The organism is Methylomonas sp. ZR1, assembly GCF_013141865.1.
Classification (GTDB): Bacteria; Pseudomonadota; Gammaproteobacteria; order Methylococcales; family Methylomonadaceae; genus Methylomonas.
The window spans coordinates 1038086-1095756 of the sequence record NZ_RCST01000001.1 but is presented as its reverse complement, the minus strand read 5'-3'; the positions used below and the strand labels follow the sequence as shown (position 1 = coordinate 1095756).

Annotated in this window: 44 protein-coding genes and 1 tRNA gene (1 of these 45 cut by a window edge); 11 read left to right on the top strand and 34 right to left on the bottom strand. The window is 51.3% G+C overall.

Translation table 11 applies throughout. The features are described from left to right. The 8 genes from pheS to hemF form a co-directional block, all read right to left on the bottom strand. Window positions 1–994, bottom strand: partial view of a phenylalanine--tRNA ligase subunit alpha gene (gene pheS / locus DDY07_RS04840; RefSeq protein WP_171695013.1) — the 5' portion only. Its footprint begins 26 nt before the window's first position; 994 of the gene's 1020 nt are visible here — the first part of the coding sequence; its start codon is at window positions 992–994; the stop codon falls past the left edge of the window. A gap of 140 nt (window positions 995–1134) precedes the next feature. Next, entirely contained in the window at window positions 1135–1497 is a 363-nt protein-coding gene (gene rplT, locus DDY07_RS04835) for a 50S ribosomal protein L20 (protein ID WP_171695012.1), read from the bottom strand. A gap of 29 nt (window positions 1498–1526) precedes the next feature. After that, window positions 1527–1724, bottom strand: coding sequence for a 50S ribosomal protein L35 (gene rpmI / locus DDY07_RS04830; RefSeq protein ID WP_033158016.1), 198 nt, complete (start codon window positions 1722–1724; stop codon window positions 1527–1529). A gap of 159 nt (window positions 1725–1883) precedes the next feature. Next, on the bottom strand, window positions 1884–2408 hold the full coding sequence (infC, locus tag DDY07_RS04825) for a translation initiation factor IF-3 (RefSeq protein WP_081607885.1): 525 nt from the start codon (window positions 2406–2408) through the stop codon (window positions 1884–1886). 22 nt (window positions 2409–2430) lie between these two features. Continuing rightward, a complete protein-coding gene (gene thrS / locus DDY07_RS04820; RefSeq protein ID WP_033158141.1) occupies window positions 2431–4338 on the bottom strand; it encodes a threonine--tRNA ligase in 1908 nt (635 codons plus the stop codon). A 48-nt stretch (window positions 4339–4386) separates the two neighbouring features. Continuing rightward, window positions 4387–4463 (bottom strand) — tRNA-Val (locus DDY07_RS04815). 74 nt (window positions 4464–4537) lie between these two features. Then, a complete protein-coding gene (locus DDY07_RS04810; RefSeq protein WP_129871414.1) occupies window positions 4538–5485 on the bottom strand; it encodes a hypothetical protein in 948 nt (315 codons plus the stop codon). Between the two features lie 235 nt (window positions 5486–5720). Beyond that, window positions 5721–6635, bottom strand: coding sequence for an oxygen-dependent coproporphyrinogen oxidase (hemF, locus tag DDY07_RS04805; protein WP_171695011.1), 915 nt, complete (start codon window positions 6633–6635; stop codon window positions 5721–5723). 266 nt (window positions 6636–6901) lie between these two features. On the opposite strand from hemF, the gene DDY07_RS04800 reads away from it, so the two are divergent. From DDY07_RS04800 to DDY07_RS04775, 6 genes are all read left to right on the top strand, one after another. Further along, window positions 6902–7369, top strand: coding sequence for a ProQ/FinO family protein (locus DDY07_RS04800; RefSeq protein WP_171695010.1), 468 nt, complete (start codon window positions 6902–6904; stop codon window positions 7367–7369). Between the two features lie 506 nt (window positions 7370–7875). Next, on the top strand, window positions 7876–8622 hold the full coding sequence (locus DDY07_RS04795) for a DUF5765 domain-containing protein (RefSeq protein ID WP_171695009.1): 747 nt from the start codon (window positions 7876–7878) through the stop codon (window positions 8620–8622). A gap of 133 nt (window positions 8623–8755) precedes the next feature. After that, complete coding sequence (locus DDY07_RS04790; RefSeq protein ID WP_171695008.1) at window positions 8756–9499, top strand: TorF family putative porin; 744 nt, start codon at window positions 8756–8758, stop codon at window positions 9497–9499. Window positions 9500–9622: 123 nt separating this feature from the next. After that, window positions 9623–10183 (top strand): RNA polymerase sigma factor, encoded by a 561-nt coding sequence (locus tag DDY07_RS04785; RefSeq protein ID WP_171695007.1) that lies wholly within the window; start codon window positions 9623–9625, stop codon window positions 10181–10183. A 4-nt stretch (window positions 10184–10187) separates the two neighbouring features. Next, window positions 10188–10895 carry a zf-HC2 domain-containing protein gene (locus tag DDY07_RS04780; protein ID WP_171695006.1) on the top strand — a complete coding sequence of 236 codons (708 nt, stop codon included), beginning with the start codon at window positions 10188–10190 and terminating at the stop codon, window positions 10893–10895. Between the two features lie 6 nt (window positions 10896–10901). Further along, complete coding sequence (locus DDY07_RS04775; protein ID WP_171695005.1) at window positions 10902–12143, top strand: S8 family serine peptidase; 1242 nt, start codon at window positions 10902–10904, stop codon at window positions 12141–12143. Here DDY07_RS04775 and DDY07_RS04770 read toward each other — a convergent pair. From DDY07_RS04770 to cadR, 13 genes are all read right to left on the bottom strand, one after another. Continuing rightward, on the bottom strand, window positions 12137–13282 hold the full coding sequence (locus DDY07_RS04770; RefSeq protein ID WP_171695004.1) for a glycosyltransferase family protein: 1146 nt from the start codon (window positions 13280–13282) through the stop codon (window positions 12137–12139). The two genes, DDY07_RS04775 and DDY07_RS04770, sit on opposite strands and share 7 nt — an antisense overlap. A gap of 13 nt (window positions 13283–13295) precedes the next feature. Next, window positions 13296–14819, bottom strand: a complete 1524-nt coding sequence (locus DDY07_RS04765) for an alginate export family protein (RefSeq protein WP_171695003.1) — start codon at window positions 14817–14819, stop codon at window positions 13296–13298. 14 nt (window positions 14820–14833) lie between these two features. Next, the gene (locus DDY07_RS04760) at window positions 14834–15676 is read right to left on the bottom strand and encodes a hypothetical protein (protein WP_171695002.1); all 843 of its coding nucleotides are present in this window, start codon (window positions 15674–15676) and stop codon (window positions 14834–14836) included. Then, a complete protein-coding gene (locus DDY07_RS04755) occupies window positions 15666–16877 on the bottom strand; it encodes a glycosyltransferase family protein (RefSeq protein ID WP_171695001.1) in 1212 nt (403 codons plus the stop codon). The genes DDY07_RS04760 and DDY07_RS04755 overlap by 11 nt, the downstream gene beginning before the upstream one ends. Beyond that, window positions 16874–18676, bottom strand: a complete 1803-nt coding sequence (locus tag DDY07_RS04750; protein WP_171695000.1) for an ABC transporter ATP-binding protein — start codon at window positions 18674–18676, stop codon at window positions 16874–16876. The genes DDY07_RS04755 and DDY07_RS04750 overlap by 4 nt, the downstream gene beginning before the upstream one ends. A 19-nt stretch (window positions 18677–18695) precedes the next feature. Beyond that, window positions 18696–19973, bottom strand: coding sequence for a phosphotransferase family protein (locus DDY07_RS04745; protein WP_171694999.1), 1278 nt, complete (start codon window positions 19971–19973; stop codon window positions 18696–18698). Next, window positions 19970–20614, bottom strand: a complete 645-nt coding sequence (locus tag DDY07_RS04740) for a histidine phosphatase family protein (RefSeq protein ID WP_171694998.1) — start codon at window positions 20612–20614, stop codon at window positions 19970–19972. The genes DDY07_RS04745 and DDY07_RS04740 overlap by 4 nt, the downstream gene beginning before the upstream one ends. Beyond that, on the bottom strand, window positions 20601–21929 hold the full coding sequence (locus tag DDY07_RS04735; protein WP_171694997.1) for an aminoglycoside phosphotransferase family protein: 1329 nt from the start codon (window positions 21927–21929) through the stop codon (window positions 20601–20603). Before DDY07_RS04735 ends, DDY07_RS04740 begins: the two co-directional genes overlap by 14 nt. After that, window positions 21926–24058 carry an alginate lyase family protein gene (locus DDY07_RS04730; RefSeq protein WP_171694996.1) on the bottom strand — a complete coding sequence of 711 codons (2133 nt, stop codon included), beginning with the start codon at window positions 24056–24058 and terminating at the stop codon, window positions 21926–21928. Before DDY07_RS04730 ends, DDY07_RS04735 begins: the two co-directional genes overlap by 4 nt. After that, a complete protein-coding gene (locus DDY07_RS04725; RefSeq protein ID WP_171694995.1) occupies window positions 24059–26068 on the bottom strand; it encodes an alginate lyase family protein in 2010 nt (669 codons plus the stop codon). It lies immediately after the preceding gene. Next, entirely contained in the window at window positions 26043–27398 is a 1356-nt protein-coding gene (locus DDY07_RS04720) for a glycosyltransferase (protein ID WP_171694994.1), read from the bottom strand. The genes DDY07_RS04725 and DDY07_RS04720 overlap by 26 nt, the downstream gene beginning before the upstream one ends. 63 nt (window positions 27399–27461) lie before the next feature. Then, window positions 27462–28718 carry a glycosyltransferase family protein gene (locus tag DDY07_RS04715; protein ID WP_171694993.1) on the bottom strand — a complete coding sequence of 419 codons (1257 nt, stop codon included), beginning with the start codon at window positions 28716–28718 and terminating at the stop codon, window positions 27462–27464. A 906-nt stretch (window positions 28719–29624) separates the two neighbouring features. Then, window positions 29625–30044, bottom strand: coding sequence for a Cd(II)/Pb(II)-responsive transcriptional regulator (cadR, locus tag DDY07_RS04710; protein ID WP_301539341.1), 420 nt, complete (start codon window positions 30042–30044; stop codon window positions 29625–29627). Between the two features lie 157 nt (window positions 30045–30201). Between cadR and DDY07_RS04705 the strand changes: the two genes are divergently transcribed. After that, window positions 30202–30783 carry a cation diffusion facilitator family transporter gene (locus tag DDY07_RS04705; RefSeq protein ID WP_216614709.1) on the top strand — a complete coding sequence of 194 codons (582 nt, stop codon included), beginning with the start codon at window positions 30202–30204 and terminating at the stop codon, window positions 30781–30783. Between the two features lie 215 nt (window positions 30784–30998). On the opposite strand, the gene DDY07_RS04700 is transcribed toward DDY07_RS04705, so the two are convergent. Together DDY07_RS04700 and DDY07_RS04695 are read right to left on the bottom strand one after the other, a co-directional pair. Then, complete coding sequence (locus DDY07_RS04700; protein ID WP_171694991.1) at window positions 30999–32213, bottom strand: MFS transporter; 1215 nt, start codon at window positions 32211–32213, stop codon at window positions 30999–31001. Between the two features lie 23 nt (window positions 32214–32236). After that, entirely contained in the window at window positions 32237–33226 is a 990-nt protein-coding gene (locus tag DDY07_RS04695) for a magnesium and cobalt transport protein CorA (RefSeq protein ID WP_367650852.1), read from the bottom strand. Window positions 33227–33469: 243 nt separating this feature from the next. On the opposite strand from DDY07_RS04695, the gene DDY07_RS04690 reads away from it, so the two are divergent. Genes DDY07_RS04690 through DDY07_RS04675 form a run of 4 tightly spaced genes read left to right on the top strand, consistent with a single transcriptional unit; the run spans window position 33470 to window position 38140 of the window. Further along, entirely contained in the window at window positions 33470–34786 is a 1317-nt protein-coding gene (locus DDY07_RS04690; protein WP_171694990.1) for a magnesium and cobalt transport protein CorA, read from the top strand. 51 nt (window positions 34787–34837) lie between these two features. Next, a complete protein-coding gene (locus DDY07_RS04685; protein WP_367650851.1) occupies window positions 34838–35851 on the top strand; it encodes a sodium:calcium antiporter in 1014 nt (337 codons plus the stop codon). A 2-nt stretch (window positions 35852–35853) separates the two neighbouring features. Then, the gene (locus tag DDY07_RS04680) at window positions 35854–36897 is read left to right on the top strand and encodes a DMT family transporter (protein WP_171694989.1); all 1044 of its coding nucleotides are present in this window, start codon (window positions 35854–35856) and stop codon (window positions 36895–36897) included. Beyond that, window positions 36884–38140, top strand: coding sequence for a hypothetical protein (locus DDY07_RS04675; protein WP_253734405.1), 1257 nt, complete (start codon window positions 36884–36886; stop codon window positions 38138–38140). Before DDY07_RS04680 ends, DDY07_RS04675 begins: the two co-directional genes overlap by 14 nt. A gap of 330 nt (window positions 38141–38470) precedes the next feature. Here DDY07_RS04675 and DDY07_RS04670 read toward each other — a convergent pair whose 3' ends face one another. The 11 genes from DDY07_RS04670 to DDY07_RS04620 all read right to left on the bottom strand — a co-directional run bounded on the left by DDY07_RS04670 (window position 38471) and on the right by DDY07_RS04620 (window position 57361). After that, window positions 38471–41536, bottom strand: a complete 3066-nt coding sequence (locus DDY07_RS04670; RefSeq protein WP_253734404.1) for an efflux RND transporter permease subunit — start codon at window positions 41534–41536, stop codon at window positions 38471–38473. Further along, window positions 41533–42579: an efflux RND transporter periplasmic adaptor subunit gene (locus DDY07_RS04665; RefSeq protein WP_253734403.1), complete on the bottom strand. Its 1047-nt coding sequence runs from the start codon at window positions 42577–42579 to the stop codon at window positions 41533–41535. Before DDY07_RS04665 ends, DDY07_RS04670 begins: the two co-directional genes overlap by 4 nt. Window positions 42580–42613: 34 nt before the next feature. After that, window positions 42614–43936 (bottom strand): TolC family protein, encoded by a 1323-nt coding sequence (locus DDY07_RS04660; RefSeq protein WP_171694988.1) that lies wholly within the window; start codon window positions 43934–43936, stop codon window positions 42614–42616. Further along, window positions 43933–45258, bottom strand: a complete 1326-nt coding sequence (locus DDY07_RS04655; protein WP_171694987.1) for an ATP-binding protein — start codon at window positions 45256–45258, stop codon at window positions 43933–43935. The genes DDY07_RS04660 and DDY07_RS04655 overlap by 4 nt, the downstream gene beginning before the upstream one ends. Further along, window positions 45255–45920 carry a response regulator transcription factor gene (locus DDY07_RS04650; RefSeq protein ID WP_171694986.1) on the bottom strand — a complete coding sequence of 222 codons (666 nt, stop codon included), beginning with the start codon at window positions 45918–45920 and terminating at the stop codon, window positions 45255–45257. The genes DDY07_RS04655 and DDY07_RS04650 overlap by 4 nt, the downstream gene beginning before the upstream one ends. Before the next feature lie 364 nt (window positions 45921–46284). Continuing rightward, window positions 46285–47262, bottom strand: coding sequence for a cysteine synthase A (gene cysK / locus DDY07_RS04645; protein WP_171694985.1), 978 nt, complete (start codon window positions 47260–47262; stop codon window positions 46285–46287). 1011 nt (window positions 47263–48273) lie between these two features. Continuing rightward, window positions 48274–48597 carry a hypothetical protein gene (locus tag DDY07_RS04640; RefSeq protein ID WP_033158040.1) on the bottom strand — a complete coding sequence of 108 codons (324 nt, stop codon included), beginning with the start codon at window positions 48595–48597 and terminating at the stop codon, window positions 48274–48276. A 155-nt stretch (window positions 48598–48752) separates the two neighbouring features. Further along, a complete protein-coding gene (locus DDY07_RS04635) occupies window positions 48753–49460 on the bottom strand; it encodes a rhomboid family intramembrane serine protease (protein ID WP_171694984.1) in 708 nt (235 codons plus the stop codon). Between the two features lie 42 nt (window positions 49461–49502). Further along, window positions 49503–53396 (bottom strand): ATP-dependent RNA helicase HrpA, encoded by a 3894-nt coding sequence (hrpA, locus tag DDY07_RS04630; protein WP_171694983.1) that lies wholly within the window; start codon window positions 53394–53396, stop codon window positions 49503–49505. A 263-nt stretch (window positions 53397–53659) separates the two neighbouring features. Next, complete coding sequence (locus DDY07_RS04625; RefSeq protein WP_171694982.1) at window positions 53660–57022, bottom strand: lipopolysaccharide assembly protein LapB; 3363 nt, start codon at window positions 57020–57022, stop codon at window positions 53660–53662. A 3-nt stretch (window positions 57023–57025) separates the two neighbouring features. Beyond that, window positions 57026–57361, bottom strand: a complete 336-nt coding sequence (locus DDY07_RS04620) for a hypothetical protein (RefSeq protein ID WP_171694981.1) — start codon at window positions 57359–57361, stop codon at window positions 57026–57028. Window positions 57362–57671: the final 310 nt, after the last annotated feature.

Sequence of the window (57671 nt, the reverse complement as noted above, 5' to 3'; positions counted from 1 at the left end):
GATCGTTTTCGAAAAACATCCGCAAATCGTTGATGCCGTATTTCATCATCGCCAGACGTTCGACTCCGGTTCCAAAGGCGAAGCCGGAATAAACTTGGTTATCAATACCGACCGATTTGAATACTTCCGGGTGAATCATGCCGCAACCGCCCACTTCCAGCCAGCCCGTTTGTTTGCAGACGCGGCAACCTTTGCCGTCGCACATCACACAAGACACATCGAATTCGGCGGAAGGCTCTGTAAACGGAAAATAAGAAGGACGAAAACGCACGTTGACTTCTTTTTCGAAGAAGGCGCGCAGAAACTCAAAAATGACACCCTTCAGGTTGCCGAAACTGACGTCGGTATCAACTAGGAAACCTTCGACCTGATGAAACATGGGCGAATGGGTCATGTCCGAATCACAGCGGTACACCCGGCCCGGTGCGATAATTTTCAAGGGTGGCTTTTCGGATTCCATCACCCGAATCTGTACCGGCGACGTGTGAGTTCTCAATACGGTATGCGCATCGAAATAAAAAGTATCGTGCATCGCCCGCGCGGGATGATGCTCGGGAATATTCAAGGCGCCGAAGTTATGGTAATCGTCTTCGATTTCAGGGCCTTCGACGATATTAAAGCCGGCCTCGGCAAAAATTTTGGCAATCCGCCGCAAGGTGATCGTGACAGGATGCAATCCGGATACGGTTTGACCCCGCCCCGGCAGGGTAACGTCGATACATTCGCTAGCCAGACGCGCCGCCAATTCGGCATTTTCCAAAGTCGATTTCCGAGCCTCTAACGCCTCTTGAAAAGTATTTTTGGCATCGTTGATAATTTGCCCAGCACTGCGGCGTTGCTCGGGGTCCAGGCCACCCAACTCCTTCATCTGCTGAGTGAATAGACCTTTTTTGCCTAGATAATTAACTCTGACCTGATCCAGTTGGCTAAGGTCTTGTGCATGTGCAAGCTCTTGTAATGCCTGCGTAACAATATCTTCGATACTAGCCGACACGACTCAGCTCACTTTTGTCTGCAATTGAGGGAAATTCCAAAACGATAGGTTCCCGCCAACGAGATTTGGCGGAAAACTCCCCGTCAAAAACGGGGAGTCGAGCAATTAAACCGCTCTTTCAAAGCGGCTTAATGTTTTCCTTACGGTTTGCTTTGGTTTGCTATAGCCAATTTCGCAATCGCGCCGAAAGCGTCGATGTCGCGTACAGCCAAGTCGGCCAATACTTTGCGGTCGATCGCAACATTGGCTTTATTCAGACCGTTGATCAAACGGCTATAGGAGATACCGTACAAACGTGCGGCAGCGTTGATACGCACGATCCACAAGGCGCGGAATTGGCGTTTTTTCTGTTTACGGTCGCGATAAGCGTATTGACCGGCCTTGATGACCGCCTGCTTGGCGACGCGGTAAACCCGGCTACGGGCACCGTAGTAACCTTTTGCCAGTTTTAAAATCTTTTTGTGTCTTGCTCTAGCGGTGACGCCGCGTTTAACTCTAGCCATGTTCTACTCTCTTCAATATCAATGATAAATCAACTGTACGGCAGCATACGCGCAACCAATGGCGTATCCGACGGATGAAGAATGGCTGTTTTACGCAGTTGTCTTTTACGTTTGGTGGTTTTTTTAGTCAAAATATGACGTTTATGCGATTGTTTGCATTTAAAACCGCCGCTTCCAACTTTCTTGAAGCGCTTGCCGGCACCGCTATGGCTTTTCATTTTTGGCATTTGTTTTCTCCAATGATTAAAAGTAAAGTCCCTGAGATAAAACCCAGTGAGGCAAAATGCTTGGCCCCATTGAATTTCCGGACACAAAAGCATCCTTTAACCGATTCGTTCCTGAATCGCCTTGCCGTTTTAAAAAACGGCTAAAACCGTGTGATTGAGTTATTTCTTTTTCTTCGGGCCCATCACCATGACCATTTGCCGGCCTTCCAATTTCGGAAATTGCTCGACTATGGCCATTTCTTCCAGATCGGTTTCGATACGTTTCAACAAGTCCATGCCCAACTCGCGATGAGTTAACTCACGGCCTTTAAAACGCACGGTGATCTTGGTTTTGTCGCCTTCGTTTAGAAATTTGATCAGGCTGCGCAGCTTGACCTGGTAATCGCCTTCTTCGGTACCGGGCCTAAACTTGATTTCCTTGATCTGGATTTGTTTTTGCTTTTTCTTGGCGGCTTGCAGTTTTTTGTTTAACTCAAACTGGTATTTGCCGAAGTCCATGACTTTGCAAACCGGCGGATCGGCATTGGGCGATATTTCGACCAGATCCATATTTGCATCGTAGGCGAGCTGTAACGCTTCGTTTATTGAAACAACCCCGACTTGTTCACCTTCAGCGCCTACTACCCGAACCCGCCTGGCGGTAATTTCGGTATTTAAGCGCGTTGCATCTTTTTTAGAGCTGATACCCTAATCCTCCAAGTTGTTATTATTTTCGATCCGCAATCTGGTTCCTCAAGCGTTCGCCAAGTTCGCCAATTGACAGACTTCCTAGATCCTCGCCCTGTTGTGTGCGTACACTAACAGTCCGAGTTTCTAATTCCTTGTCGCCGATAATCAAAAGATACGGCACTCGCTGCATGGAATGCTCGCGGATTTTAAAGCCTATCTTCTCGTTTCTCAAGTCAATTTTGACTCTAAGACCTTGTTTTTCAAGTTCTCGCCGCACCTGCTCCGCATAATCGGCATGGCGGTCGGTGATATTCATCACCATCACCTGCACTGGCGCCAACCATAGCGGAAAAGTTCCGGCATATTGCTCGATCAAAATTCCGATGAAACGCTCCAAGGAGCCCAGTATTGCCCGATGCAACATTACCGGCACATGCCTGGCGCTATCTTCGCCTATATACGAGGCATCCAGCCTTTCCGGCATCGAGAAATCGACTTGTATAGTACCGCATTGCCAGACCCGACCTATACAATCTTTCAAGGAAAACTCTATTTTAGGACCGTAGAAAGCACCTTCGCCCGGCTGCAATTGCCAATCCAGGCCTTTATTGTTCAAGGCCAATTCCAGCGCGCTTTCCGCCTTATCCCAGACCGCATCGTCGCCGACTCGATTTTCCGGACGAGTTGACAGTTTGATAATCACTTCCTCGAAACCGAAATCCTTGTATACCTCAAACAACAGATCGATAAACGTGGAGACTTCGGATTGAATCTGATCTTCGGTACAAAAGATGTGCGCATCGTCCTGCACAAAATTCCGGACCCGCATCAAGCCATGCAGAGTGCCGGATGGCTCGTTACGGTGACAGGAGCCGAATTCAGCTAGGCGCACCGGCAAATCCCGGTAACTTTTAATACCTTGATTGTAAATCTGAATATGGCAAGGACAGTTCATCGGCTTCACCGCATAATCGCGGCTTTCCGAATGCGTGGTGAACATCATCGCACTGAATTTATCCCAGTGACCGGATTTTTCCCACAGCGTGCGATCAACGATTTGCGGGGTTTTGACTTCGCCATAGCCATTGACGCGCAATTTCTCGCGCACGTATTGCTCGATCTGCTGATATATGGTCCAACCCTTGTCGTGCCAGAACACCATGCCCGGCGCTTCTTCCTGGGTATGAAACAAATCCAGGGCCTTGCCGATTTTACGATGATCGCGCTTTTCAGCTTCTTCCAGACGATGCAGATAAGCGGCTAATTCCTTAGCATCGCCCCAGGCAGTACCATAAATGCGTTGCAGCATCTCGTTCTTGGAATCGCCGCGCCAATAGGCGCCAGCAATTTTCATCAATTTAAACGCTTTTAATTTGCCGGTGCTGGGCACATGCGGACCGCGGCACAAGTCGGTAAAGTCGCCTTGTTGGTATAAAGACAAATCTTCATTGGCAGGAATCGAAGCGATAATTTCAGCTTTGTATTTCTCGCCTAAACCTTCAAAAAACTTTACGGCTTCGTCGCGCGACAACAGCGAACGGCTAACGGCAATATCTTGCGCAACCAGTTCCGCCATTCTCTTTTCGATAGCCGTCAGATCTTCAGGCGTAAAGGAACGCTCAAAGGCAAAGTCGTAATAGAAACCGTTTTCTATCACTGGACCGATGGTTACCTGCGCTGAGGGGAATAACTGTTTGACAGCCTGAGCCAGCAAATGCGCTGTGGAGTGGCGGATCACATCAACACCCTCCTCGTCCTTGGCAGTGACGATTTGCAAACTCGCATCGGAATCGATCAACGTGCCGGCATCTACCAATTTGCCATTTACTTTACCTGCCAACGTCGCTTTAGCCAGACCCGTACCAATAGACAGGGCCACATCCATTACAGATACCGCTTGGTCGAATTGACGCTGAGAGCCGTCGGGCAAAGTGATTACAGGCATTTTCGATTCCACAATAAAAAAAGCACCGTCATGCGGTGCTTTATGTTTTGGTAGGCGCGAGTGGACTCGAACCACCGACCCCCACCATGTCAAGGTGGTGCTCTAACCAACTGAGCTACGCGCCTAAAGTCTATCGTTCGAGCCGCGCATTATAACGACCTAAACCGTTTATGCAAGCTTTTTCTATAGCAACAACGGTTCAAGCTGTAGCAGTTAAGATAGATCCCTTGGCACCAGAGGCCGGAGTGTTACTCTCACGATTACCTGACAACTTGTTTAAAAACTCCAACAAAGTCGGTTTTTTACCATTCGCCGGAGCTCCCAACACGTTCACTAAATCGTTAAAACTATCTTGCAATTCTTTATATTTGCCACCAGTTTGACCAGTAGCATCACCCAAAGCCGCGATCAAATTTTGCAAATTATCGGTGAATTTACCATAGCCATTTCGACCTACTGCTTTGTCGCCATGCCGACCGTCATCGTCGGAGCCGTGACGACGATCAGCACTGTATTTCAAAGCCTGACGCAAATCGTGCAAGAAGCTGTGCAACGCTTGGCGTACATCGGCAACAGTTGCGCGTGGCGCGGCAGTAGGTGTGGTCGTTGCAGATCCGTTGGTCGTCGTTGCTTGCGTACCCGCATTATTCGTTACGCTAGTTGACGGTGTCGCAGCCGTTGTCTGTCCGGTTTGCGCCCTACTCGTTGTTGCAGGCGTCGGTGTAGTCGCGGCCGATGCGACCTGCTTTTGCGGCGTTTGAGCAGCACTTGCATCGCCTTGCGCCGCTGTAGCCGGTTGCTGCACACCGCTTTGTTTCAATACCTGCCTTAAATCCTGCAAAAAGGTCTGCAACAATTGCCCAAGATTGGATGAATTATTTTGACTACCGCCAGCGTTGCTCTCAGTAGTGTCATCGGCGGCAGAATCACTATTACCACCAGGAATATTCAATCCAAAACTTTGCAATGTTTGTATGACATTGCGCATGAACGCCCCACCACTATGATGATGCCCATGCTTCTCCCCTCTCCCGCTTACCGCCGGACGCTCTTGATCGTCATCGTTGTGCGTACTTTTGGTGCTGGATATGCTGATGGTGGTTTGCGATACATACAATGATGTTGTCAATGAATTGATCGTAGTCATTAGATTCACCTTGACGCTGCATAAAAACAAATGGCGGATAGCCAAAGTCAGGACAGATTCAAATCACTTCCTATATTTTGGCGATTACAACCATGCCGTTTCTTTTAGCGGCAGAAATTTTGTGAACTTTAGCTAACTATCCAAAAAAAAGACCCCACACGCTTGACTGAAAACAAAACCTTGCAAACAAATCTTGCTAAGACATTCCGAAGCACTGTTACTAACCAATTTCCGCCTAAATTCCCAGCCAGTTTTGTGGGCGTAAAAATGTGTCGTATAACCGGGCTTCCGGACTACCTGATTCAGGCTGCCAATTGTATTGCCAGTGCGCGACCGGAGGCATGGACATCAAAATCGATTCGGTCCGCCCGCCAGATTGCAGCCCGAATAGAGTCCCCCTGTCGTACACCAAATTAAACTCGACATAACGCCCACGCCGATACAATTGAAAATTACGCTCCCGCTCGCCATAGACTGTGTCTTTACGCTTTTGCACGATGGGCAAATAGGCATCCAGGTAATGATCGCCAACACTCTGCATAAATGCAAAAGCTTGAGCAAAATCAGGCTCGTTCAAATCGTCGAAAAACAACCCGCCGACGCCACGAGTTTCGTTGCGGTGCTTTAAAAAGAAATAGTCGTCGCACCATTTTTTATAGCGCGGATAAACATCCTCACCAAACGGCAGACAAGCCTGACGCGCCACTTGATGCCAATGCAACACGTCTTCTTGGAAAGGATAAAACGGCGTCAAATCGAAACCACCACCAAACCACCAAATAGCCGGTTCACCGTCTTTTTTGGCGATAAAAAACCGCACATTGGCGTGTGAGGTCGGCACATAAGGATTGCGAGGATGCATCACCAGGGACACGCCCATCGCTTCAAATTGCCGATTGGCTAGCTCCGGCCGTTTGGCGGTTGCCGATGGCGGCAGATGACTACCAAACACGTGCGAAAAATTAACCCCGCCTTGCTCAAATACCTCACCATTCGCCAACACCCGCGAACGCCCGCCACCACCTTCGGCGCGTTCCCAGGCATCTTCAACGAAGCGCGCGGTGGGTTCTTCCGCTTCTAAAGCAGTGCAAATTCGATCTTGCAACTTCAGCAAATACGTTTTAACTGCGGATATATCGTTCTCAATCATGATAAAGCACTGTCCCGTCGATAGTAATTTTACTCAGCAACCGCTATGCGGCAGCCCTCTGAGCGCAAATTACCACAATAAGCATTCCGCAAACACTTAAGTCGGTTCTCCGGAAAACCCCGGCAGCACCCGATAAAGTGCGGAACGCTATGTTATTTATCTAAGAAATTGTTAGCCGAGCGCACCAAAATTCGATTGCACTATTGGCTTGATGTTTCCCGATGTACAATCTGCCTTTTATTCCTTGATAAAAGTGTGGATACATTATGGGATTTGAAGAACTAGCAGCGCTTAGAGATGAACTTATCAAGCAAGCAGCCGCCAATAAACCGGTAAAACGAGAAAAAAAGATAGCGGAGAAATCGCCTATCAAAAAGACCGGCAAAGCTGACGCGCTAGTCGCCATTATCGGCTTGCTGCAAAAGAATTTTCCCTTGGCGTTTCCCAAAAAACCCGCTGCCAAACTGCCCTTAAAAATAGGCATCCACAAAGACATCCTGGCCCATGCCGATCAACTCGGTGCAGATAAAAACCAACTCCGCACCGCACTGAAGGCCTGGTGTTGGGGACATCGATACTGGGATTGCCTGACAGAAGATGCCGTCAGAGTGGATTTGCAAGGAATGCCGGCCGGCCAAGTCACAAAAGCAGATGCTGAACAAGCGAGCAAATTAAAAGCGCAACGGCGGAAACAGCCTGAAGCCGTCGAAGCATTACCTACAGGGTCAGCATAAGTTTTTCTCATAAAGAGATTGCACACACCAGGAAAGCGCGACTTCAAGCTATTGATTTTTCAAGACTTTAAAGCACGTATAACCACCGAAACAAGTTATTTCCAAAGCCTGCTTGCCGATGCGACAGCCCGTCCCAATCCAAAACTCAGAACCAATCGATACGCGCTTAGCACCCAAAGTTGTCTCGGGTGCTTACCGACCTTGTCAGTTCCCGGAAAATTTTTGTCATAAACCCTCACAAAGCCATTAGAATGCGCAAATATTCTGCAAAAATATTGTGGAATCACAACGTATCGACTGCAACATTTGCGTCATTTTCTTCGCGCGATCACGCCTTAGGTTAATCCCCCAAGGCAACCTCTTCACGACCAAGCCCAAAAAGCAAAAGTCGGCAACACAGAGCCTTAAAGCCCCTCGGCATCTGCCAGGCGTTACTCTTATACCCTTTTCAAACTCCGACACTGGATCGCAGTTTACCCGATCCTAGATTATTCCCAGGGGGAATTATGTGTTGGAGTGGCGAGGCATCGGCCGCGCTTGCCTTAACCGGCTTTGCGAGCACTGCTTTTTTTTATCGGCGCGGCGAATCCCAGGTCTTATGCCTGGCACTGGCCTACTTTTCCCTGATGGAATTACTACAGGCCTATACCTATTCGGTGATAGACCAATGCCTAAATCCGAACAACCAGATTGCTACGTTTTTGGGATATATGCACATTGCGTTTCAACCGTTTTTTGTCAACGCAGTCAGCATGCATTTCATCCCGGAACCGTCACGAAAACGCATCGCGCCGTTTGTCTATATCTTGTGCTTTGCAGCGGCCACTGTTTTCATGATGCGAATTTATCCATTCCAATGGAGCAGTTTTTGTTTTGACCACTACTATCAATTTCTACCGGGTACTCAACTCAAATTCTTAATGCCCTTTTGCGGCACGGAAATTTGCTCAACATCCGGACAATGGCATATTGCCTGGGCCATACCGGCCAGCGGCAGTATTCAGATGGCTAACAGTTACGTATACGCTGCCTTTTTGATGCCATTGCTTTACGGCTCATGGAAACTGGTGTTGTATCATTTCACGACCGGCCCGCTGTTGGCCTATTTGACTACCAACGATATGAACGAATGGGCTGCCGTATGGTGTTTATATTCGATAGGGCTGCTGCTATTGTTAATTAAAACACCCATCCGCCACTATCTGTATGTAACCAACTGGTACGGTTGCCGGTATCCGCAGTTTTTTAAATAAGTTGATCAATTCACCACACATCCCTCAAGTTTGTTGAAGGTTCAAGCCGACTAGGAAATAATGCACAAAAGGGTAGTTCTATACTGACAGCCAATCACTGACAATGCCCGCATAAATCTCAAACTACCCAGCCATGGACACAGATAAAATCTTCCGCAAAGGCGTGTTTGCAATCTCCATAGGAATTTTCGGCGTATCCTCGGTTTTAACTTGCGCTCAAGCGGAATGGCATGGCGAACTAACGTTTCTCAGCGATTACTTATACAGGGGCTATTCCAAGAATCGCGGCAACCCGCTGGCTCAGGCGCATATCGATTACCAGAACGCTATGGGCTGGTTCGGCGGCGTAGGCGTTTCACAAATCAGCTTCGACGACCGTCGCTATAAAAACCATGCCGATGTCGAAATCAAACCCTATCTGGGTTGGAACTTGCCGCTAAATCGCGACTGGCGTACTGAACTCTCAGTAACCGGCTATCTGTTCGACGGCAAGATTTTTGGGAAATATGCCGATTACGCCGAATTTTACGCATCCCTACACTATCAGGACTGGCTCAGCGGCACCGTGTCCGTTGCGCCTAACGCCTATCGCCGCGACGCCACTGTGCTGAATTACGAACTCAAATATCGCCGCGACATTCTCGACAACCTACAATTTTCAACGGGATTGGGCTACTACCAAGCCAACAAACTATTGGATGAGGATTATTTTTATTGGAATGCCGGGGTCTCCTGGTTCATCACCCACAATCTGGCACTAGACTTACGCTACGCTGACGTTCATCTGGACAATCATCACGCAGATACCCATCACCACGAGTTTTATCCGCGCTTACAGGACAACAAGTTTTTAATCTCCGTGACCGCCGGATTTTAAATAAATTTCCCGCCTTTGAACCTTCCGGCTTCGCGGCGGAATACACTCGCACACCACGCTAAAATCACCGGAACCCAGGTTTGAGCCATGCTGCGTTTAGTCCCTAACTTACATCGACCACCCATGCCCGAACAGCCCCAAATCGGCCCGGACGAATACGCCCTGCTGCAACGTATCGGCGAAGGCGATACCGCCGCATTCGAAGCCTTCTACAAAAATTACTATCCAAGGTTGTTTCGTTTCATCTTGCGCATGACGCGCCAACCCGAAGCGGTTGAGGAATTGATACAGGAGACCTTGCTGGTGGTTTGGGAAAAACCGCACGGCTTCAATCATGAAAGCAAAATTTCCACCTGGGTATTCGGCATCGCCTATCACAAAACCTTGAAAGCCATGGCCAAAAGCGCCCGGCGGGACAAGGATGTCGATATCGACTTCTTGATAGAAACTATCGGCGATCCAAGCGCAAATCCAGCGAATAATTGGGAAAACCAAGATTGCTTAAACTATGCCTTGGCCACTTTACCGCCGGACCAACGCGCCGTCATCGAATTAACCTTTTACCACAGCTTGTCTTATCAGGATGTCGCCAGAATCCTGGATTGCCCGGAAAATACCGTCAAAACCCGTATGTTTCATGCCCGCAGGAAACTGCAGGTTTTTGCCGACGCACAGGAGAAATAAGGCCATGAACTCACAGATTTCCTCATCCACTACTTCCCATTCGGACATCGTGTTGTTACTGCCCTGGTATGTCAATCAAAGCCTGACAGTTAACGAACGCCAACAGGTAGACCAACATTTAAAAAGCTGCCTAGTCTGCAGACGCGAACTACTAACTTTGCAAAAACTTGCGGCAGCCGTGCAACAAGCGGCCGATCTGGATGTGGCCGCCGAAGCTTCTTTTGCCGGCCTGCGTGCCAAAATGCAAACAGCCAGTCAACTCCCGCGCAGCAAACAGATAGACATTCCACGCGAACAACTGGGTGGCAGCAATGTAAAACCCTTCAGACCGGGCATGCGATTTTGGCGAATCGCCAGCAATACCGGAAAAGGTCTGGCCATTGCCGCGACATTGCTATTGGTCACGCTACCGGCTGCCGTCCAATACCTACGGCCGGCCAACACCTCCGATTATCACACGCTGTCAGCGGCCAAACCGGACGCCGGTGCGACCGGTCAGATACGTGTGGTATTTGCAAAGAATCTGATGGAAAAAGACATAGACGCCGCGCTTAGCCAAATTGACGGGATACGGGTAGATGGACCGAACAGCGTCGGCGCCTATACTGTCAAAATCGCCACCGGCAAGCCCGATGCCGACATGGCCGGCGCCTTGGCATTGCTCCGCAGCCGACAGGATGTGATACTGGCCGAACCGATTTTACAACCGTAATCGATCATGAAATTAGTGCGCTTAAATCTGTTTATTTGCTTGATCTGGCTGCTTAGCGCCTGCGCGAGTACCAGCGATTTATCGCGACTAGGCGACAGCACAACTGCCGAAGAGCGGCGTCTGCTGGTCACCTTTACCGACCGCAGCATCGATCGCGCGTTGCCGACCAATGCCTTGGATGGTTATCGTTTGCGAGGTCAATATGGCAATTCCGGCTGGAGCGAACATATTGCGCAGGAACTGGCCGAGCGCCATCATTTGCAGTTTGTCGCCCAGTGGCCGGTGACCACATTGGGCGTCAGCTGCGTGGTGTACGAGGTACCGGACACCCTGCCCGTGCAACAGGCAATAGCGGAGTTGCAACAGGACAGCGACGTGTCGTCCGTCCAGCAAATGCATAGTTTTCAGGTATTAGGTAAACAAACTGCGCCGACTCAGACATATAGCGATCCGTATCTGCATTTACAAACCGGTTTTAACGCTTTGCGGATAGCAGATCTGCACCGTACCACCACTGGCCAGGGCGTGCGTATTGCCGTCATTGACACCGGCGTGGATACCGAACACCCGGACTTACGGGGCCGAATCAAGTATTCGGAAAACACCGCGCCGGAACCCAGCGATCATAATTTGGCCGATATTCACGGTACGGCGGTAGCCGGCGTATTATCCGCTCATCCCAACAATGGCATAGGCATAGCCGGTATCGCCCCCGAGGCGGAAATCTTGGCATTTCGGGCTTGCTGGCCGGAGAAACCCAACTCGTTGGCGGCACATTGCAACAGCTTTACCTTGGCTTTGGCCTTAAATCAAGCTATCAGAATGAATAGCCATATCATCAATCTAAGCCTGAGCGGCCCCGAAGATCCTTTAGTGCAGCAGTTAATCGAGAAAGCGTTGACCAAAGGCATTATCGTGGTTGCGGCAGTCCCTAGCCAGGACCAAAGCGGTGGCTTCCCGGCCAACATCACCGGCGTAATAGCCGTTGGCCAGGAACACAATGGCAACCATCAACACATCGCCGCCCCTGGTAAAGACATTCTGACCACCGTGCCGCACCAAGCCTACGACTTTATGAACGGCAGTTCCTTCGCCACGCCGCACGTGGCCGGCATGGCCGCATTGCTGTTGCAATTACATCCGGACTGGAAAACGGCGGACATCAAACGCCGGCTGGGCAACGACGCCTCGACCGCCAATTTGCTGGATTCGAGCACCGCCCTCGCCGTTCCAGAGCGCGCTCACTGATCTTCACAACAGTCGCCGTCAAAGATTGCCCTTATCCGCCGACTGATTTCGGCCGCGCCATTAATCGCTATGGCCTGCTGCGGATAAGCCTGATTTATCGTTTCTCTGATCTTGATACTAAGCCGTTCCGGCGGCAGATCGTTGTCGGTTAACGGAAACACAAACCCCTTGCCGGCCAGTTTTTCAATCCGCAGCCCTTGCTCGCTATTGCCGGCGTAAGGATACGCCAACGCCGGCGTGCGGGTGCTGATCACGTCCATCAAAGTGTTGTCGCCGCCCAGGCTGATCGACAAAGCGGCGGTTTGTAAATTTTCCTGGAAGTTGTGCAAGAACGAGATGACTTGGGCATTGGAGCTGCTGACCAAGGCTTGCAATTCAGCGATTTCGGTTGCCGAAGCTCGGGAGCTGGTAATCACTAAAAACTGATATTCCGGCAGCAGCGGCGCGGTCCGGATCGCGGCGCGCAACAGCGATTTACCGATTTCGCCGCCGCCCTGGCTGACCACTATCCGGTTTCGTCGTACTGGCCAGCTTGTTGGCGGTGGCGGGCTGACGTAGCCCACGTAAACCAAACGGTCGGCAATTTCGGTGGTCAGGCTAAAGGTTTCCTCGAAGCGGACAATATTCGGATCGCCGCGCACAAACACGGTATGGATATGCTCCCGCACCAGTTTGACCATGCGCCTTTCTGCGTCCAGCGCTGCCGGCACCAGAATTTCCCGCACAAAACAAAAAATCGGAATCGCCCCGCAGCGCTGTCTGACCTTGGCAAATAAACCCAGAATCTCTTGTTTCAAGCGGCGCCGGCCGAACGGGAAAAATTCGACCATTACCGCATCGTAAGGCCAGTTTACAAACTGCTCGATAGCCGCCGCGCGTTTGGCCCAGATACGTTCGATGGGCTCATCGCTGTCCGGCGCATAAAGTTCGTCGTTGGTGCTATCGATCAAAATGGTCGGCAAACGCAGATGCCGAAATCCCGGCAATTCCGGCATCTGCTGTAGGCCTTGGCCGCCGTGGATCAAGTCCACATCGGCGTAAGCCGATAACTCACGGATCACCAGAAGGCTGCTGGTCAAATGCCCCAGGCCAACCAGGCTTTGGCAATAAAACAGAATTTTGCGGCGCTTTGCGCGCATGGCAAACAAGCCGCTAAAAGCTGTATTTGAAGGTCAAATCGAGCTGAAAGGAATTATTGCCTTCCAACGCGCCAAAAGCCGGACCGGCCATGAAGACAGAACCGGCAAATTGCACCTGCAAATGTTTCCATTCGTCCAGGGACAATACCAAATCGAACTCGTCGCCCAGCGTGCCGCTGCGGCCGTTGGGCGTGGCGCGAATTCGCGAATCGCGAATCACCGACGACGGCGTGGCCTGTTCGTAGTGGTGGTAAAGCAAATCGATAGAGCTTTGCTCGGAGATCGGAAAGCCCAGCGCCGCAGTCATGATGTTCAAATTCGATAATTCCGGCCGAAATAACTCACCGTAATAACGAAAGCGCTGGCTGCCGGATAATTTAATCTTGTTGTTATGGATTCCGGATTGCCGATAAGCACTATCGGTACCGTCGTTGGGATTGGTGTCGCCGGAGCCGTAGGCATAGCCCACGGTCAGATAAGGTTCCAGGAACAAGTTACTGTACCAAGTGATGCCGGCGTCCATACCCCAGGCTGCGACATGCCGCGGCGTTTGCGCTCTGACCCTTGAGAAATTGCTGTTGATATCGGTAAAGGTCTGGGTGGTCTCTTCACCGAATACCAACGCTGAATCCAGCCAATAGCCGATTTTACCGACATGTTCGATTTTGAATTTGCCCATCGCCCGGCCACCGAACCAATTTAAATCGCCGTCGCTGCTGTCTTTACGATTGGCGCGGATCAAGTCGCCAGGGCGTTGATTGTCCGAATTGTCGAACTGGCTGAGAAAAAACAAGGATAAATTTTGCTTCGGGTCCCATTGCCAAACCATGTCGCCCATCAGCCGCACCACCCTGTCGCTGACCGGATCGATGAAATCCTGATCCGACTGCTTGGAGCCCAGCTCCTTGGCAATCGCCAACTCGGCAAACAGCGTGTTTTCGCCAAAATAAAGCCGCGCCGCGTCCAGTTCGTCGTTCCACCACCACTGGCGCTTGTCGGCAATACGTTGCCGGCCCAATTGCAGACTAAACCCCGAATCCAGGAGTTGGTGAACGAACAGCCAAGCCTGAGTTAGTTTGATGCCGGCCTCGTATTGGTCGAGACCGCTTTCGGTGTAAACCTCCGGATCGTAATACACATCGGACTGCACAAAAAACGATAGCGATTTCGACCACTGGTAAAACAACTCCAGCTTTAAATCTTGGTAAACATTGGCCACGTCGTCATCGCGACGCGGGTCCAGCCGTCGGTCTTCCACGTAGCGTGGTTCCAGTTCGTAAGCACCGCCAATGGTCAGCGGATGGCCGAACACATCGACCTTGAACTGGTCAGCCGGCCGTTTGTCGCCGGGGTTGATACGTAGCGGCTCTTTTCTGACGGTATCGCCGTTATCCTGGCGGAAGGCGTTGTCTGCGCGTTTTGTGGAAGCCCCTGCTTGTTGGAGACTCGCGTCGGCAAACACAGACTGGCTGAGCAAGGCGCCGCCGGCCAGCAGGGCCGACTTAATTATTGTTATTTTGAAGGGTTTGGAGCTCATCAGTGGAACGAAAATCAGTGGATGGGTTTATCAGAGGCAAGGCCGAGGGGCGTCAACGGCTTGACCAGGGAATCAAGCGCCAAAGCACGGGTCGCCATATCGACAACGTCTGCGGGACGTAAAAATTCGCGCATCAAGCGGCAGCGCGTATTGGGATGTTCGCGGAATAACTGCAATAAGGCTTGCAGATGCTCAAGGTCGTCACCGTCCATCACGGCGTGGTGCAACATGATGCCCAGTGGTACCGAATGCGCCGGGTGCAATGAATCAGCTATGGCTTGGCCCAGTGCCATCCAAGGCTGTGGGGATTTGATTCTGATCCCGCACCAGTCGATAGCCACCGAAATTTCCCGCAATGTCCCTGTATCTAGTGGCGCGGCGCCTCGGTTGCGCGACAGGGCTTGAAAACCCAGTTTGATCAGGCTATCAGCCGTGGTTTGGCTGCAACGGTTCCAGGGCGGCGTGAAGATGCTGTCCAGCGCCGACCCAAATAGGCACTCAAGCTGTTGTTTGCCAGCCAGCAAATCCTTAAATTGCCGCTCTTCGCTGCGGCTGATGCCAAATTCGCATTTGCGGCCTTGGCTTTCATGGTTGTGATGGCTGTAGCCATGTTGATGCAATCCCAACAGAATTGGATTTCGCCGCCAACGTTCCAGTAACGAGTCAGCCAACGACAGGCTAAGCGCCTCGGGAATCACCGCAAGATCGATGGGTGTATGGCAATCCCGAAAGCAGTCCAGCAATGCATAAAGCCGATCATCATCCCAGCCGGCGTCGTCGTCGCGAAAGAAAATCTCGAGTGACCGCTCTCTGGCATCCAATGCCGCGCAGACCGGAGACAGCCAATCAGCAGGCATGGGCGCACTCCTTCGGCTGCGACTCGGCAAGCGAATTGTTTTTGCCGGCCAGCAATTCTTGAATCAGTCGCACGGTATGGTCGGCGCCAGCCAGATTCAGGCCGGAAGGATTAGGCAAAAAATCCCGCAGCTGCCTAATCCGCTCGGCCAAGCGTTGGCCGGTCGATTCGCTTGGATGCAGCATTTCGACCAAGCCCAGTTCGGCTAACTTTTGCGCCCTTTGAATCTGCTCGTCTTCCTGGCCGCGCAAGAACGGCACGACTAAAGCGGGCGTGCCCGACTCCAGAATATCCATCACCGTGTTGTAACCGCATTGACTCACCGACAGGCTGTGCGCCTCCAACAAAGGCTGCATCGCCGGCACCGAGCGCAACAGGGTCAGACCCTCCATACCTTGGGCTTGCGCCGATAGTTCCTGCCAATCCGCTTCCGGCAAAAACGGCCCGGCGACGATGGTCATCGGTAATTTGTCAGCCTTCCAATTGATAGCATGAGCCTGAATCGCCGCTTGAAACAACGGTGCGCCGACCATGCCGCCACCGGCCGACACCAACACGCCGCGCCGTGGCAGTTTGATCGCGGCCGGCACGCGACCGGGAGCGACAAAACCGGTGTACAGCAGCGGGGTTTGCAAGGGATGTCGCGACTTAAAACTGTCTTCCAAACGGGCAAACCTGGGATCGGCGTGCACCAACAGGCCGTCGAAATAGCGGTCGGTGATCCAGCGCGCGCGGTCGTCGTGGCGGCTCTGATCCTTGCGGGCGTTGACCATGATGTCGCGCAGACTGCACAACACCAGCGGCCGGTCCTGCTTATCCCGGCGCGCAGCCTTTAACAGCGGCAGCAACTCGCCGGCCAATTTCTTGCGGCCGAACGGGAACAGCTCGATCAATACCACTTCCGGCCTGAGTAAGGCATAGGTATCGAGTATCAATTGCCGGCGCATCGCCAGTGCTTCCTTAACGCTGTAACGCTCATCCTGACTATACAACTGATGATCCTCGCCCATGCCCAGAGGCGGCAGATTCAACATATCCAGGTCGCCAGCAGTTGTCTGATGATCGGGAGCGCGACCGCCGTTCAGAAACGTCACCCGAAATTCGCGGCTCAAGGCATTGGCCAAAGTCATGGCTCGGACCCAATGGCCCATACCCAGTGAATGCTGGCAATACAGCAATAAGCGCGGTTTGTTGTGGTTCATGCAGCACGCAACCCGTGTTGGAGTTTATACAGTTCGTGATAATGGCCGCCCATCTGCATCAAAGCTTCATGGCTGCCTTGCTCGACAATCACGCCTTGCTTCAACACTAAAATCCGGTCGAAATGGCGGATGGTGTGAAATTGATGAGCGATCATCAGCACGGTTTTGCCACCGTGCAGTTGGTCGATGGCATCGCGGATCAAGGCCTGGGATTGGGCATCGACTGCCGAGGTGGGCTCGTCCAGAATCAGAATCGAGGATTGGCGCAACAAGGCCCGTGCCAGACACAAGCGTTGTTTTTGGCCGCCGGACAGATTGCCGCCGCTTTCGCCCAACACCGTGTCGTAACTGTCCGGCAGATTGCGGATGAATTCGTCGGCATGCACCAGACGCGCGGCGGCTTCGATGTCTTCAATCGTGGCATCCGGGCTGCCGTAGCCGATGTTCTCGCGAATGCTAGTGCCGAACAGTATCGAATCCTGCAACACCACGCCGATTTCCCGGCGTAAGCCGGCGCGTTGATAACGATCAACTTCAATGCTGTCGATGCGCACAACGCCCTGTTGTGGATCGTAAAGACGGATCAGCAAGCGGGCAATCGTCGATTTGCCGGCCCCGGAAGCGCCAACCAACGCCACCCGTTCGCCCGGTTGAATATGAAACGAAACATCCCGCAGGATGGGTTTGCCGGTCGGATAGCCGAAGGAAACCTGACGAAATTCGATTTCGCCGCGCAAGCCGCTGGGCACTATGGCATCCGGTGGGTCCTGAATGTCCGGCTCGGTATCCAGAATTTCGCTGATGCGCTCGATGCTGACGCTGGCCTTGGAAAATCGCGTCGACAAGCGGGTGATTTGCCGAATCGGTTGATACATTTGGGCGATGTACGAGCTGAACACCAGCACATCGCCCGGCGTCAGCACCCCGTCGAACACTTGCAAACAGCCAAATAGCACCACGATACCGGTGCCGATGGCGCTGATGATTTCGATCATCCGTGTCGCCCCGGCCTCGATGCGCGCGGTACGCACGCTTTCGGTCATCGATTGGCTGCTTTCCACATCAAAGCGCTCGCGCTCGACATCTTCCATGCCGTAGGTTTGCACCAGCGGCACCGCGTTCAACAGTTCGCTGACCCGCGACGCCAAGCGGCCTTCATTATGGCGTTGCTTGCGCGCCGAGCGCTTGACCCGGCGATAAATCAGCACGATAGCCAGACACAGCAGCGGAAAACTGGCCAGCACGATCAAACTCAGTTTAACGCTCAGGCTGAACATGATCGCGAACATGCCTAACACGGTCAGCACGTGGGTAGTAAAGGTCAAAGCCGAGTCGGCGTAGACGTCCTTCAAGGTATTGGTATCGCTGGTGAGCTTGTTCAGCAACTCGCCGGACGGCGTACTGCTGTGAAAGGCCAGCGACAGGCGTTGCAAATGGTCGAACAATTCGCTGCGCAAGGTGTAGACCAGCAAATAGCCGATACGCGAGGTCAGAAACAATTGGTAATAGGAAAACACGCCTTTGCACAGGGCAATCAGCACCATGCTGCCGCAGAGTATCCACAACGCTTGTTCGCTGCCGCCGTGCAACAGCGGTTGCGCGGCGGCCAGATGGTCCGGCAAGGGATGATTCAGCAACACATGATCGAAAATCAGCTTCAGCGGCCACGGCACGATCAGGCTGGTCAGGGTGGAACCGATAATGCAGACAATCGCCGCGACGATACTGCCGCGGACCCGGCGCAGATGCGCCCACACGATTTGTCTGAAGCGGCTGTTCGATTGAGTGGGGTCGGTCATGGGCATTTTTCCGGTGAATTCAGTCGGCCAGCGGCCAGGGACGCAAAGCCAGCGCCATAAAATCGGCAACCCGTTGCGGCACCTCGGGTTTTTGCTGGATGAAGCAACGGTAAGCGCGGGTCAATAACTGGCCACGCAGATGCCAGACAAAGCGTTGCGGGTCGATTTGGTTGTGGTTGGCGGCTGCATAGCCCGTAAACAGTTGCTGAACGAGCTGGTCTATCGTGGCAAGCGGGTAGGGATAGTTGTATAAATCCGCCGCAAAATTGGCCAAATCCTGCAATGGGTCGCCCAATGCCAACTCGTCGTAATCGAACAGCGCCAATCGGCCGTTCGGCAACACCAGTAATTGATCGATGTGAAAATCGCCGTGGATCAAACCTAACACTTCAAACTCGGGGCAATCTTGGCGTAATTCGTTGAGTAACCCAGTCAGAGCCGGCTGGACGGCTGGATAGGCGTGGCTCAATTTATCGGCTTTCTTGTGCCACTCTTTTAGCTGTTGCTGCGAGGTAACGACCGGCAGAGGCGGAGGTGTGACTTGGTGAAAAGCGGCAAGTGCATGAGCTAAGGTCGGGATTTTCTCTGCGACACCGGCTGTAAAATCCAACTCGGTAAGCATTTGGCCCTGCAAGCCTTCTAACCACAAAGTGTGGCTATCGGCGTCGTAAGCCAAGGCTTCAGGCATGACAAAGGCGGCGGCCGATTGAAGTTGCAGCGCCTGCAGGTTGGTATAGACCTCCCGACCTCGTTCATCGGCATACGTTTTGCCATAAACCACCCGCGCCGGCTCGGTTTCGCTAGCAGCGAATCGGTAACGAGCCGTACAGCGAATTTCCGGCCGATAATTGACGATCTCGATAGCCGATATTGGCAGTTGTCCTAACTCGGCAATCTGCCGACTGTCCATCAAATCCGCCAACCAAGGCATTGCCGGATCGTCAGGAAAGCGCCAGCCAACCATGCCCAGCGCGGCCAGATGTATCGCCCGCTCGCCGTTGGCTTGCGCTTCGGTGTAGGCCTGCTGGCTGCGGTTGCCCAAGTAAGCGCGGGCGTAGAGTATGCGCTGCTCGGCGGTCATTTTCGCTGGATGCCGGCCGCGCAGATGGTAAACCAGTGATAAAAGCGAGCGCTCGCGGTTTTCAGCAGCCCGATAAGTCTTGTAACGCGGATGCTGAATCTCGCAGCCGGTCACTTGCCAGTCGCCCGCCCGGCACTCGGGCAAATGCTGCTGCAGCGCAGCGGCCATCAGATCGCCGTCCAGTAGAGGGGCAAATTGCGCCAAGGGGTTAGTCATGTGCGCAACCCCGCATAGCGCCGGCCATGCTGTTCCCCGCCCAAGCGTATCGTCATCACTTCCGTGTTGCTGCGTAAATCGATGGCGTATAGGTATTTGTTTTTGACGTTGATCTCGGCTACGCCGGCAAAATCGGCGCCCAACAACTGATTCAAGATGATTTCGTTGGTGTTGCGATGGGCGACGATCAACATCGCCTCTCCGCCGCCGGCCAATATGGCTTGCAGAGTGCTCAGCACCCGCGCGCTAAAATCCGCATACGCTTCACAACCGGGTACGCTGAAGCCGTGTTTATCTTGTTCCCGCGCCGCCCATAACCGGCTGGCCTCCGGGTCGCGCTCGTCAACATGCCGGCCTTCCAGAATACCCAAACCAATTTCCCGCAAACCGTCCAAAGTCTTGAGGGGCAAGTCATGCATGGCAGCGGTGGGTGTGGCGGTTTGTATGGCGCGGGTCAGGCTGCTGCTGTATATCGTGTTCAAAGTTTCCTGTTTCAGCACGTCCGCCAAGGCTTCAGCTTGCTGCATGCCTTTGGCGGATAGTTTCGCATCAGCCTGACCGGAAATCCGTTGTTGCAGATTTAATTCGCTTTGGCCGTGACGGGCCAGATAAATCCGCCGTGGCTGATCAGATGAGTACATCGTCCACCCCAGCAGCCTGCCCACAGCGCCCCGCGTACATATCGCTCAGTTCCAGATAGCGTTTAATTTGTTTGAGGCGTGTTTCGTCCAATTGACGCAAACTGCGGCGCACCACTTCGTGTATCAACGCGGCGGCAACCTGCCAACGTAAATCCGCCAAATTCAGCGTCTGCCGACGGTGACGTTGGTAACTCAATACCAAGCGATTGACCAGTGGATGGATGGATTCAATCGAGGCCGCATCGCGGATGCCGTTTAAATAAATATTGGCGATCAGGCTGGCCAGATCCAGCAGGGGATCGCCGAGGCATACGCAGTCCATATCGATCAAGCCCAAGCGCTGACCGTCATATAAAAAGTTATTCAGTTTCAAGTCGTGGTGCAGCGTCGCCAGCTCAGATGGCGTTTGACGCGGCGCCTGCGCCAACAAACTGTTTACCGAGCGGGCAATTCGACCGGCCCATTCCGGGCGAACTTGCTCGGCCAGCGTTGGCGTATCCAACAAACCCTGCACCACATCGCTTTGCGTGTAACATCTTGGCGTATCGATATGGCAGGCGTGCAACTCCGCCACGCACTGTGCCATCTTATCGGCCAGCGCCCCATCCATGTCTGCCTGCAACGCCGCCCACGTCAAAGCCTGACCGGGCAGATGGTCTTGCCAAAGCGTCAGCGTGTCCGCGTCAAAAGCCAACGCCTCGGCACCCCAGTTAAATGACCCGTTAAGTTGGCGCATGACGGCAAAGGTTTCCCGGCCCGCGTCATCGGCATAATTTTTGGCATACACCGGCCGCGGCTGCGCTGATTCGGCAGTTTGCACGCTGTAACGAATCATGCAGGAACATTCGGCAAGATAATGCAACACTTCGGATTGCAAACTTTCTAGAGGCATGCCAAGCAGGTCGGGTGCTTGCAGGCGGATCGCCATCGCCGCGTGGTCCAGCAGCGTGGGCAGCTGGCGCAGTTTGCGATCATACGGAAACGCCCACACCAGCATGGCCGGGTGTTGTAATAGCGTCAGCGCGCCTTTCGCCAAGTCCGGGCGTTTGGCGAGTTCCCGTTCAAATTCCCGATTGACCTCGGCCGGCGAGCATAGCCGCCCGGTGGCAAAGCGGGTGTGCGGATTGTCAGATTGTCCAGTCCACCGATAACCCACCAACAGGCTCTTCCCCGGTTTGTAGCGTTTTTCGCCGATCTGCCAGCCGCATCCGGACGCTGGATTATCCGCATCGTCCAGCAGCCAATTTAGCAAAGGGCCCATCAAGGTCGGATTCAATGCCGTCGGCATCTGCGGAAATTGCGGGTCTTGATTCATGCCGCGCACTCCCAAGCTGCTGATGGTGCTGGATTGGTCGGGCTTTGCCGATAATTCAATACAACCGGTTTGTCGAGGCTGTCTAATAGCGTGCGGCCGGCAATGCTCAGACTTTCGGCGGCATCGGCTTGCAAGCTGACGATCTCCCCCAGCGGATTGCGACGTACGAACAACAGCCGCGCCCGGCAGACAATATCCGCAAAGCGGTATTCCGCAGGCTTATTGATATGGCTAACAAAAAAACAGTCGCGATAAACGGTGTCGGCGGTCTTTAAGGTAATACTCAAAGCCATGGCCTGCATTGGCGTTGCCAGATGCTGCGACTGACTGACCGGCAAGCTGTCGATCCGGATGTCTGGCGCGTCATCCCGATAGGGATAAAGCACGGTTTGAAACCAACGGGTACCGTCGCCCTCTTGGCTGAAACACAGCACCGGCGCGGCGTGTTTGACGCCATACTCCGGCGAAAACCAGCCGGATTCAATGCGCATCGCCACCTCGATACGCGGCACCTGCGCGATTATTAGGTTAGGCAGGCAAATGCCCTGGCCTTGCTGACTGTTCAGCAGCTGGATTGGCGCTAGAGATGGCGGCGGCAAATGAAAATATTGTTGGTAGCTATGGCTGGCGCCGCCGCTTAACAGATCGCTGACAATCCAATACTCGTTTTCGGCAAAGAAGATGCTGCGCTGATAATCGACTTCGTAACGCGGGCTGAGTGCGCGGCCATGCACAAAATCAAAGCCTTGATTCGATTCAAAACGGATTACCCCGGCGTGGGGTTGCGGGCCGACCGGCTCATGGCATTGGTAGGCCATTTGATCTTTGCCATCGATCATGACCGTGTTGTGTGCGGCCGTGCCTTTAAACGCATACCGCCAATTGACATCGTCGCTTTGGTGTTCGTGATAGGTAAACCGGCCCGGATCGACTATCAAGGAACGGCCGAAAGCGGCCATTTCAAAACTTAATAAGTCGTAATGGCCGTGGCTGCCAAAACCCAAATCGCCGCAATCGAAAAACAGGTAACGGCCGTCGGCATGAGGCCGTTCGGCCCAGTCGCTACGCAAAATACAGTAACCGCTGTCGGCAAACAGCCGCGAGCGTTGCGCCGGCGGCTGGCCTTGCTTACCTTGGCTAAGCACATAGCGCAACGCCTCGCTGGGATAATAGTGTTCGGCTTTACCCAACAGAGACAAGTAGCTGTTGACGTCGCCGTCGTTGATGGCCGGTAGCCAGCCGTCGGGTTTGTGGGCGTAAATTGAAAATTCCAGGGCTTTTTCGATGACGGCATCAAATGGCTCGGGCAAGGTCATGCCGTTTAAATCGGCTAGTTCGCGAACCCGCAGAAAGTTCTTCAACACCGTATGGTGATAGTCGGTGGACAGCTCTTTTTGCACGCCGTCGGCCAGGAAATCTTGGCGCAGATTGGCCAGCAGTTCGCGTTGGGCAAAGGCCAGCAAGTCTGCCGAGGCGCCGAGCTCCGGAAATAAAATCGCAACCGTGAAAATCGCTGACAGCTCGATGGTGCGGTGATTGCCTTCCGGGGTTAGATTGCGGCTGAGAAAGACCGCCTGTGACTGTATCGAATGCAAAAAAGCCTGCAAAAATTCGGCGCTTATTGCTCGGCAGTTTCGATTAGGCACGAAGTAATGGTAAGCCAGCAGCCATTGCTGCAAGCGGCGGCCAGTCACCTGGCTGTTCACAAACCCGTCCGGCACTTGCTTGATCCAGGAACCGACCAATGCTACCCATTTTTCGGCATAACGTTCGTCGCCGCTGTAGTCGTAAGCCAAGGCCAGATCGCGGGCGTAATAAAACTTGTGCAGCAGAATCAACCATTCCAGATCGGCGCTGGGATTATGCAACCAATCGAATCCGCTGCTTAAGCGGTGGGTTTCGTTATTCAGGGTAAATTGGTTGTCGAGAATCGGCGCCGCGCTGGCGACATGTTTGGCTTTTCCGGATTTGAGCGGAAAGTAGTTGTCGACGCCGCGCTGGCGAAAATGCGCCAGCACCTCGGCGGGTGACCACGCATCGAAAGGCGGAATCAATAACGCCGGCTTACCGGGACCGGGGTTGCCTGACCGAGCCAATGTATCCATCACGGTATATTCGGGTTTCATCATTTATCCCCGTGCCGCGGCAGCCGATTCGGTATGCCAGGCAATCACCCGACCTTGATTGTCCTGGCGGCGGAATACGAATGCGCTATCGGTTTGCAAATCGGCAAACGCGTAACTGCCGCCCTCGCGGTGCGCTAGAAATAGCGTGTCGTGGTATTCCCCGTGTGCCTGTTGGCTGTGAATTCGCAGGGCACTGGCTATGGTATTGCCCACCGATTGGCCGTGTTGCCTGACCGGCAGCTGTTCCAGTGTCAGCCGCGGCGGCGTCGATTGATAAGGAAACAGCACGGTCAGAAAGCAATAGTCGGCGGCATGCGCGGCAAACTTGACGACCGGGGACGGGTGTTTGACGCCGTAGCTGGGCGAGATAAAACCCTGCTCCAGCGTTAGTTGGGTATCCGGTTGCGCGGCTTGCAGCATGAGCAGATTCGGCGAATCGACGCGCAAGCCGGCGGCATCGACTCGCGTTGTCGTGCGTTGCTGGGCTAGCGCATCCAGATGAAACAGCAGTTCGTAGTCGTGGTTTTGTTTCGCACGCAGCACATCGCAGATCAGCCAGTATTCGCCGGCGATGAACAGGATTTTGCGCTCGTGAATCACCGGATATTCATGACTGGCGGCGATGCCGTGCAGATAGTCAAATCCCGGCCGGTGCAGCGCGCACTTGAATTCGCGCACCGGCTCCGGGCCTTGAATCTTGTATTTGCGAGTATGCGGCGCGTAAAGCGCCTGATTTTTGCCGTCCACCTGCACGGTGTTGTGATAGCCGGTGCCGCGAAACAGCACTCGCCAATTGGTGTCGCCAGATTCGTCGTAGGTGTAACGGCCCGGATCGACGATCAACGAGCGGCCGTAAGCCGCCATTTCGATATTCAGTAAATCCAGATGTCCGTGATTGCCGGCCCCCAGCGGCGCGCAATCGAAAAACAAATAGCGTTCGTCTTGATACGCTTCGCCTTGATCACCCCAGCCGCTGCGCAAGATGCTGTAGCCGCTGGCGGTAAAGGTTTTTGAACGCTCTGCCGGTGCTTGGCCTTGTTGGCCGGCTGTGGCGACGTACAGCATCGCCTCATCTTGGTACAGCTCGTGGCCTTGGCGCAGTAAGTCAAGGAAATTGGCGCTGTCGCCGTCGCTGATGGCCGGAATAAAACCGTCGGGTTTATGCGCATGCAGGCAAAATTTCAGAGCCTTTTTGATGGCTGCGTCCATGTCGGCCGGCAGCGCGATGTCGTTCATCATCGCCAAGCGACGAATGCCTAGAAAGTTGCGCAGGACAATGTGGTGATAATCGGTCGATAACTCGCAATGCACGCCGTCGGCAAGCAAGTCGGTTTGCAGGTTGCGTTGCAATTCGGCAATCGAAAATTTCAACCAATCGTCGGCACCGGATAATTCCGGAAACACCACTGCCGCCAGAAAAATCGCGTAAAGCTCCAGGGTGCGGTGATTGCGGGCCGGGGTCAGGTGGTCGCACAGATAAGCCACTTGTTGTTGTAGCGAGGCCAGAAAATCCAGATGAAACTGCGCATCGATGGCCAATTGGTTGGCCGCCGAGACAAAATAGCGGTAGGCAAAAATCCAGTTTTGCACGCGGCGGCCGGTGACGTCGCTGGAGAGAAAATCAATGGGTACGCTAGCTATCCAACGACGAGTCAGCGCTTGCCATTTATCGCGGTAGCGCCGATCGCCGGTCTCTGCAAAGCGCCGGCCCAAGCCGACCGCGTAATAAAACTTGTGCAACAGGATCAGCCATTCGACATCGGCGCTGGGGTTGCTGAGCCAGTCGAAGTCATCATTCAGCTGATAGGCCTCGTGGTTGAAATCAAAGCGATTGCGCAATACGCCGTCCAGTTTTTCCGGGGTATTTTGCTCTTCGTCGATCACCGAAAAATAGCGGACATGCCGCCGGCCATGGAAATACGCCAGCAATTCTGTTGCAGACATATCGCAATACGGCGCTGCCAGCGCCTGCAGACGCGGGTAGGTATTAAGAATGTTCAGTACAGCAGACATGCGCTTCCACCATTTCACCTGCCAGGCAGGCGTCGAACAGATTTTTCAAGGCTACCGTGGTGTGGCGGGAGTTGAAATCCCGGCAGACGTTTTGCCGCGCGGCTTGGCCCAGGCGCTGGCGCAGAGCCTGATCTTTTAACAAACGTTCGATGGCATCGGCCATGGCTGCGGCATTTTTCTCCGGTACCAGCAGGCCGTTGATTTGGTCTTGAATCAGTTCCGGGATGCCGGAAATGTCGGTGGAGACGACCGGCATTTCCATCGCCATCGCTTCGACCAAGACATTCGGAATGCCGTCGCGGTCGCCGTTGTCCACCACCAGACACGGCAGCGCAAACACATCGCCTTGCTGATAAATACCGCGTAGTTCTTCCTGCGTTACCGCGCCGGGCAGGCTGACCACATCTTGTAAATCCAGTTCGGCGATCAGTTGTTTGATTACTTGCGCGTACTTATCGGCGCCACCGACGATACGGCAGTTAAATTTGACGCCGCGGTCGCGCAGTATCGCGCAGGCTCTGACCAGATAATCGAAGCCTTTTTTCTCGACCAGCCGCCCAACTGACAGAATGGTTGGAACAGGGTCAGCGGCGGCTTGCTCGCGTGGCTCCGGCACAAACAAATCGGTGTCCAGGCCGTGATAAATCCGGTGCACGGCAATATCGCTGCCTTTGCAGGCGTCCAGATGTTGCTGGTTGGCACCGGTGCAGGTCACGGCAAATTTGGCGCGACGCATTTTGATTTGCAACAAATCACCGGGATTCAATTCCTTTAGGTAAATATCTTTGGCGTGGGCGGTAAAGCTGAAAGGCCGGCCGCTGATCCGGCTGGCAAACATTGCCACCGTCGTGGCGCCGTGGCAGAAATGCGCGTGTAGATGGCGAATGGCCGGATTCCGCAACACCGATTCGGCGATAGTGCCGGCTTGCAAAAATTCCTTGATGAAAACCGTGCGCGGAAAGTCCCACCCGCTTTCGCGGTATTTGATCGACATACTGAAACATTCCAGCAAAGCGCCGATATAGGCAATCGGCCGCTTCAGAAACAACCGGCCGTGGCTGGCTGTGAATTTAGGCAGGTTTTCCTTCAGCCAGATCCAAAAGCTGCGGCCGGTCAAATCGTCGGCTTGCGGCAGATAAGTCACCGGCGCTTTGATCTGGTCAACCACGGCATGGTGCTTTTGGCCCTCGAGTTGCTTGATCGAAAAGATCGACAGTTTGAGGCCTAAGGTTTCCAATAAATGGATTTCATTGGTGATAAAGGTTTCCGAGGTGCGCGGAAAACCTTTGAGGATGTAGGCGACTTGCGCCTGGCTATCATGGTTTTGCATTGTAAAATCCAAAGTTATCCGGTCGGCGTTATTCAGGCCGTTCGTTACATCGAGCGAATAGGGTTAGTCTGCGCTAGCGCTACGAGTTGAGGCCCTGATCGGTGCCGGCATGTTTGCCGCGCAGTCGTAAAGCAGGTCGCTGATTGACTGGCTGATGCGCGGCAAGCCGCCCATGTCGATTTGATACATCCGGCTGTGGTGGACGTTGGTGCGGCGCAATTCCTCGCGGACGGTATCCATCAGCAATTTGGGCGTCAGATTGTTGGGGTGAATGGCGCGCACCAAACCTTGCAGGGCCAGGCGTTCCGCGCGTATCCATTGCTCCTGCGAAGGTTTGACGCGCGGCACCAAAATCGCCCGTTTACGCAGGGTCAATAGCTCGCAGGTGGAGTTATAACCGCCCATGCTGACCACCAAATCAGCGGCTTCCATACAGGCCATCATGTCGGTGTTAAATTCCTGAATCACCACGTTACGACAGCCGCGAGCCAAAACTTCGAGCTGGTGGCGGCGGCTTTCCGACATTTCCGGGCCGCAAATCATCAGAGTCATGGTGTTGTCGCCCAGATCTTGCCGATTCAAGCCTTCCAGATAGCTATGCAGCAATTGGTAGCCGTCTTCACCGCCACCCGCTGTCACCAACACCAGTCGTTCCTGGGTGCAGCCGATTTGCTGCCGAATCTCACCGGCGCGTTTGTCGCTGCGTTCGCGGGCGATGTAGCCGCAGAAGTCGACTTTTTCATGGCTGGCGTCGGGAAACTCGTATTCCTTGCGCATGTCGTAAATCTCCGGCGAACCGACAACCAACACCTTGTCGTAGTGCGACTGAATGGCGTCGTGGTAACCGTTTTTCTTCCAGACCGGTATCGTGCTTTCCGGACTGTCGAGGATGTCGCGCAACAACAAAACCAGCTTCGCACGGTGGCCACGGCGCTGCATCAAATTCAAAGCCGCGCCCAACTCGTCACTGACGCCGTAGGGCTTTTTATCGACCAGAATCAAATCGGGGTCAAAATCGAGCACCGCGCTGAGGATGATATTGCTGCGCAGTGTGAGCAATTGGGCGTATTCCATGTCCAGAAACTTCACCGAATAATCGCCTTTCACGCTACGCGACAGACAAGGCAATTTGATGTAATCGATCCGATCCGGAATCCGGAAGGCATGCAACATCGGCGAGCCGGACAGGATCAGTACCGAAACATTCGGGTCGGCATCCACCAAGGATTTAGAAATAGCCAGCATCCGCCGGATATTGCCCAGACCGAAGGTATCGTGAGAATACACAATGATTCTTTTGGATTGCTTGCTAAGCGTCATGGCCCGGATTCCTTTTGCTGCATCGTCATTATGCGGGCGCCATTAGTTTCCAGTGAGGATAATCTGACGCCCGGTTCAATTTCGGTAACCAGACAAAACCGTGGTTACGTGCAGCGTTTATTCCCGGGCAAACCAGCAAGGTTCATTCAAATCGGCATTTTCATCAAACTTTAATGTGGCGATGTTACTCAGCCTGCCCACAGGCGCATGAACCGGTTTTTTGGGACAGCCTGCCTTAAACACGGTGCAAATAAATTGAGAAGTACGAAATCCGGGATTTGAAGCGCTTCGGGAATGTGGCGCCAATGGTTTGAGCGATGTGCAAGTCGGCATTCGATCTGCTCTGCTTTCAAACAGCGCAGCGGAATTAAGAGGTTTTTAAGCAAAAAGGCGAACAATCCGCTGCGACTGAAACAATCCCACAAAGGAGGATATATGTTCAGGCTTATAACGATATTGTTAATCGGCGTGTTATGGTCCGGAACCGCTTTGGCACATGGAGACGATTGGGGACATGGCCACCATAGGCGGCATCATCACCATCACGGGCATGCTTACCGGCCATATTTTAGGATGCATGGCCCGGCAAGATTGGGCTATTACCCTCCCCCGCCGCCGCGCTATTTCGCGCGGCCGCCGCTGGACTATTACGGCTATCCGCCGCGGCCGATGCCCCGATATGATTACCGGGAGCGCTGGTGATTGGGCGCGCCGGGAGTCAAACAGTTGCTTGCTTTGACTTAGCATAGAGATAACAGTCATGTGCATTTGGGGTTGGTTGGCACTTCCAAGCATCTGGCTTCAATCGGCCAAAAGCGGTCTGTGAAAAATTCAAAAATCAGTTCTCCGAACGGCTGGTTTATAGCGATCATTTGACATCTGTAAAGCTCATTCGTTACATCATCGTTATGTTTGCCCGTCTGTTTCCGAAGACAGGCCCTGCAGAATCCTACAATCTTTGGCGGCTCGGGCACTACGGCATTGACCGCGCAAGTTTCTCAACTGACTTTCCAGTGATTTGAGTTGCGCGATCCGGTTGACCACATCACAGATATGCTGATCGAGTAAAGCGTCTACTTCGCTGCAGTTTTCCTCTGGCGTGTCTCGGAATCTGAGTAACAGCCGGATGTCCTCGAGCGTCATTTCCATCGATCGGCAATGGCGAATGAAATGAAGTTGCTCGAGGTGCTTGTTGGCGTACAAACGGTAGTTGCCATCAGATCGAGCCGGTTCCGGCAACAAGCCTTCCCGCTCATAGTAACGAATGGTTACCACCTGACAACCTGCCATTTTGGCCAGGTCACCAATCTTCAAATTGTTGGGCATTTGGAGCGTATTACCTCATCTGCATTACACACTTGACTCTATACTAACTATAGGGTCTTAAATTGGCAAGAATCGGGGCAGATTGCTGCCTTATCAGCCAATGCGAGGACGAAAAATGGCCAGTTGTTGTGAAAATAAAAGTTGCGAGTTAACCGCCATGCGCCAAAGCCACAGTCGGGTACTGTGGATCGTGCTTGTCATCAATGCCGCCATGTTTTTTGTGGAAAGTGCAGCGGGACTCCAGGCACACTCCACTTCGTTGCTTGCCGACGCGCTAGATATGCTGGGCGACTCACTGGTATACGGCTTCAGCCTTTTCGTGCTAGCCCGTTCGGCGCGGTGGCAGACGATGGCAGCTGTGGTGAAAGGCTGTTTCATGCTAGCCTTTGGTCTTGGCGTTCTCGGAGAAGCCGGTTACAAGGTATTCAACCCGATCATGCCAGGTATCGAAATGATGGGGATCGTTGGTGCTTTAGCGTTGTTTGCCAATCTTGTCTGCTTTTTCCTGCTTTACCGGTATCGCAGCGATAACCTCAATATGAGTTCGACTTGGCTATGCTCCCGCAATGATCTAATCGCCAATGTTGGAGTTCTGTTAGCTGCTGGTACAAGCTACCAGCTCTCTTCGCGTTGGCCAGACATCATCGTTGGAAGTCTAATCGCAGGATTGTTTCTTCATTCTGCATTCGGCGTTTTACGACAATCAGCCCGAGAGCTGCGCAGCATTGACAAGTCTTAGCACGCGATTTTCCATTTTTTGCTTTCTCTAATAATCCCCCGACAGAGACCAGTTGGGGAGGATTTTTATTGCCCGGCGGCCCAGCAACGGATTTCCCGATTTTTCTTGAGCGCTCAAGCGGTCACATCCTTAAATTTCGTGCTCTTCAGGACTTTGGATAGTCATCTTCAAATGATATGCGAAAATATCGTAAACTCTATTTCACATCAATTCAGCTAATTTTTAGCCTCGAATTTTCTGAAAGCGCGCCACAACATCAGATCGTAGGCAATCTTCAAAACCCCGCACCCCACCAATGGAAGCGCAAAAAAACCAGTTGTAAATAAAGCCCCTCCTAGCGTTGGACTGAGCGAAGACGCCAAGCTCCGAGGTACCAATGTAAAACTAGCCGCCGCCGCTCTCTCTTCAGGGGTCACCGCCAGCATCACAAATGCGCTTCGAGCCGGCACATCCATCTGGGATAATAAGGATCGCAGCAACAACAAACCGAGTGCTGTTTCGATGTCAGGCGCAAATGCGGCCCCGATTAGACTGAGATTTGCAGGGATGTGCGTGAACACCATGGTATTGATCAGTCCAATCCGTTTTGCCAAGTGTGGTGCAACCAACTGGGATAAGGACGTCAGCAAACCGGCCCAAAAGAAAAACGAACCAGCTGCGGCTAATGACAAATCGAATCGCTTGAATAGCCAAAGCGCTAACAGCGAATTGACGACTAATCCGCCAGCGAAGGAATCCAGGGAAAACAAGGTCGCCAGTTTTATCACTACTGACTTGGATGGTCCTAATGGCTGTGCTGGCTTTCGCTGTTCAGTATGTGACTGTGGTAAGCGTCTATACAGTAGCCAAATAGTAAAGCCGATAAGACTATAAAGGACAAACATGAATCGAAAGCCATCAAGTCTGTTGATGTCAATAGTTTGGACAAGATAATCTGGCAGTCCCGCCGATAAAGCACCCAAAGCCGCGAACAATGCACCGGCAAGGCTATAACGGGCAAACAGTGCTGTCCGAGCTTGATCGTGGGCCGCCTCAGCCAGTCGAGCATGCTCAAGTGGCAGAAACAAGCTGACGTCACCGGAGCTGGGATTGAGTGTGCCGATGAAGGCAATCATCAACAATGGCCAGAATGACGTTTGACTGGCAAAGGCGAACCCAGTCGAGATCATCAATAACGCAGCAACTAGCAGTAATTCGCGATCATGGACTTTATGCCCCCAGGCTCCCACCGCCAGTGTAGCCATGGCCGATCCTAACAGTGTCGATGTTGCTATCACCCCAACTTGCCACGTATCAAAACCCAAGGCCAACAAATATGCGGGCAATAGCACTGCAACAAAGCCATCGGAAAAAGCCCGCAATGCCCTTCCAATAATGATGGGCAATATAGCCCTGTCTACTCCGGCGGGTAATAGAAGATGTTTAAGCAAAATTATTCTACGTAATCAGTTGGTCATAGCCAATGAGCTCTTCTCAAACGCCAATATAGCAATGCGCTACCCAAAAACACGATGCCAATTACTATGGGGTAACTGAATTCCCAATCCAATTCAGGCATGTGCTTAAAATTCATTCCATACCAACTAAAGACCATGGTGGGTATTGCAAGTATTGCCCCCCAACCGGCCAGCTTTTTGACGACATCGTTCTGTCTGACAGTTTCAAAGGTCAAATGAACTTGCATGGCGGCAAGCAACATTTCCCGCATGCTGTGAATGCTTTGATGGATACGTTTGATATGGTCGGCAATATCACGGAAATACACCCGCACATCTTTAGGAATCATGTCATTATGAAAACGCATTAACTCGTTGCAGATGTCGATCACCGGTGTGATAGCGCCTTCTAATAAGAGTAATTCACGTTTTAGTTCGTATAGGCCTTCCATGGTTTGCCGGCTGGGTTTGTATTGAAAAATCGCCGATTCCAAAACATCGAAACGGGTCTGCAAGCCATCGATCACAGGCATGTGGTTATCGACGATGAAGTCCATGATCGAATACAGCGCAAATCCAGGTCCTTTGGCTAATTGCTGCGGCATAGCTTCACAACGTAATCTGACTTTGCTTAGGCTGTGAGAGGCACCATGTCTCACCGTAACTAAAAATCGAGGACCGAGAAACACATGTGTTTCGCCAAGTTTCACGCTATCGTCGCCAAGTTGAGCGGTATTTAGCACCATAAATACCGAGTTCTGATATTCCTCGATTTTAGGCCGCTGATGAGCGGAACAGGCATCCTCAATCGCCAGATCATGCAATCCGAATTCTTCCTGAATTTTTAACAGCAACTCTTTGTTCGCTTCACGTAAACCCAACCATACAAACGTGTGTTCGCGTTTCAACACTTCGCTGATGTCTTCTAACGTAACATCACCGATGCTGATGCCATTTTCATAAGCCACGCACTTCATCACCATGCTGTGGTCGATATTATTTGTCACAAAATCCCTCCTGATTTGGAAATAGTGATTTGCGGTGCGCTGTATTGTGCGGATAAGTTTGCCTGTCAGGTCCAACCCGAAATCATTCGTAGAGCATTTTACTAGAATCAGCGTCCACGACAGTCTGATCGCATTAGCCGGGCAAAACCGCCAGATAAGATGTCAGATGGGGGTTTGTTGAACGGGTAACTTATAATGGTGAAGTTACACTTGAATCATCAAACTCGGATCATTACAGTCATCATGTCCTTAGAAAAAATCCAAGAGCTACTCCACAAACATAAATTGGTGGAAGGCATGGTTCACAGCCAACATACACCTCGCCAAGAAATTGTCGAAACCTTAGTCCATCGACAACATCTCGCCGAAATTGAGTCCTTACTGAAAAAGTTACCGGTTGTTGAAATTGCTGCGATTCTTGAGGCCTTAACTATTGACGATGCCAAATTACTTTGGCAGAAAACGCCTGAAGAGCGGAAAAACGAGATTCTCTGGGAAGTTCCCGACACCCTTCGTGAACAAGTTGCAGGTATTCAGGAACCAGATTTTGCCGACAGTCAGATCAATGCCTTTGAACTCGCGGATGGGCGGCTTAGACAAGTTTCGGTGACCTGTCGAAAAGATTTGGATGGTTTTCAACCCATTTGGATTGATTTGCTCAGTGCCAGTCCGGCGGAGCGTCTATATGTTGGTCGACACTTCGGTCTGGAGTTACCCGATCCAGGGGATGAAACCGATCTTGAGGTCAGCACCCGGTTTCACGTCGAGGAGACAAATGATATTTATCTCCACTCGAACTTCTTACTCGATAAATACGATCATTCGCGCAGCGTCCCAGTCGCCTTCATCCTACATGAAGGTATTTTGTTTTCACTGCGTAACGAAGAATTACCCGTCTTTCGCTTGCAACGCCAGCGTGCCCGCACCCGACCTGGTTATGTCACCGATAACTTTGATCTGTTGATCGATTTGTATGGGGCGGATGTGGAATATTCTGCCGACTCACTGGAAGATATTTACCGAACACTCAGTAAAGTGGGTAAACAAGTATTAAGCGAAAAGATGTCTGACCAGGAAGCGGCCACTGTTTTGGCTGAAATCGCTGAAGTAGAAGATTTGAATGGTCAAATTCGCAGTAACATTTTGGACACGCAGCGTGCACTGGGTTTTTTAATGCAAAGCAGGATTCTTTCCAAGCGACAGGTGATCGATATTAAGCAGATTCTACGGAATATCGAGTCATTGAATAGCCATACCGCTTTCTTGTTCGACAAGATCAACTTTTTAATGGATGCCACCATTGGTTTTATCAATATCAACCAAAACGGTCGGGTTAATCAGCTCACCGTGCTGGGTGTGGTGTTCATGCCTATCAATATTCTCGCAGGCATCGGCGGTATGTCGGAGTTTTCCATGATGACCGCAGGTATTCCCTGGCCTTTCGCTTATGGTGCGTTCATCGTGGGAATGGCATTAATCGGCTGCGGAACCTTTATCGGGCTGAAACATTTCGAGAGTAAAAAGATTAAACAAGTGGTAAATGGTAAAGGGCGAAAATAGGCCCTGATCGTTAATAACGCAAGCTCGAACCTAAAATTACAGGCGCAATCAGTGACTATTTATTTCTTAACGCTGTTCGTGATGCTGATTGTTATTTTGCTGGCATCGGAACTATTTACCAATGCATTAGAACATCTAGGCGAAAAACTCAAAATTTCCGAAGGCGTAACAGGTTCATTATTCGCGGCGGTTGGTACGGCGCTACCGGAAACCATGGTTCCGCTGCTAGCTTTGTTAGCGGGCACAGCCAATGTCAATATCAATGAAGAAATCGGCGTCGGCGCTATCCTCGGTGCGCCACTCATGTTATCAACCTTATCGACGAGTTTGATGGCGCTTTCGGTTCTGCGGCGACGAGGGTTCGCGGGACATATTCGCCCTGAGCGGACGGGTTTCATCCGTGACCTTAACTTTTTTCTGTTTGCGTTCGTACTAGCCGCAGTGGCCATGTATATTCCTCAGCAGGAGCGTTATATCCGAGCTGCGCTGGGGATTGCGCTGGTCTTGACCTATTTTATTTACATCATGCTGACCCTGCGTGCTTCGGCCCATTTGGTTCAGGATGGCCATGCCACGGAAGCGGGAACCAAAATGTACATCGCCCGACTGGGGCTGCCAACCAATCTGATCACAATTTTGCTGCAATTGGCGATGGGGCTTGCTCTGCTTGTGTATGGTGCTGAGGGATTTATCTCGGGGGTTGAAGGCGCTGCACACTTACTGGGTATTTCCGCGCTCTTGTTATCCCTGCTGATTATTCCGATAGCCACCGAACTACCCGAGAAGATCAATAGTATTCTCTGGATTCGACGCGGCAAAGATACGTTGGCCTTTGGCAACATCACCGGCGCCATGGTGTTTCAGGGCACCCTGCTTCCGGCAATCGGTATTATGCTGACACCCTGGCAACCTCGTATCGAAGTGTTATCCGGCGTTTTGATTACGACGCTTGCCGCCACTTGGCTGCGCATCAACTCTCAAAAGCATGGAAAAGGACTCCCCATTTGGGCGCTGCTAATCAATGGGGTCTTGTATCTTGCCTTTCTCCTGATAACGACGATGTAACCATGAACCCTAGCGTCATTTATGCGTTGATGGCGGCCATCCTGTTTGGAGCCAGCACCCCCTTTGCCAAGTTGCTAGTTGGCGAGGTTTCGCCGATTTTATTGGCGGGATTGCTCTATCTGGGTAGCGGCATTGGCCTGAGCCTCACACGACTGATTCGTGATTTAGGCTGGAAGCCTTCTGGGCTGATGCCTCCGGAATGGCCTTGGTTAATCGGCGGCATTGTATTTGGTGGCGTGTTGGCCCCCGTGCTGTTGCTAATAGGATTAACGGTTACCAGTGGGTCTATCGCATCGCTGCTCCTTAATCTGGAAGCCGTGCTCACCGCCTTGATTGCCTGGATTGTGTTTCGAGAAAATGCTGACCGCCGCGTCGTGCTCGGCATGGTTGCCATCGTTGCCGGCGGAATCGTACTGTCTTGGCCATCCGGTGAAGTATCCTCATCAAATTGGCTAGGGCCGATGGCAATCGCCTCAGCCTGTTTCTGTTGGGCAATTGATAACAATTTAACGCGTAAAGTGTCTGCGGCGGATGCGTTGTTTATTGCCGCAGGCAAGGGTTTGATCGCAGGCACAGTCAACTGTGGATTGGCCTTAAGCCTGGATGCAACAGCGCCGAGTACCGTTATCTTGTTGAAGACCCTGACGCTTGGATTAGTTGGCTACGGCATTAGTTTGACACTGTTTGTACTGGCGTTGCGTGGTTTGGGAACGGCTCGAACGGGTGCGTATTTCTCAACGGCGCCATTTATTGGAGCCGCTGTGGCTCTGGTCTTGTTAAATGAAGCCACTAGTCCAGCATTTTGGCTGGCATCGGGTTTAATGGGCCTCGGTGTCTTGCTGCACCTGGCTGAACACCATTTACATGAGCATACCCATTCAGAGTTGGAACATTCCCATCGTCATGTTCATGATGTGCATCACCAGCACTCGCATGAAGTTGACTGGGATAGCGGCAAGCCCCATGCTCATTTTCATCTGCATACAGAAATCAGTCATAAACATCCACACTACCCCGACATTCATCATAGACATGATCATCGATAGGCTTTTTAGAGTATTCGCACCGCGTCATTCGGCAATCAAAGGGCACGGCTTCTTGGCCGTCTCCACGAAAAAATCACTGCGGTTGATCATTTTAAGTAGCTTGATGTCGCTACAAGCTTGTGTTTCGCCCTATGCACTGGACCATGCGGTTATTGCTTATGACCAGTCAACTTCCGAAATTCTTTCGGAGTTGCTATTACTCAATATTGCTCGCGCCCATCAACACCAACCCTTACATTTCACCGGTGTATCCAATATCGCCGCCACGTTTAATTTCCAATTTAATGCCGGGGCTACGCCAGCTATGACCGGTCCAACGGGTTCGTTGATCACGCCGATATTGGGCGGTACGGTTTCCGAAAATCCAACGATTAGCATCATACCGATGGAAGGCGAAGAATTTACCAAACGCTTGTTAACGCCCTTTCAGGAAAGCAAACTGACGATGTTGTTGCGACAAGGTGCTGATGTTGACCTTATCCTGCGATTACTGGCAGGCGAATTACGAATTGAAAACGATCATCAAGATAGGGTTTACAACAACAAACCATCAGATAAAGACGGTTACAAGTTGTTCCGGCAAGTCGTGTCCCACATTTCATCTATTCAGGATCGAAATGCATTATTCGTAGAGCCGTTGTTGTTTGATTCTAATTGGGATTTATCCTCAGAATCCCTGTCTCCGGAGCGACTGGTTGAACTACAAAAGGAATTCAAAGTTGACTATAACGCCGACAAGCGCCATTTGAAGCTAAGTAAACGAGTTAGCGGGCGTATTATCCTGACAAACTATGATCCACAGTCGTTGAGCAACGAGGAGCGTATCAAACTTAACGAAGAAGCGGATAACGGTGCCAGCAATGATGTGATGGTCGATATTCGCCCTGGCTATCCAGGTGGTGAAGTACCGATACATGGATTTTTCCGCTTGCGCAGTTTTTACAATATAGTGAATTTCATTGGTCGCGACATCAAGGACGAACCTGAATATAACGTAGACAAAGACCCGCGCTCACCCTTCGTCAGCGAAAACCCGATCCATACCCTAGAAGTTTTGGCATCAGAAAGTATGCTAGACGATGTGGATTTGAGCGTTACTTACGGCGGATTACACTATGCCGTTAAGCCAGAAGAAGGCTATCAATGGAATCGGGAGAGCTTTCGCTTGCTACATCAGATATTCCAAATGACCATAACTGAGTTGTCACAACAGGGTGCGCCAGAGATTACCATCTCAAAATAATCTCCATTGGGTAATTGGCTCATCCCAATTTGAAGTCCCTTAGGTGTAGCGGCTTGCAATTGAAAACGCGCAAACCTGCAATCAGCGCAATTTTCGAACGGAATTAGCTGCAACTGACGGGCATTCAAACCGAGATTATTTGCAACTGAACCTGCAATCGTTGCCACCGATTTGCAATCATCCGCCGCAAACCAGCTTTATTTGCAACTGAAATATATCGCCGGCCATCGGCCAAAAGACAATTACTCACGATTCTTTAAACGCTCTTCTGCGAAGGTCCGCACGTCACCCGTGTTCTGACACTGAATATCCTGTAACTTTCTTTAATTTTTATGCTGTAGTGTTGCCATACCTGCAATACAGGGAAGGCATCAAAAACAGATTCAACAACGTAGAGGTAATCAAGCCACCGAGTATCACTACCGCCATGGGGTATTCAATTTCGTGACCAGGCACGTTGCCTTTGAGGATCAGCGGTAACAGAGCCAGACCGGCACAGGCAGCGGTCATTAGAATCGGTGCCAGACGTTCTTCGGCGCCCCGCATCGCCAATCCCGCCCCAAATACCTGGCCTTCTTGTTGTTCCAGATGTCGATAGTGGCTTAAGAGCATGATGCCGTTTCGGGCAGCAATACCCAGTACGGTGATGAAACCGACCAACGAGCCTAGCGAAAGCACTCCGCCACTTAAAAACGCTCCAACAACGCCGCCGATCAATGCAAACGGCAAGGTTAACGCCACTAAAAGCACTAAGCGCAGCGAGCGAAAATCGACATGCAGTAACACCAGGATGCCCAGCAATGAAGCCAAACTCAACCACGCCAGCCGTTCGCTGGATGCTTGTCGTGCAGCGTATTCGCCCAGAAATTCCGGGTGATAGCCTTGCGCAAACGTCAGGTTTTTCACGCGCCTTTCAATTTCTCTCGCCACGCCGCCTAAATCGTTGCCACTGACATTGCAGGTAACGTCGATTCGGCGCGAGGCATTTTCTCGTTTGATTTCGTTCGACGTAGGTGCAATGTAGATGTCCGCCACATCGCCCAACGGCACGCGTGCCCCGGATGGCGTATCGATAGTTAATTGCCTGAGTGCAGCGAGATCATGACGGACCCGCTCAGCCCCCCAAACCGTCACGTCGATGACTTTTTGGTCACGGTAAATTTCGCCGACCTTACTGCCTTTGATTAGCGTGGCTGCGGCCCGGCGCACTTGACCGGCTGTCAAACCAAAGTTGGCTGCCACGTCAGGCTTAAGCCGTATCTGTATCTGCGGTACCGATATCTGCGGTTCCACCTTGAGGTTGGCGATGCCCGGCACATCAGTGATGGTTTTACTGATTTCGGTAGCCTTATCTCGTAGCACATCCAAGTCGGGTCCGTACAAACGCACCACCATGGTCGCACTGGCGCCGGTCAGCACTTCCTTGATCCGTTCGCGCAGATAAGTCAACACATCGCGGTACAGCCCTGGATAGCCCTCGACGACGGCCTGGATTTTCGCCACGGTGCTGTCGTAATCAACCGCCGTATCCAAACTAATCCATAACTCGGTAAAATTCGGTCCTACCACTTCGTCGGCGACTTCAGCCCGGCCAATGTGCGAGCCGAAATTGCGCACACCGGGAATTGCTCGGAGTTCCTTGCTGACTTGCACGGTAATGCGGCGCATGGCTTCCAGCGATGTGCCAGGCTTTTCGACCCAGTGCATCAAAAAATCGGTTTCCTTGAAGTTGGGCAGAAACGATTCACCGAGTCGCGGTAAAGCGATAGCCGTCGATATAAAAGCCACCATCAGGAAACCCGTCGCCCATTGCGGACGGCTGACGATAGCCGGCAAGAGCTGCCGATAATGCCGTTTTAAAACCTGCGTCAGCGGCGCTTCGCTTTGGCGCGGATTGGCATTCGGCAGCAGCATCAGGCACAAGGCCGGCGTCACGGTCAGCGCCACCAGCAGCGAAGCCAAAATCGCCAATAAATAGGAAAACGCCAGTGGCCTAAAAAAGGTGCCGGCCAAGCCGTCCAGGAAAAACACCGGCACGAACACCAGTGCGACGATCAAACTGGCAAACACTACCGCACTACGCACTTCCAGCGAGGCCTTCAGGACCACCCGGAAAGTTGACAGCGGATGCACTGCCTCTCGGTTCAACCGCAACCTGCGCATGATGTTTTCGACGTCGATAATCGCATCATCCACCACTTCACCGACTGCAATCACCAGGCCGGCCAGTACCATGGTGTTAAGCGTGCCGCCGCGCAAATAAAGCACCACCGCAGCCGTCAGCAGCGACAGCGGAATCGCCGACAGGCTGATCACAGCGGTACGCCACTCGAACAAAAAGGCAATCAAAATCACGGCGACAAGTATGCAGCCCAATATCAACGCGTCGCTTAAATTATTTAACGAACGTTCAATGAAGGTTGCCGGACGAAAGATAGTCGGATCGATGTCGACCTCATGCAGACCGGGTTGCAAAGCCGCCAAGGTCGCTTCTACCTTGCGAGTCACATCCAAGGTATTGCCCCAGGGTTGTTTTTCGACGATCAGGAGCAAGCCCGGCCCATCGTTGATCACCGCATCGCCAATCGGCGGCGGATGACTTTCAACGATTTCAGCCACATCGCCCAAGCGCAACGGCGCACCGCCAGTGAACTGCACCACGGTGCGGGCCATATCGTCCAGTGTTTGCAGCGAAGACACATGGGTCACCGGCAGGCGTTGATTGGGTAGATCGACAAAACCCCCAGCCGATACGGTGGCAGCATCGCCCGCCGCACGCACCACCGAATCCAGCGTCACGCCGTTGGCGGCCAGGCGATCAGGATCGACCAGTACCTGTAACTGCCGATCACGTTGCCCCCAAATGGCTACGTTGGCCACACCCGGCACCGCCATCAAGCGTGGGCGAATGGTCCACAAAGCCAATTCGGACAATTCCATCTGCGATAGTTTTTTCGATGAAACGCCAATCTTCAGCGCCCGACTGGTGGACGATAACGGCGATAGCATCACCGGTGCGCGAGCAACAGCGGGTAGGCGTGGTGTGATGGTGGCGATGCGCTCCTGCACCAACTGCCTGGCTCGCATCAAATCCGTGCCCTCCTGAAAGATACAGACCACTGACGACAGACCCAACACCGACTTGGAACGTAGGGTTTTTAGCCAGGCCGTGCCGTTGACTGCGTTTTCCAAGGGCACGGTGATCACGCTTTCCACTTCCTCGGTGGACAATCCGGGTGCTTCAGTCTGGATTTCCACCAGCGGCGGTGCGAATTCCGGGAACACGTCCAGCGGCATTTGTCGGGCGGCTTGCACACCCAATATCACCAGTACCACAGCCAAGGCCAACACTAGTAGACGTTGGCGTAAGGCAACGGTAATCAACCAGCGCATCATTTGCCGACTCCAAATTCGGTGCCGAACAATTCGGCCACACCGGAAGTAACCACTTCGATACCCGCCACGATGTCGCCCGTTATGGCGGCTTGATCGTCAACCACCCGCAATACCTGTACCCGTCGGCGCATATACCTATTAGTTTCCAACACTTGATATATCCAGCTGCCACCACTTACATCATGCACAATCGCCGACCAGGGTACGACGAGATTTTCGTCTTCGCTACGCAACGGGATTGAGACACCGACCCGCTGACCGGGGCGGAATGCGGCATCCGAATTTTTTACCGCATAGAACAGATCGACAGTGGCGGCAGCCGGATTAGCCGAAGGCGGCGCCGCGACCGGCAAGGCAGGAAGATAGACATTTTCAGGCGAATCTTTTAGCCCGCCAACACGGGCTTGGGCGGTGGCGTTCAATCCCGATAAATCATCAACATAGACCGGCACCCGCACCCAAAACGTGCTGCGGTTGTTGACGTCTAACAGCGCGGGACCAAGCAAATCGCGGCGTTCGTGCGCGGTTTTCAGATTGGCCTCGGCCAAGCCTAGCTGTATTCGTGCATCATCGACCGAGCGTTCGGTGCCCACCTTGTCGCGGCGCATCTGTTCGGTGCGATTCAAGGCTATCTGCGCGGCTTGCACTTGCACCTTGGCCTGTTCCACCTGACCATCGGCATCGATTTGTGATTGCGCCAAACGCACTAGTTCCGCCGGTGCCAGCGATGGCAAGATGGTATAAACCGATTGCTTGTTAGCTTTTCCCGAACCGTTCAAGGCCGGTAGCGTGATCTCGCCCCCGAACAACCGCGTGCGCGTCAGTGGTCGTTTTTCAATTTTAGTGTTAACGATGCCCAACCGCTTCGTGGCTTCGGGTGCCAAAACGACTTGTGTCAGATTACTTTCCTTGACCGGGTTTTCTATTTTGGCAGGCGGCGGCGATGTTGATTCGGCGGCCGGTAGATTGCCAGCCAATAGTAATAAAGCTGGCAGCAGGAGCCGACAAGTCGATGGCTTGTGGTTTGGATGCGCGAGGTTCATAAATATCCGACCTTTGAGTCCTGTAATGTGTAAGTTAAGCAGGCTGCAGACGCTGGCCGACGCTGCGTTCCAGTTCTGCGCGGGCGCGGCGTAAATCGGCGGCGGCTTGCGCGGTTTTTAATTGCGCGTCCAGCCAACGGCGTTGGGTTTCGAGTACGAAGAGGTAGGTGACATTGCCTACCGCGTAAGCGTTTTCAGCATCCTGTATGGCGGCTTGCAGCGGCGGCAGGATAGTCTGTTGCCACTGTTTCAGACTTTCACTGGCCTGTTGCAATCGGGCATGGGCTTCGCGGACATCCAAGGCAATCCGTTGTCGGGTGGCGACATATTGCCTGGCGGCCTTGTCAAAGCGTGCCTGGGCTTGGGCGACGCCACCTTGATTTTGATTAACGATAGGCAATGTTACGTCTAAGCCTGGTCCTGCCAATAAAGGCCCGTTGACTTGCTTAGCGTTGAGGCTGGCGGTGAAATTAAATACCTCGGCGCGCGCCAAGCCGATACGTTCGCCAGCGGCTTCTACATTAATTTCTGCGGCACGTAGATCGGGGCGAGCCAGTAACGCCTCCGCGACCAGTTTTTCCGACTCAAATTTTTCGCCATTGGCTGAGGCTTCCGTACTGATGGCATTGGGCCACTGTTCCAGACTCAGGCCGACCAGATGCCGTAAACGCTCATTCGCTATCTCGCAATCGTGTTGCAGGCGGCTTTGTTGTTCCTGGGCTTGCAGGCCATCGACTTGCGCATTGGTGACTTCCAGTTCGCTGGCATCGCCGGCGCGCAACCTAGCTTGTGTGAGTTCGGCGATATTGTGACTCAGGCTTACAGCGGTTTGAGCCAGTTGCAGGCGTTCTTTGGCTAACGTTAGCTCGGCATGCGCCAATCTGACGTCGCGAATCAAGTCCAATCCAGTCTGCACCAGGCGTTGCGCGGTTTGTTCAACATCCAATTTAGCCAACTCGACCCGTTGCGGGCGCAACCAGAAAATTTCCAAGGGATAGCGTATCGTCAGTTCCAAAGGTTTTGCTCCCCAAGGTATCAACATCGAAAAAGTGGGGTTGGGCAGCATTCCAGCTTGCACTAGATCGGCGCGAGACAGGCCTAAATCCGCCAAGGTCGCGCGAAAGGCCGCATTGTTCCATAGCGCCAAACTGACCAACTCGTCATCGGCTAAGCCGTCATTCAAAGAGATATTGGCGGGCCATGCGGTTTCGTCGGCACCGGTTTCGGCAAAATGCTGACCGGTACGTTGTTCCAGATCGTTAGCGACGTCACTCAAACCCATGCCCTGCGAGGTACAGGCCGTCAACGACAAAGCGAGAAGCGTTATTGGGAAATGGCCGGAAACAAAAGGCGTCATGCGCTCGCCTCCGGGAACGTCACAATCACTTTGAGGCCAATGCCACCATCCCCATCGGCCAGCCTAATATCAGCCTGATGCTGCTCGGCTATTCGCCGCACAATGGATAAGCCAAGACCACTGCCGGATTCGGCGCTGTTCAATACTCGGTAGAAGCGGTCGAACACGCGAGCCCGCTCATCCAAGGCAATACCTGGGCCGGTGTCGTTGACTTCCAGACGAATCGCAGTGGCTTCGGAGGTGACACTGACGTCAATCCGTGCATCTGCTGGTGAATAGCGGATGGCGTTATCGAGCAGATTGCCGAGCAGAATGCGCAGCGCCTCTTCGGTACCGGCAACCCTGACATGATCCGCGCGCGACAGGCCGAGATCGATGTGGCGATGGGCGGCTTGCGGGGCAAAATCGGCTACCACGTTCCGCGCCAAATCATCCAAAAACAGCGGGGTGAGCGGATAATCGCCAGCCTCCGGATCGAGGCGAGCCAAAATCAGCAATTGCTGAACCAGATGACTGGCACGGGCTATACCTTGCCGTAAGGTTTGCATAGCGTGATCACGCTGAGCGGGTTCAGTGGCACGCTCGGCCAGTTGTGCCTGCAAGGACAGTGCAGTGAGCGGACTGCGCAGTTCGTGCGCCGCATCGGCAGTAAACTGGCGCTGCGTCGCCAGTGCCTGATCCAATTGACTCAGCAGCGTGTTTATTGCGCTGACTAAGATGCTAACTTCTTCCGGTAAGCCCTTATTCGGAATCGGAACTAATGAATGAGGATTGCGACACGCCACCGCTTCAGCGACTTGAGCCAATGGCGCTAAACCGCGACCAATCGCCCAGCCAACCCATAAAGCTAATCCCGGCAGTAAAATCAGTAACGGCGTCAATACATGCAAGGCAACTTCGTTGGCGGTTTCACGGCGTTCTTGCGTCGTTTGAGCGACCTGGACAAATCCACTATCGGTTTTTAAATTAAATACTCGCCAGTCTTGGTTCTGCCAGTTAAGCGTGTCGTATCCCAGTTTTCCGCCTTGCGGTAATGGCGAAAACGAATGGGATCGAAACAGAATTCGACCATCCGGGCCACGGATCTGACTGACTAGGTCAATGCCATCGCTGTTTAAACCAGAGCTGTTTGTGTTGGGTTTAACATCTTGCAAGCTGTTTGAATGGGACAAGGAATAAGCTGCTTCACGCAACACCTTGTCGAATAGTTCGTCAATTTCTTCGTGAACGTTCAGCCAAGTCGGCACGGCAAACGTGATACCGGCAACCAGCAAGACGGGTATTAACCAAAAGGTTAGCCGGTTGCGAATAGAAGTAGTCATGGCTTCACCACTTTAAAACCGACGCCACGGACATTAAAAATAATGTCGGCACCGAGTTTGCGGCGCAGATTGTGCAGGTGGACATCGACCGCATTACTCGCCACTTCCTGGCCCCATCCATAGAGGCGCTCTTCCAATTGCGGACGAGACAGTACAGCACCCGGCTGTTCCATCAAAGCATGTAGCAATGCGAACTCGCGGGCGGATAAGTCTACCAAGGTTTCGCGTAACCAGGCCTCGTGACTCAGCGGGTTAATGCGCAAGGCGCCGTATTCAATGTCTGAAGTGCCGCGTCCAGCACTTCTGCGTACCAGCGCATGAATACGGGCAACGAGTTCTTCCAGGGCAAACGGTTTGACTAGATAATCGTCGGCGCCGCTATTGAGACCGGCGACTCGATCACTTAGCCCATCGCGTGCTGTTAGGATTAACACGGGGATGGCGTTGCCGGATTTACGAAGTTCGACCAGTAGCTCCTGGCCGGATAGGCGCGGAAGCCCTAAGTCGAGCAACAATAAAGCGTACTCACTCGCCGCATAAGATAAGGCTTGTTTGGCTTGTTCCCCGTCTTTTACCCAATCGACCACGAAGCCATCCAACTGCAATCCATCCCGTATCGACTGGCCGATCATCGGATCGTCTTCCGCTAATATCAAACGCATGTTGACCTTTAAAGTTTCTTCATCTGGCCAACAGTGTAAATGATCAAGATTTAAGTAATAGTTAAGGCGCTTCGAATGTTCGGGAAGGTATCGATAACGGTCAGTCGTTACTGGAGTTGATCAAGGGCGGCTTGGGGTCGATAGCGGTAAGTCAACAATCTCAATCCTCCCGCTTTGCCCTGAACACCGGACTTCCCTGTTTATTATTCAGCCGCATTTTGCACAATACAGAAATATTTCAGCTACCGGCCAAAATGATGTTTCGACCTAATAATGCATATAGCGGAAATACAAAGGGGGCAGCAGCCAGTTTGCCAAGCTTTTACAAAAACCTTAGCCACTGCCCCTTAACTTCAGCGCCGACTCAAACCGCCACGCCCTGCGCATCGAACAAGCCTTCGAATAAAGCAGAGCTCAAATACCGCTCGCCGGAGTCCGGCAGTACCACCACAATGGTCTTGCCGACATTTTCCGGCCGTTTTGCCACGCGCACTGCCGCCGCGACCGCTGCGCCGCAGGAAATTCCGGATAACAAGCCTTCTTCCCGCGCCAAACGCCGCGCATACTCAATCGCTTCGTCATTACTGACTTGCTCGATGGCATCGATCATGGATAAATCCAATACATCGGGCACAAATCCGGCCCCTATGCCCTGAATTTTATGCGGCCCAGGCTGTATATCTTGGCCGCTGCGATACTGAGTCAACACCGGGCTAGCTTCCGGCTCCACGGCGATAGAAACGATGGGTTTGCTTTGCGTGAGTTTGATATAGCGCGACACGCCGGTAATGGTGCCGCCGGTGCCGACGCCGGCCACTAAAATATCGACTGCACCGTCGCTATCGTGCCAAATTTCCGGACCGGTGGTCTGCTCGTGGATTTGCGGATTGGCGGGGTTTTTGAACTGCTGCAACAGTACATAGCGCTCAGGATCGGAAGCGACAATCTCTTCAGCCTTGGCAATGGCACCTTTCATGCCTTTGGCGCCCTCGGTCAGCACCAGTTTGGCGCCGTAGGCCACCAGTAATTTGCGGCGCTCGATACTCATGGTATCCGGCATCGTTAAAGTCAACGGAATGCCGCGGGCGGCGGCGACAAAGGCCAGTGCGATGCCGGTATTGCCGCTGGTTGGCTCGATTAACTCTTTGCCGGGTCCCAGCAGGCCGCGCTGTTGCGCATCGTTGATCATTGCCGCGCCGATGCGGCATTTCACCGAATATCCAGGGTTACGCCCCTCGACTTTAGCTAACAGGGTGACTTGAGCGCCGTCGGTAATACGGTTAAGCCTGACCAGCGGTGTTTTGCCGATAGACTGTGAATTGTCGGGATACCAATATGCCATAACATTTTCCTTCAAAATGGATAGTCCAAAAAAAGCCAGTGCGCATTGACCTGCACTGGCTGTTTGTGGGGTTGAATTAAGCTCACACCGCTAAATCAGAAAAACGTGTTGCACACGCCCTGAATAGCCGTAGTACCACAGCTCCAAGATTGCGCCTGTTTGAAGATTTTTGCAACCTGCAGCCAGGCGCATCGTGCATCCCTGGGATAGCCGGCCATCAATCAAAGACAGTAAATTCAAGCCGCAAGAAAGCACTGCCAGCCAAAGCCTAGCGTTACCGGAAAGTAATTGAAGGTTGGAAGAATGATCCTGAAAGCGCATACCGGTGAAGGCATGCGCGGAATCGGCAGAATTTACTTTTTGGATGTTCTGATAATTGAAGTCAGATGACGACCGCATTGTGCGCAAACAAAGTTTCCGGTGGGTACGCCGGAGACATATTCTTTGGCTAAGGACGGGTGGTCGCAGTGCTCGTCATTTCTGCTTTTAGTTGATGTATCTAATTTCTTTGCGTCCATAATCTTCCCCTTGCTTTACGCATACTTACAGGATTATTTAACAAATTTTTTACGTTAAAAGTTAAGCAAAAAACATACGCACAGAACACAAGCTTATGTACTTAAAAGACTTTTATTAGCCGCAGACCAAACCCCGCAAAAGTCGAACCGTCAGGTGTAAATTTTCTCGACTTAGCCATTGACGCTAACCATCCGCTTTACCGATACAACAGCTGCTTAATACGCCAATTTGCAGAATTTGAGCAGCTAATAGAGTGAAATCGAAAAAATCAACTGAACCAGTTTGTTTGCTTGCAAAAAAGCTGCTGTAAAAAATTCCGACAGCTGATAAACGCCGGGGATCTGGCCGGCTACCAGGGAATTTACCGGGCCAAATACCATTATTCAAGCCGCCGGACCGCGCAACCATTTCGGAAAATAATCAATGTTCGGCAAACCGACAGGCACAAAAAAGGGGCTTGCAAGCCCCTTTTCTAAGATTGCGTTGAGCAGTCTATTTAACCGCTTCAGCAATTTTGTTGAACGCTTCAACCCGTTGCTTGCCGGTATTGGCTAAATCGATTCCATTCTCGACGATCATTTGAATCAACCCTGGTGTGCTGTAAACAATTTTGCCCATGTAAGCCACTACCGGCACGGCAACAATCGCACCGAACAAGGTACCGATACCTACCATATGCAGCATTTTGGTAATCAACACCACTATATCCAGCGGCAACAAAATCAAAGTACCGAAGTACAACAATACGATGAATGTGAACAGCGCGAACACCACAAACTGCAGCAGTCTTACCAATGCGACATTAAGGTTTTTCATGTTAATTTGTCTCGAATGAATGAAGAATCTTTTGCAAACACAGGCAACGAACTTGTTTTTCGTTGCCTTTTCAGCCGGTTAGCCAACTGGCGGCATTATAAAATAAAAGCCCTACTGTTTCTTGCTTTTTTGCCGGTTAAACGCGGCGTTAAGGCCTATTCATCTGACTGGAGTTGATATGCCGCGGGTTTCTTTTCGATAAAAAACGGATGCAGCAAAGCGCCGGCAACGAAACCACCCAGATGCGCCCACCAGGCCGAATCCACCGCAACATTATCTAAAACCGCTGCAGTGAATACGTCGCCGATTTGGATAATCACCCAAAATCCAAGAAAAGCTATCGCCGGCACATGGAAAAACAGCGGATAAAACAGGATGGGCACCAGTATCACTACGGTCGCTTGCGGGAAACGGAAGAAATACGCCCCCAACACCCCGGCAATCGCCCCCGATGCACCCACCACCGGCACCGGCATCTTCGGGTAAAAATACCACTGCGCATAAGTTGCCAACAGCCCGCATAACACATAAAACGCCACAAAGCGTTTATGTCCCATCAAGTCTTCGATGTTATCCGCGAAGATCCATAAAAACACCATGTTCATCAACAGGTGCAGGAAACCGCCGTGCAGGAACATATTGGTAAAAAACGACAGATAATGATCCGGCGGCAAACCAAAACTATAAGCCCAATCCGGATTGGAATAGCGAATCGGCACCATCCCGTACATGTAAACAAAGTGCTGCCCCATTTCATCCGGCATAAACAGCATCGCTACGTACACTGCTATGCAAATAGCCATGATGCCCCAGGTCACATAAGGCTTGATGTTACAAGGTATCGAATCTCGAATGGGTATCATCTTAGGCTTCCTAAAGTAGAGGGCACATAAATCAGAGGCGAATTAAAATTTTTCGTTCCAAGTCTTCTCCAGCCGCTGCACCGAAACCGGGTAAGCGGTTTTAAGTTGCTGCGCAAACAAGGACACGCGCAATTCTTCCAAACTCCAGCGGAAGGGTTCACGCTCGGGCATAGGCACCAACGTCTTCATTTGCTTCTCGACATGTTGCCAAAAACGTTGCGACAGTCTGTGCAAACCTTGTATATCCGCTGAATCGGGCTTCTGCTTATCCAGGCGACACTCGATTGCTTTTAAATAGCGCGGAATAGCTTGCACCTGCGGCAGCGGCGTATACCGCAAAAAACCAGCAAATATCAGCAAACTCAGCTGTTTTTCCAAATCTTCTCGCAAACCCGGGCTAACGCCAGGCTGCTTCAATCGCTGTCTTACGGTTTGGTAGTTTGCCATGATTTCCGTGACATGCTTGCCCACCTGATTCCCAACCGTGACCAGCGTAGACTTTTTGGCCGCCAACGCTGCTTCGAACTGCTGCTGGCTCCGAATCGTACTATCAGCAACAAACACACTGTTAAAGATCAAGAATAGTAGATCCTCCTTAAAATCACCGCCCGGCCGTTCTGTCAACAACGGATGCTTGGGCAGTTGGTTATAGGCCAATTGCAAGGTGGCCTGGACACCACTGTTTTTTAACAAATACTGGGCGTCCTTGCGGCATTGCAATTGAAACAACTTGGTCAAGCCATCGAAATGCGCCAGATCGGCCTTATATTGGGTGTCGAGAATCTTCACCCCCACCGTTTCGCCTTCATCGACAATGGCCGGAAAGCCGATGAAGGTCTGGCCTTTTTGCATGAACTGCCAGGTCTCGGGCAAGTCGTCGAATGCCCAGGCAATGCAGCCGGTATGGTTCATCTCTTCCTGTGCCAGCTTGTCGAAACTGTCACCAGCCTTTGTGGCATAGTCGGCTTGCAGCTTAGCCAGGTTACGGCCATAGCCCAAGGCCCGGCCATGATCATCAACGATGCGGAAATTCATTTTCAAATGCTCCGGCAACGCATCAGGCTGCCACTCATTCAGTGGTATCGACTCGCCGGTCAGTTTACGCAAGCGCCCGCTCAGCCATTCGAATAACGATCCCTTAAAATCCGGCTCGATTTCCAGACAAGCCTTGGCGGTATTCGGCACCGGCACGAAGTGCTTGCGTAAATGCTTGGGTAGCGACTTAATTAACGCAGTAACTTTTTCTTCCAGCATGCCCGGCACCAACCAATCGAACGGCGCCTGGCGAATTTGATTGAGCTGATGCACCGGCACGATGGCCGTCACCCCATCTTCGTCGTGGCCCGGCTCGAAGCGGTAATGCAGTTCGATAGTCAAATCGCCAATCTTCTTGCTGTCCGGAAAATCCCAATCGTTGATCTTGCCATCGTCGTGGCGGGTCAAATCTTCCTTGGTCAGAAACAAAATCTTCGGGTTTTCGCGCTCGACTTTCTTGCGCCATTGATCGAGGGTAATGCCGCTGACCACCTCAGTCGGCAGCTTTTTATCGTAAAACTGATACAGCCACTCTTCGTCTTCCACCAAATCGACGCGGCGGCCCTTGTGCTGAATGTACCCCACCTCTTCCAGCAAGGCCTCGTTGGCCTTAAAGAACGGCGCGTTGCTGTGATAATCATGATTCACCAACGCATGGCGGATAAACATCTCCCGCGCGGCTTTAGGATCGACGTTTTCGTAAGGCACTTTGCGCTTGGCTTGCAAGGTCAAACCGTACAACAGGGTGCGCTCGTAAACCCCGCTACGACCGGCGTTTTTCTCCCAATGCGGGTCGTAGTAATTTCGTTTAACTAAGTGCTGTGCGGCAGCTTCTATCCATTCCGGCTCGATTCTAGCCACGGTGCGCGCGTAAACCTTGCTGGTTTCGACTTGTTCGGCGGCCATGATCCATTTCGGCCGCAGCTTATGCTGACCGGAGCCGGGGAAGATGAAGAATTTCAAACCGCGCGCGCCCAGATATTCGTATTGCTCGTGTCTGAAACCGATATTCGATAACAAACCCGGCAACAACGCCATATGGATTTGCTCGTAATTGGCCGGATTACCGCTGGTCTTCAAGCCCAAATCACCGCGTGCCACCTGCATAATTTGAGTATGAATGTCATGCCATTCGCGCATGCGGATGTAGGACAAGAAATTGTCCTGGCAGTATTTGCGGAGCTTGCTGTTAGTCAAATGCTTTTTCTGTTCTTCAAAGGCATTCCACAGATTCAGCAAACTCAAAAAGTCGGAATCCTCAGCCTTGAACTGGGCATGTTTGGCTTCTGCCTGCGGTAGCTTATCGGCCGGCTTGTCGCGTGGGTCTTGAATGCTCAAAGCCGATACGATGATCGCGACCTCGTGCAGCGAACCCAACTGCGCGGCTGCCAGCAGCATGCGCGCCAGTTTGGGGTCGGTCGGAATCTTCGCCAACTGCCGGCCAGTTTCAGTGAGATTGCCCTGCTTATCCAGCGCATCGACTTCGAACAGCGAAGTCTTGCCGTCGCGGACCATTTTTTCGTCTGGAGGCTCGACGAACGGGAATTCTTCGATGTCGCCCAATTTCAACGCCGCCATCTGCAAGATCACCGACGACAGATTGGTGCGCAGTATTTCGGGATCAGTAAACTCCGGCCGGGCCAGATAATCCTCTTTAGAATACAGCCTGATGCAAATACCTTCGGCCACCCGGCCGCAACGTCCTGCCCTTTGGTTGGCGCTGGCTTGCGAAATGCGTTCGATCGGCAGGCGTTGAATCTTGCTCTTGGCACTGTAGCGGCTAATGCGAGCATGGCCGGAATCGATCACGCAGCGAATGCCCGGCACGGTCAAGGACGTCTCCGCGACGTTGGTAGCCAAGACAATGCGCGGCTTGTTACCGCTGGGTTTGAACACCCGCTCTTGCTCGCTGACGCTGAGTTTGGAATACAGCGGCAACACTTCGTAACGGGTGTTGTTATGCGACTTGCGCAGGGACTCGGTGGTCTCGCGAATCTCGTGCTCGCCGCTCAAGAAAATCAGGATGTCGCCGCGCATATCTCGATACAACTCGTCCACCGCATCCAGAATCGCTTGCTGCAAATCGGCGGAAGTTTCGTCATCTTCCTCGATCAGTTCGATGGGCCGGTAACGCACATCCACCGGATAGGTGCGGCCGGAGACGTTGACGATGGGGGCATCATTAAAATGCTTGGCAAAGCGCTCCGGATCGATGGTCGCGGAAGTAATCACCACTTTCAAATCCGGCCGTTTGGGTAACAACCAGCGCAAATAACCCATTAAAAAATCGATATTCAGGCTACGCTCGTGCGCTTCGTCGATGATGATGGTGTCGTATTGATTTAAATAAGGATCGTTCTGCGACTCGGCGAGCAGGATGCCGTCAGTCATCAGTTTGACCAGCGAATTGGGATGGGTCTGGTCGTGAAAGCGCACCTTGTAACCCACCGCCTGGCCGATGGGTTGGCCCAATTCCTCGGCGATACGGTCGGCGACGGTGCGGGCCGCGATTCTTCGTGGTTGAGTGTGACCGATCAAACCGGTTAAGCCACGGTCGATTTCCAGACATATCTTCGGCAACTGCGTGGTCTTGCCGGAACCGGTCTCACCGCAGACGATGGTGACTTGATTGTTACGGATTAATTCGGCAATCTCGTCCTTCTTGCCGCTGACCGGCAAATCCGGGTAATTAATCACCGGCACCGAAGCCCGGCGCTGATTGCACCGCCCGACCGAACGCTCGATCTTATCAGCCACTTGCTGCAACGCCCCGGATACATCCTTGCCCTTACTCGCCTCGCTCCGCAAGCGATCCAGTTGCCGCTTCAGACCGTGGCGATCGGTGCCCATGCAGTTTTGGAGATTTTTGGAGAGTTGTTTGAGAGTGTCAGGAACAGACATGAGGATGGCGAATATCGTAAAAGCCGGGCATTATAAGGGCAGATGGGGCGGTTTTATATTTGACTTGGGAGAATTAACTTGGCTCCGGGCTGTAAAGTGTTGCCGTCTATTCCACTGGTTACCAAGCTCCAGCTTGGTAACCGAACCTCGAAAGCTCCAGCTTTCTTATTAGCAAGGAAGCAATAGCTTCCAAGATTTAGGTTCCAAGCGAGAGCTTGGAAACCAGAATCAAGATTGATGTATCGGATTTTGTCAGATACAACCTACAGACCTTTCTCAATCAAACCTTCGAGCTTGTTATATTCTTCCTTAATACAAGCATTAATTATTTCAAAATCCATAAAATGACCAGTTATGAACGCTGACGCCATCACTCGAAGCACTTGCAACATTGGCGGGATCAGACTAAATCTTACAAATAACCTGCATAACAGCATTGCTAGTTTTCTTTCGACTATGTCTCCGTCATTACATTGTATGGAAACATAACAACAAGCGTTGAATACTCTTTCCGCATAACCGTTATTTCTAGGGTTATGGATTCTCAGCCCTCTCAAAATATTCCCATCCAAATAAGCTTTTCCCAATACAGGAACAAGTAACTCGATCAGCATAGCAACTGCTGTTTCGGTGTCGGGAAAAGCTTTAGGATGAAGGTTAAGTATTTTTGCTAAGAAGTAATGGGTATGCTCCTCATCGGAAACACTGAGTAATCTCAAATCGTTATAACTTAAAGCGTAGGGAATGATTTGCTCGGCGTATAAATACAAACCATGTTTCTTTTGTTCAAAAGCCACCGAGTTTCCGAGCTCAATAAATAATTTAACAGCATTGGCTTGCTTATGTCCTAATTCTTTAATGCAATGGGCGAAAACTTCGTCAATACAGAGCCAAGGAATATTGTTGCTGATTGATAAGCAAGCGCTTGAATATACGGAAATATCGACAATATCATGAATGGAAAGCATCAACGGTGGCATATCTACCAAGTTAGGTTTGATAACTTCCGATTTATCAATAATCAGGTGCAATGCTTTTTGAAAGTCATGAGTGGATCGTCTTATATCATCCGCTGTTACTTTCCATAGCCCCTCACCAGGTATTACGCCTACTGACAAATAATCCTCGCGACTTATCTCTTCCAACCATTGCTCAATAGCCATCTTGGTTTCTTGAGTAATAACAAAATTAATCGAAGTGTGGTTAATACCATAAGCTAAACCAGTAATAGCGAGGTAAGTTATCGCATAAACATCAAGTATAATTAGAGTAGCCTCTTCTTCACCAAAACAGGGCAAAGCACACGGAACTGATTTTTTTGTTGTTAATTGTTCTAGCGCTGCTTTGAGGGGATGATGGCGATTTAAAATACGACCCTTACAAAATAAAGGGATTTCAGAATTATTAAAAATATTATCGTCCCTATTTTTAGGTAATTTACGCTCAAGAAGCGCAAGCAATTCACCAGGACCATTCGGCACTTTTAATGCAAAAAAACAATCACTTCCATCATTTTGCGTATGTCGCAATTCTAATGAAATTTGAATGGCCGCAACAAAAGGAGGCAATCGCTCAAGCAGTGTTAAATCGTACATTCCAAGTTGTTTAGTCTCACCTACTTCCATTTGGTAAAGAGCATCGCCTAGCTCAGAATTAATATCCAACAAACAGTGATGGTTGACAGTTACTTTGCCTACTAACAACTTGGTAAATTCTTCATTATCTTTTTTGAACCTTACGCCAACAATACAACCACCAATTTTTTCAGGTGTTGGTATTACGTTAACATTGACAAAAATGAGATTAAAATAGAAGTTTGTTATTTCTGTCGCGCTGGAGCTTGGACTTTTAATAAACCAAGAAAGAATTATGTTTTCAGCTCTAGAAAAGTCTCCCGTTTTGGCGGTTTCAATTAATAAATATACCGCCATATCTGATTTTCTTGCTAAAATCTTTTCTGGAATATTTTTTAAAATCAATGATAAATCACTATCCGATATTTCCAGTTTTCGATGCAGATATGTCAGCAAATACCACGCATCTAATAAATTAGAATCAAGTTTTATGGCTTCCTCAATGGCTTTGATGGCGCTGGGATAATCATTCTGTTGTTCAAATAGACGAGCTTGAACTCGCCAAACAAAACTATTCCATTCATCTTGATTGATGTTTGAAAGTACTAAAGCAAGTGTTGCCATTTGCTGACTAACTAGCAACGCATTTAAGTAAGACTCGACGATGGGTGAAGCCCATAAGTCAGATGGGGGTAGTATGGGGCTGATTAAATCACAAGCGATGACAGCAAGTTTTGGGTGTAATCCCAAGCGTTTAGTGATATCGAGCAAAGAGACAGGATGCAGAAAAGTTAGCTTTTCCTTATATTTTTCAATTATTTTTTTAGCCAGAAGAATAATTTCTTCAATTTTGTCTTTTTGATCATAATGTTTTTTATTGGGTAGAGTAATAAGTAGTAACTTAAGATTATCAAAGTCTGTGGTTATTTCATCTTCCCCTACGACCTTCCCGCCAGAACTAACCCATCTGCTCAAACTATTAGGATCAGAAAAAAGACTGACAATTACAAAATCATCATTGGAAATTTCTTTTTTATCGAATATGTTATTTAATAATTTGGTGCGATAGCTTATATCGCTGTGAGCTTTATTGCATTTAGATTCAAGATCATCTGTATTTGATATATCTTGCGTATTGACTCGACGAAGAATGACCGCTATTTCAGGTCGAACTTTTTCAACTTCATCAATATACTTCCAACAAATTTCATTTAGTTCCTTATGGTCGCCTCGTAAGTTATACCAATATGGCGCAGCAATATTAAACAACCTTGCATCCGTACCTTTTGATTCATTTATCAAAAAAACCACTTCGTCAATGAGATTTATTATTTCTGTTTTTAATGTTGAACTGATAATCCAAAAGTGTTTGTTGGCAAGCTTTACATCAAGGCCACAAGCAGTGGCAAAAAGCAATAGCACTTTGCTATTGGAAGATGGAAATATCTCATTTAGGCGGTTAGCAGTGGTTAATGACAGTTCAAACTGTTGTGTTCTAAATGTCCCACGAATAAGGCCATTTAGCTGGCTTTCATCAAGATCAATACGCTTTTCTTTATACGCTTGCTCCAGTTCTTCAGTCGTTGCAACAAACTCATAAAATGCTTCTTGACAGTAGGAATTGGGCGCATTAGCCTGAATATAGCGCTCTCTAGCATCATCAATTCGGTTACTTTTTGCATCCAACCGAATCAGCGTAGCTAAGCATAAATCACGGAAGAGACTATCAGTTGAGCTTTTGAATGTTGAAAGTAACGAGTTGTAGACTTTAGAATTTTCATTATCCTCAAGTAAATTCAACTGAATAGAAAGCATGTCAAGGATAGCTTCGCTATTGGAATCCAGTTCGGTTGCCTTAATGGTTTCCAATTGGATTTTTGCAACATCCTGTTTTCTTTCACGGACACTGGAAAGTATTAGTTCGATCGGTTTACGAAGTGCTTCTGGGGCGAGTCTTTGATAAACAATTACATTTTTATCTCTAGCGATATTATCACCGTCGCCTGTAGCATTTTGGTAAACAGTGGAATTTCTTTCCGTCATTAAATCCATGCTTTATTTTCCGCTATGAATTATTTTGTCTCTACCAATATTGTCGCCGCTACCTGAGTGATGTTGAATAATTGTGTTACCTTCTGAGGCAGGTTTTATATTTTTAATAATACTTTGAATCTGGTGCGAATCTAAAATTCTTCTTTCAATTGCTGTTTCGCTCATTTGATTGGTCAATTCAAGATTCTTCAATTCATCAGTAAGAATCACGATTTCAGTATCACTAATTAGCCACCCTTTTAGTCGTTGTTTTAGCTCATCGATACTCAGCACTACACCGCATTTCATTACATCATAGGCAATGCCTGATAAAATCGTAGCTGTTAAGAACTCTTCCATACAATTCCTCTTTGAAGATATTTGATTAATGTAGTTTATCGATATAAAGGGAAAAATTACTGATTACAAGAAGCATGTGACTCAGAATTATGAGCTCTTTGATTTTTCCGACTTAGAACTGCTGAGATGGTGCCTGAAAATGAAGTGCCCATGTGCGGAAAAAACAGTTTTCTCATAAGTCTCTTAATTATATCTCATTAATTTTGATTGACTGGTTATGGCTGACTGTCTCCGATTACAAGCCAAAGCTTGGAACTCAGAATCACGAAATACATGCCAATTCCTAGCAAACAAAATCACGCGCACCTCC

Excerpts from the sequence above, each read along its gene's own strand:
- rplT (WP_171695012.1), bottom strand. The coding sequence starts at position 1,497 with ATGGCTAGAGTTAAACGCGGCGTCACCGCTAGAGCAAGACACAAAAAG.
- rpmI (WP_033158016.1), bottom strand. The coding sequence starts at position 1,724 with ATGCCAAAAATGAAAAGCCATAGCGGTGCCGGCAAGCGCTTCAAGAAA.
- thrS (WP_033158141.1), bottom strand. The coding sequence starts at position 4,338 with ATGCCTGTAATCACTTTGCCCGACGGCTCTCAGCGTCAATTCGACCAA.
- DDY07_RS04810 (WP_129871414.1), bottom strand. The coding sequence starts at position 5,485 with ATGACTACGATCAATTCATTGACAACATCATTGTATGTATCGCAAACC.
- hemF (WP_171695011.1), bottom strand. The coding sequence starts at position 6,635 with ATGATTGAGAACGATATATCCGCAGTTAAAACGTATTTGCTGAAGTTG.
- DDY07_RS04800 (WP_171695010.1), top strand. The coding sequence starts at position 6,902 with ATGGGATTTGAAGAACTAGCAGCGCTTAGAGATGAACTTATCAAGCAA.
- DDY07_RS04795 (WP_171695009.1), top strand. The coding sequence starts at position 7,876 with ATGTGTTGGAGTGGCGAGGCATCGGCCGCGCTTGCCTTAACCGGCTTT.
- DDY07_RS04790 (WP_171695008.1), top strand. The coding sequence starts at position 8,756 with ATGGACACAGATAAAATCTTCCGCAAAGGCGTGTTTGCAATCTCCATA.
- DDY07_RS04785 (WP_171695007.1), top strand. The coding sequence starts at position 9,623 with ATGCCCGAACAGCCCCAAATCGGCCCGGACGAATACGCCCTGCTGCAA.
- DDY07_RS04780 (WP_171695006.1), top strand. The coding sequence starts at position 10,188 with ATGAACTCACAGATTTCCTCATCCACTACTTCCCATTCGGACATCGTG.
- DDY07_RS04775 (WP_171695005.1), top strand. The coding sequence starts at position 10,902 with ATGAAATTAGTGCGCTTAAATCTGTTTATTTGCTTGATCTGGCTGCTT.
- DDY07_RS04770 (WP_171695004.1), bottom strand. The coding sequence starts at position 13,282 with ATGCGCGCAAAGCGCCGCAAAATTCTGTTTTATTGCCAAAGCCTGGTT.
- DDY07_RS04765 (WP_171695003.1), bottom strand. The coding sequence starts at position 14,819 with ATGAGCTCCAAACCCTTCAAAATAACAATAATTAAGTCGGCCCTGCTG.
- DDY07_RS04760 (WP_171695002.1), bottom strand. The coding sequence starts at position 15,676 with ATGCCTGCTGATTGGCTGTCTCCGGTCTGCGCGGCATTGGATGCCAGA.
- DDY07_RS04755 (WP_171695001.1), bottom strand. The coding sequence starts at position 16,877 with ATGAACCACAACAAACCGCGCTTATTGCTGTATTGCCAGCATTCACTG.
- DDY07_RS04750 (WP_171695000.1), bottom strand. The coding sequence starts at position 18,676 with ATGACCGACCCCACTCAATCGAACAGCCGCTTCAGACAAATCGTGTGG.
- DDY07_RS04745 (WP_171694999.1), bottom strand. The coding sequence starts at position 19,973 with ATGACTAACCCCTTGGCGCAATTTGCCCCTCTACTGGACGGCGATCTG.
- DDY07_RS04740 (WP_171694998.1), bottom strand. The coding sequence starts at position 20,614 with ATGTACTCATCTGATCAGCCACGGCGGATTTATCTGGCCCGTCACGGC.
- DDY07_RS04735 (WP_171694997.1), bottom strand. The coding sequence starts at position 21,929 with ATGAATCAAGACCCGCAATTTCCGCAGATGCCGACGGCATTGAATCCG.
- DDY07_RS04730 (WP_171694996.1), bottom strand. The coding sequence starts at position 24,058 with ATGATGAAACCCGAATATACCGTGATGGATACATTGGCTCGGTCAGGC.
- DDY07_RS04725 (WP_171694995.1), bottom strand. The coding sequence starts at position 26,068 with ATGTCTGCTGTACTGAACATTCTTAATACCTACCCGCGTCTGCAGGCG.
- DDY07_RS04720 (WP_171694994.1), bottom strand. The coding sequence starts at position 27,398 with ATGCAAAACCATGATAGCCAGGCGCAAGTCGCCTACATCCTCAAAGGT.
- DDY07_RS04715 (WP_171694993.1), bottom strand. The coding sequence starts at position 28,718 with ATGACGCTTAGCAAGCAATCCAAAAGAATCATTGTGTATTCTCACGAT.
- cadR (WP_301539341.1), bottom strand. The coding sequence starts at position 30,044 with ATGCCCAACAATTTGAAGATTGGTGACCTGGCCAAAATGGCAGGTTGT.
- DDY07_RS04705 (WP_216614709.1), top strand. The coding sequence starts at position 30,202 with ATGCGCCAAAGCCACAGTCGGGTACTGTGGATCGTGCTTGTCATCAAT.
- DDY07_RS04690 (WP_171694990.1), top strand. The coding sequence starts at position 33,470 with ATGTCCTTAGAAAAAATCCAAGAGCTACTCCACAAACATAAATTGGTG.
- DDY07_RS04680 (WP_171694989.1), top strand. The coding sequence starts at position 35,854 with ATGAACCCTAGCGTCATTTATGCGTTGATGGCGGCCATCCTGTTTGGA.
- DDY07_RS04675 (WP_253734405.1), top strand. The coding sequence starts at position 36,884 with ATGATCATCGATAGGCTTTTTAGAGTATTCGCACCGCGTCATTCGGCA.
- DDY07_RS04670 (WP_253734404.1), bottom strand. The coding sequence starts at position 41,536 with ATGATGCGCTGGTTGATTACCGTTGCCTTACGCCAACGTCTACTAGTG.
- DDY07_RS04665 (WP_253734403.1), bottom strand. The coding sequence starts at position 42,579 with ATGAACCTCGCGCATCCAAACCACAAGCCATCGACTTGTCGGCTCCTG.
- DDY07_RS04660 (WP_171694988.1), bottom strand. The coding sequence starts at position 43,936 with ATGACGCCTTTTGTTTCCGGCCATTTCCCAATAACGCTTCTCGCTTTG.
- DDY07_RS04655 (WP_171694987.1), bottom strand. The coding sequence starts at position 45,258 with ATGACTACTTCTATTCGCAACCGGCTAACCTTTTGGTTAATACCCGTC.
- DDY07_RS04650 (WP_171694986.1), bottom strand. The coding sequence starts at position 45,920 with ATGCGTTTGATATTAGCGGAAGACGATCCGATGATCGGCCAGTCGATA.
- cysK (WP_171694985.1), bottom strand. The coding sequence starts at position 47,262 with ATGGCATATTGGTATCCCGACAATTCACAGTCTATCGGCAAAACACCG.
- DDY07_RS04640 (WP_033158040.1), bottom strand. The coding sequence starts at position 48,597 with ATGAAAAACCTTAATGTCGCATTGGTAAGACTGCTGCAGTTTGTGGTG.
- DDY07_RS04635 (WP_171694984.1), bottom strand. The coding sequence starts at position 49,460 with ATGATACCCATTCGAGATTCGATACCTTGTAACATCAAGCCTTATGTG.
- hrpA (WP_171694983.1), bottom strand. The coding sequence starts at position 53,396 with ATGTCTGTTCCTGACACTCTCAAACAACTCTCCAAAAATCTCCAAAAC.
- DDY07_RS04625 (WP_171694982.1), bottom strand. The coding sequence starts at position 57,022 with ATGGATTTAATGACGGAAAGAAATTCCACTGTTTACCAAAATGCTACA.
- DDY07_RS04620 (WP_171694981.1), bottom strand. The coding sequence starts at position 57,361 with ATGGAAGAGTTCTTAACAGCTACGATTTTATCAGGCATTGCCTATGAT.